This is a genomic window from Polaribacter gochangensis (genome assembly GCF_046224025.1).
Classification (GTDB): Bacteria; Bacteroidota; Bacteroidia; order Flavobacteriales; family Flavobacteriaceae; genus Polaribacter; species Polaribacter gochangensis.
Genome location: NZ_JBJXRF010000006.1, coordinates 1 through 57,671, shown reverse-complemented (window position 1 = coordinate 57,671; position 57,671 = coordinate 1). Strand labels below are relative to the sequence as shown.

General features: G+C 31.6%; 57 protein-coding genes (1 of these 57 running past the window's edge). 18 read left to right on the top strand and 39 right to left on the bottom strand.

What is annotated here, in order from left to right; genetic code table 11:
• The 7 genes from hemA to hemF form a co-directional block, all read left to right on the top strand.
• Positions 1-955 carry the 3' portion of a glutamyl-tRNA reductase gene (gene hemA / locus ACEWL1_RS11825; RefSeq protein ID WP_409233511.1) on the top strand. It extends 314 nt beyond the left edge of the window, so the window shows 955 of its 1,269 coding nt (coding positions 315-1,269); the start codon falls outside the window, past its left edge; it ends in the stop codon at positions 953-955.
• Entirely contained in the window at positions 939-2,522 is a 1,584-nt protein-coding gene (gene hemC / locus ACEWL1_RS11820; RefSeq protein ID WP_409233510.1) for a hydroxymethylbilane synthase, read from the top strand. Before hemA ends, hemC begins: the two co-directional genes overlap by 17 nt.
• 40 nt (positions 2,523-2,562) lie before the next feature.
• On the top strand, positions 2,563-3,525 hold the full coding sequence (hemB, locus tag ACEWL1_RS11815) for a porphobilinogen synthase (protein WP_409233509.1): 963 nt from the start codon (positions 2,563-2,565) through the stop codon (positions 3,523-3,525).
• Between the two features lie 63 nt (positions 3,526-3,588).
• Positions 3,589-4,881, top strand: coding sequence for a glutamate-1-semialdehyde 2,1-aminomutase (hemL, locus tag ACEWL1_RS11810; protein WP_409233508.1), 1,293 nt, complete (start codon positions 3,589-3,591; stop codon positions 4,879-4,881).
• A 42-nt stretch (positions 4,882-4,923) separates the two neighbouring features.
• Positions 4,924-5,262: a four helix bundle protein gene (locus tag ACEWL1_RS11805; RefSeq protein ID WP_409233507.1), complete on the top strand. Its 339-nt coding sequence runs from the start codon at positions 4,924-4,926 to the stop codon at positions 5,260-5,262.
• Between the two features lie 44 nt (positions 5,263-5,306).
• Positions 5,307-6,335: a uroporphyrinogen decarboxylase gene (gene hemE, locus ACEWL1_RS11800; protein ID WP_409233506.1), complete on the top strand. Its 1,029-nt coding sequence runs from the start codon at positions 5,307-5,309 to the stop codon at positions 6,333-6,335.
• 114 nt (positions 6,336-6,449) lie between these two features.
• Positions 6,450-7,355: an oxygen-dependent coproporphyrinogen oxidase gene (gene hemF / locus ACEWL1_RS11795; RefSeq protein ID WP_409233505.1), complete on the top strand. Its 906-nt coding sequence runs from the start codon at positions 6,450-6,452 to the stop codon at positions 7,353-7,355.
• A gap of 59 nt (positions 7,356-7,414) precedes the next feature.
• On the opposite strand, the gene ACEWL1_RS11790 is transcribed toward hemF, so the two are convergent.
• Positions 7,415-8,671: a hypothetical protein gene (locus tag ACEWL1_RS11790; protein WP_409233504.1), complete on the bottom strand. Its 1,257-nt coding sequence runs from the start codon at positions 8,669-8,671 to the stop codon at positions 7,415-7,417.
• A gap of 21 nt (positions 8,672-8,692) precedes the next feature.
• A complete protein-coding gene (locus ACEWL1_RS11785) occupies positions 8,693-9,262 on the bottom strand; it encodes a YceI family protein (RefSeq protein ID WP_409233503.1) in 570 nt (189 codons plus the stop codon).
• Between the two features lie 321 nt (positions 9,263-9,583).
• On the opposite strand from ACEWL1_RS11785, the gene ACEWL1_RS11780 reads away from it, so the two are divergent.
• Together ACEWL1_RS11780 and ACEWL1_RS11775 are read left to right on the top strand one after the other, a co-directional pair.
• The gene (locus ACEWL1_RS11780; RefSeq protein ID WP_409233502.1) at positions 9,584-10,897 is read left to right on the top strand and encodes a dihydrolipoamide acetyltransferase family protein; all 1,314 of its coding nucleotides are present in this window, start codon (positions 9,584-9,586) and stop codon (positions 10,895-10,897) included.
• A 125-nt stretch (positions 10,898-11,022) separates the two neighbouring features.
• Positions 11,023-11,757, top strand: coding sequence for a DUF6263 family protein (locus tag ACEWL1_RS11775; RefSeq protein WP_409233501.1), 735 nt, complete (start codon positions 11,023-11,025; stop codon positions 11,755-11,757).
• Between the two features lie 54 nt (positions 11,758-11,811).
• On the opposite strand, the gene ACEWL1_RS11770 is transcribed toward ACEWL1_RS11775, so the two are convergent.
• The 12 genes from ACEWL1_RS11770 to ACEWL1_RS11715 all read right to left on the bottom strand — a co-directional run bounded on the left by ACEWL1_RS11770 (position 11,812) and on the right by ACEWL1_RS11715 (position 21,884).
• Positions 11,812-12,759, bottom strand: coding sequence for a succinylglutamate desuccinylase/aspartoacylase family protein (locus ACEWL1_RS11770; protein ID WP_409233500.1), 948 nt, complete (start codon positions 12,757-12,759; stop codon positions 11,812-11,814).
• Complete coding sequence (gene rimK / locus ACEWL1_RS11765; protein WP_409233499.1) at positions 12,749-13,624, bottom strand: 30S ribosomal protein S6--L-glutamate ligase; 876 nt, start codon at positions 13,622-13,624, stop codon at positions 12,749-12,751. The genes ACEWL1_RS11770 and rimK overlap by 11 nt, the downstream gene beginning before the upstream one ends.
• An 11-nt stretch (positions 13,625-13,635) precedes the next feature.
• Positions 13,636-14,067 carry an ATP-dependent zinc protease family protein gene (locus ACEWL1_RS11760; RefSeq protein ID WP_409233498.1) on the bottom strand — a complete coding sequence of 144 codons (432 nt, stop codon included), beginning with the start codon at positions 14,065-14,067 and terminating at the stop codon, positions 13,636-13,638.
• A gap of 119 nt (positions 14,068-14,186) precedes the next feature.
• On the bottom strand, positions 14,187-15,458 hold the full coding sequence (locus tag ACEWL1_RS11755; protein ID WP_409233497.1) for a pyruvate dehydrogenase complex dihydrolipoamide acetyltransferase: 1,272 nt from the start codon (positions 15,456-15,458) through the stop codon (positions 14,187-14,189).
• Positions 15,459-15,461: 3 nt separating this feature from the next.
• Positions 15,462-16,454, bottom strand: coding sequence for a pyruvate dehydrogenase (acetyl-transferring) E1 component subunit alpha (pdhA, locus tag ACEWL1_RS11750; protein WP_409233496.1), 993 nt, complete (start codon positions 16,452-16,454; stop codon positions 15,462-15,464).
• 140 nt (positions 16,455-16,594) lie between these two features.
• Complete coding sequence (locus tag ACEWL1_RS11745) at positions 16,595-17,254, bottom strand: hypothetical protein (protein WP_409233495.1); 660 nt, start codon at positions 17,252-17,254, stop codon at positions 16,595-16,597.
• Between the two features lie 78 nt (positions 17,255-17,332).
• Positions 17,333-18,001, bottom strand: coding sequence for a M15 family metallopeptidase (locus tag ACEWL1_RS11740; RefSeq protein WP_409233494.1), 669 nt, complete (start codon positions 17,999-18,001; stop codon positions 17,333-17,335).
• Positions 18,002-18,130: 129 nt separating this feature from the next.
• Positions 18,131-18,598, bottom strand: a complete 468-nt coding sequence (locus ACEWL1_RS11735) for a nuclear transport factor 2 family protein (RefSeq protein ID WP_409233493.1) — start codon at positions 18,596-18,598, stop codon at positions 18,131-18,133.
• 26 nt (positions 18,599-18,624) lie between these two features.
• Entirely contained in the window at positions 18,625-19,350 is a 726-nt protein-coding gene (locus tag ACEWL1_RS11730; protein WP_409233492.1) for a head GIN domain-containing protein, read from the bottom strand.
• A gap of 62 nt (positions 19,351-19,412) precedes the next feature.
• Complete coding sequence (locus ACEWL1_RS11725) at positions 19,413-21,095, bottom strand: PspC domain-containing protein (RefSeq protein ID WP_409233491.1); 1,683 nt, start codon at positions 21,093-21,095, stop codon at positions 19,413-19,415.
• On the bottom strand, positions 21,095-21,430 hold the full coding sequence (locus ACEWL1_RS11720; RefSeq protein ID WP_347173941.1) for a PadR family transcriptional regulator: 336 nt from the start codon (positions 21,428-21,430) through the stop codon (positions 21,095-21,097). Before ACEWL1_RS11720 ends, ACEWL1_RS11725 begins: the two co-directional genes overlap by 1 nt.
• Before the next feature lie 19 nt (positions 21,431-21,449).
• Positions 21,450-21,884, bottom strand: coding sequence for a DUF4870 domain-containing protein (locus tag ACEWL1_RS11715; protein ID WP_409233490.1), 435 nt, complete (start codon positions 21,882-21,884; stop codon positions 21,450-21,452).
• A 230-nt stretch (positions 21,885-22,114) separates the two neighbouring features.
• Between ACEWL1_RS11715 and ACEWL1_RS11710 the strand changes: the two genes are divergently transcribed.
• A complete protein-coding gene (locus ACEWL1_RS11710) occupies positions 22,115-22,570 on the top strand; it encodes a DUF4442 domain-containing protein (protein ID WP_409233489.1) in 456 nt (151 codons plus the stop codon).
• A 302-nt stretch (positions 22,571-22,872) separates the two neighbouring features.
• The gene (locus ACEWL1_RS11705; RefSeq protein WP_409233488.1) at positions 22,873-23,673 is read left to right on the top strand and encodes a TIGR00266 family protein; all 801 of its coding nucleotides are present in this window, start codon (positions 22,873-22,875) and stop codon (positions 23,671-23,673) included.
• 55 nt (positions 23,674-23,728) lie between these two features.
• Here ACEWL1_RS11705 and ACEWL1_RS11700 read toward each other — a convergent pair whose 3' ends face one another.
• The 10 genes from ACEWL1_RS11700 to ACEWL1_RS11655 all read right to left on the bottom strand — a co-directional run bounded on the left by ACEWL1_RS11700 (position 23,729) and on the right by ACEWL1_RS11655 (position 35,932).
• Positions 23,729-24,910: a dipeptidase gene (locus ACEWL1_RS11700; RefSeq protein ID WP_409233487.1), complete on the bottom strand. Its 1,182-nt coding sequence runs from the start codon at positions 24,908-24,910 to the stop codon at positions 23,729-23,731.
• Positions 24,911-24,969: 59 nt separating this feature from the next.
• Positions 24,970-25,851, bottom strand: a complete 882-nt coding sequence (locus ACEWL1_RS11695) for a bile acid:sodium symporter family protein (RefSeq protein WP_409233486.1) — start codon at positions 25,849-25,851, stop codon at positions 24,970-24,972.
• Positions 25,852-25,875: 24 nt separating this feature from the next.
• Positions 25,876-27,453, bottom strand: coding sequence for a hypothetical protein (locus ACEWL1_RS11690; RefSeq protein ID WP_409233485.1), 1,578 nt, complete (start codon positions 27,451-27,453; stop codon positions 25,876-25,878).
• A 137-nt stretch (positions 27,454-27,590) separates the two neighbouring features.
• On the bottom strand, positions 27,591-28,172 hold the full coding sequence (locus ACEWL1_RS11685) for a hypothetical protein (protein ID WP_409233484.1): 582 nt from the start codon (positions 28,170-28,172) through the stop codon (positions 27,591-27,593).
• Positions 28,173-28,187: 15 nt separating this feature from the next.
• Entirely contained in the window at positions 28,188-30,032 is a 1,845-nt protein-coding gene (locus ACEWL1_RS11680; protein WP_409233483.1) for a PLP-dependent aminotransferase family protein, read from the bottom strand.
• A gap of 119 nt (positions 30,033-30,151) precedes the next feature.
• Positions 30,152-30,508, bottom strand: a complete 357-nt coding sequence (locus ACEWL1_RS11675; RefSeq protein WP_409233482.1) for a bleomycin resistance protein — start codon at positions 30,506-30,508, stop codon at positions 30,152-30,154.
• Between the two features lie 80 nt (positions 30,509-30,588).
• Positions 30,589-31,323 carry a hypothetical protein gene (locus tag ACEWL1_RS11670; protein WP_409233481.1) on the bottom strand — a complete coding sequence of 245 codons (735 nt, stop codon included), beginning with the start codon at positions 31,321-31,323 and terminating at the stop codon, positions 30,589-30,591.
• A 211-nt stretch (positions 31,324-31,534) separates the two neighbouring features.
• On the bottom strand, positions 31,535-32,908 hold the full coding sequence (locus ACEWL1_RS11665) for an HNH endonuclease family protein (RefSeq protein ID WP_409233480.1): 1,374 nt from the start codon (positions 32,906-32,908) through the stop codon (positions 31,535-31,537).
• Positions 32,908-34,173, bottom strand: a complete 1,266-nt coding sequence (locus tag ACEWL1_RS11660; RefSeq protein ID WP_409233479.1) for a DUF262 domain-containing protein — start codon at positions 34,171-34,173, stop codon at positions 32,908-32,910. Before ACEWL1_RS11660 ends, ACEWL1_RS11665 begins: the two co-directional genes overlap by 1 nt.
• A gap of 148 nt (positions 34,174-34,321) precedes the next feature.
• A complete protein-coding gene (locus ACEWL1_RS11655; RefSeq protein ID WP_409233478.1) occupies positions 34,322-35,932 on the bottom strand; it encodes a M28 family metallopeptidase in 1,611 nt (536 codons plus the stop codon).
• Between the two features lie 270 nt (positions 35,933-36,202).
• Between ACEWL1_RS11655 and ACEWL1_RS11650 the strand changes: the two genes are divergently transcribed.
• On the top strand, positions 36,203-36,646 hold the full coding sequence (locus tag ACEWL1_RS11650) for a hypothetical protein (protein ID WP_409233477.1): 444 nt from the start codon (positions 36,203-36,205) through the stop codon (positions 36,644-36,646).
• A 279-nt stretch (positions 36,647-36,925) separates the two neighbouring features.
• Here the strand turns inward: ACEWL1_RS11650 and ACEWL1_RS11645 are convergent, their stop codons facing one another.
• The 11 genes from ACEWL1_RS11645 to ACEWL1_RS11595 form a co-directional block, all read right to left on the bottom strand.
• Positions 36,926-37,633 (bottom strand): DUF4369 domain-containing protein, encoded by a 708-nt coding sequence (locus ACEWL1_RS11645; RefSeq protein ID WP_409233476.1) that lies wholly within the window; start codon positions 37,631-37,633, stop codon positions 36,926-36,928.
• A 40-nt stretch (positions 37,634-37,673) separates the two neighbouring features.
• Entirely contained in the window at positions 37,674-38,984 is a 1,311-nt protein-coding gene (locus ACEWL1_RS11640) for a DUF819 family protein (RefSeq protein ID WP_409233475.1), read from the bottom strand.
• A gap of 74 nt (positions 38,985-39,058) precedes the next feature.
• Positions 39,059-42,211 carry a WD40/YVTN/BNR-like repeat-containing protein gene (locus ACEWL1_RS11635; protein ID WP_409233474.1) on the bottom strand — a complete coding sequence of 1,051 codons (3,153 nt, stop codon included), beginning with the start codon at positions 42,209-42,211 and terminating at the stop codon, positions 39,059-39,061.
• Positions 42,212-42,304: 93 nt separating this feature from the next.
• The gene (locus ACEWL1_RS11630) at positions 42,305-42,472 is read right to left on the bottom strand and encodes an Arc family DNA-binding protein (protein WP_409233473.1); all 168 of its coding nucleotides are present in this window, start codon (positions 42,470-42,472) and stop codon (positions 42,305-42,307) included.
• Positions 42,473-42,474: 2 nt separating this feature from the next.
• Positions 42,475-43,395, bottom strand: a complete 921-nt coding sequence (locus tag ACEWL1_RS11625) for an alpha/beta hydrolase family protein (protein ID WP_409233472.1) — start codon at positions 43,393-43,395, stop codon at positions 42,475-42,477.
• Entirely contained in the window at positions 43,385-43,897 is a 513-nt protein-coding gene (locus tag ACEWL1_RS11620; protein WP_409233471.1) for a hypothetical protein, read from the bottom strand. The genes ACEWL1_RS11625 and ACEWL1_RS11620 overlap by 11 nt, the downstream gene beginning before the upstream one ends.
• Positions 43,897-44,055 (bottom strand): DUF4177 domain-containing protein, encoded by a 159-nt coding sequence (locus ACEWL1_RS11615; protein WP_409233470.1) that lies wholly within the window; start codon positions 44,053-44,055, stop codon positions 43,897-43,899. The genes ACEWL1_RS11620 and ACEWL1_RS11615 overlap by 1 nt, the downstream gene beginning before the upstream one ends.
• Complete coding sequence (locus ACEWL1_RS11610; RefSeq protein ID WP_409233469.1) at positions 44,052-44,246, bottom strand: hypothetical protein; 195 nt, start codon at positions 44,244-44,246, stop codon at positions 44,052-44,054. Before ACEWL1_RS11610 ends, ACEWL1_RS11615 begins: the two co-directional genes overlap by 4 nt.
• A complete protein-coding gene (locus ACEWL1_RS11605) occupies positions 44,243-44,395 on the bottom strand; it encodes a hypothetical protein (RefSeq protein ID WP_409233468.1) in 153 nt (50 codons plus the stop codon). Before ACEWL1_RS11605 ends, ACEWL1_RS11610 begins: the two co-directional genes overlap by 4 nt.
• Position 44,396: 1 nt before the next feature.
• On the bottom strand, positions 44,397-44,582 hold the full coding sequence (locus tag ACEWL1_RS11600) for a hypothetical protein (RefSeq protein WP_409233467.1): 186 nt from the start codon (positions 44,580-44,582) through the stop codon (positions 44,397-44,399).
• A gap of 192 nt (positions 44,583-44,774) precedes the next feature.
• A complete protein-coding gene (locus tag ACEWL1_RS11595; RefSeq protein WP_409233466.1) occupies positions 44,775-45,635 on the bottom strand; it encodes an SPFH domain-containing protein in 861 nt (286 codons plus the stop codon).
• A 123-nt stretch (positions 45,636-45,758) separates the two neighbouring features.
• Here ACEWL1_RS11595 and ACEWL1_RS11590 point away from each other — a divergent pair, with 123 nt between their 5' ends.
• On the top strand, positions 45,759-46,553 hold the full coding sequence (locus tag ACEWL1_RS11590) for a S1/P1 nuclease (RefSeq protein ID WP_409233465.1): 795 nt from the start codon (positions 45,759-45,761) through the stop codon (positions 46,551-46,553).
• A 48-nt stretch (positions 46,554-46,601) separates the two neighbouring features.
• On the opposite strand, the gene ACEWL1_RS11585 is transcribed toward ACEWL1_RS11590, so the two are convergent.
• Together ACEWL1_RS11585 and tsaD are read right to left on the bottom strand one after the other, a co-directional pair.
• Positions 46,602-46,823: a LapA family protein gene (locus ACEWL1_RS11585; protein WP_409233464.1), complete on the bottom strand. Its 222-nt coding sequence runs from the start codon at positions 46,821-46,823 to the stop codon at positions 46,602-46,604.
• A gap of 34 nt (positions 46,824-46,857) precedes the next feature.
• On the bottom strand, positions 46,858-47,886 hold the full coding sequence (gene tsaD, locus ACEWL1_RS11580) for a tRNA (adenosine(37)-N6)-threonylcarbamoyltransferase complex transferase subunit TsaD (RefSeq protein ID WP_409233463.1): 1,029 nt from the start codon (positions 47,884-47,886) through the stop codon (positions 46,858-46,860).
• Positions 47,887-48,021: 135 nt separating this feature from the next.
• Here tsaD and ACEWL1_RS11575 point away from each other — a divergent pair, with 135 nt between their 5' ends.
• From ACEWL1_RS11575 to gap, 5 genes are all read left to right on the top strand, one after another.
• On the top strand, positions 48,022-52,500 hold the full coding sequence (locus ACEWL1_RS11575) for a translocation/assembly module TamB domain-containing protein (protein ID WP_409233462.1): 4,479 nt from the start codon (positions 48,022-48,024) through the stop codon (positions 52,498-52,500).
• A gap of 2 nt (positions 52,501-52,502) precedes the next feature.
• Positions 52,503-53,405: a nucleotidyltransferase family protein gene (locus tag ACEWL1_RS11570; RefSeq protein ID WP_409233461.1), complete on the top strand. Its 903-nt coding sequence runs from the start codon at positions 52,503-52,505 to the stop codon at positions 53,403-53,405.
• The gene (locus ACEWL1_RS11565; RefSeq protein WP_409233460.1) at positions 53,405-54,490 is read left to right on the top strand and encodes a phosphotransferase enzyme family protein; all 1,086 of its coding nucleotides are present in this window, start codon (positions 53,405-53,407) and stop codon (positions 54,488-54,490) included. The genes ACEWL1_RS11570 and ACEWL1_RS11565 overlap by 1 nt, the downstream gene beginning before the upstream one ends.
• Before the next feature lie 72 nt (positions 54,491-54,562).
• Positions 54,563-55,537: a 6-phosphofructokinase gene (gene pfkA, locus ACEWL1_RS11560; protein WP_409233459.1), complete on the top strand. Its 975-nt coding sequence runs from the start codon at positions 54,563-54,565 to the stop codon at positions 55,535-55,537.
• A 13-nt stretch (positions 55,538-55,550) separates the two neighbouring features.
• On the top strand, positions 55,551-56,546 hold the full coding sequence (gene gap, locus ACEWL1_RS11555; RefSeq protein ID WP_409233458.1) for a type I glyceraldehyde-3-phosphate dehydrogenase: 996 nt from the start codon (positions 55,551-55,553) through the stop codon (positions 56,544-56,546).
• A 22-nt stretch (positions 56,547-56,568) separates the two neighbouring features.
• On the opposite strand, the gene ACEWL1_RS11550 is transcribed toward gap, so the two are convergent.
• Both ACEWL1_RS11550 and ACEWL1_RS11545 read right to left on the bottom strand, forming a co-directional pair.
• On the bottom strand, positions 56,569-57,036 hold the full coding sequence (locus ACEWL1_RS11550) for a hypothetical protein (protein WP_409233457.1): 468 nt from the start codon (positions 57,034-57,036) through the stop codon (positions 56,569-56,571).
• A 10-nt stretch (positions 57,037-57,046) separates the two neighbouring features.
• The gene (locus ACEWL1_RS11545) at positions 57,047-57,427 is read right to left on the bottom strand and encodes a Rid family detoxifying hydrolase (protein ID WP_409233456.1); all 381 of its coding nucleotides are present in this window, start codon (positions 57,425-57,427) and stop codon (positions 57,047-57,049) included.
• Positions 57,428-57,671: the final 244 nt, after the last annotated feature.

Below are 57,671 nucleotides of genomic sequence, written 5' to 3'. Positions count from 1 at the left end.
GGGAACTGGTTTGGATAGTCAGATTTTAGGAGATTACGAAATTGTTGGTCAATTAAGAAATTCTTTTAAGCAGGCAAAAAAGCAAAAAACGACAAACGCATATTTCGAAAGACTTTTAAATCATGTGATGCGAGCAAGCAAGCGTGTTAAAAATGAAACACGTTTAAGTTCTGGTACAACGTCTGTTTCGTATGCAGCAGTTCAATATATCATTTCTAATATACCAAATTACAACCACAAAAACATGTTGGTTTTTGGTTTGGGGAAAATGGGAAAGCATACCTGTAAAAATTTAGCAGAATACACAGAAAATAAATCGGTTTGCTTAATCAATAGAACCGAAGAAAAAGCAACGGAATTTGTTAAAGAGCATCCATCAATTAGAAAAGCAACGATAAGCAGCTTGGCTTCAGAGGTAAAAAAATCTGACATCTTAATAGTTTCTACCGGAGCAAATTTTCCAACAATAACAAAAGAGCACATTCCTACAGATAAAGAAATCCTAATTTTAGATTTATCAATGCCTGCAAATGTTGACGCCGAGGCAAGAAATTTGTCAAATGTAACCCTTGTAAATGTGGATGAATTATCTAAAATTACAGATGAAACCTTAGCGATTCGTCAACAAGAAATTCCTTTTGCAGAGTCAATTATAGAAACGCATAAAAATGAGTTTAATGAATGGTTAAATCATCGTAGATTTACACCAGCAATTAATGCGCTAAAACAATCGCTAGAAACGATTCAGCAAGATGAAATTGCTTTTCATAAAAAGAAGTTGAAAGGTTTTGATGAAGAACATGCAGAAATTATCACATCAAGGTTTATTCAAAAAATAACAACACAGTTTGTAAAACATTTAAAAGACGACGAAACGTCCATTCCGCAAAGTATAAATGTGGTTAGTAAAATGTTTGGAACTGAATTAGAAAAACTACATGCAGAAGATTATTAGAATTGGTACAAGAGACAGCGAATTAGCACTTTGGCAAGCAAAAACAGTTCAACAACAATTAGAGTATTTAGGACACAAAACAGAAATAGTTGCCGTAAAATCAACTGGAGATTTGGTCTTAGATAAACCGTTGTACGAATTAGGAATTACAGGAATATTTACGAAGAATTTAGATATTGCTTTAATGAATGATGAAATTGATATTGCAGTTCATTCTTTAAAAGATGTGCCAACAATATTACCAAAAAGTATTGTTCAGGCAGCAGTTTTAAAAAGAGGGAACTCTAATGATATGCTTGTTTTTAAAGACAACGAAGAGTTTTTAACCCAAGAAAATGCCATCATCGCTACCGGAAGTTTAAGAAGAAAAGCACAATGGTTGCATCGTCATCCAACGCATCAAGTTGTTGGTTTAAGAGGGAATATACAAACCAGATTAGAAAAATTAAAAAACAACGATTGGAATGCTGCAATTTTTGCCGCTGCCGGATTGGAACGATTAAAGCTAAAACCTGATGGTGCTTTTAGTTTGGACTGGATGATTCCTGCTCCAGCGCAAGGAGTTGTAACGATTTCTGCTTTAGCTGAAGCAACAGGTGTTTTAGAAATATGTAAAGAATTAAATGATGAAGAAACAGCAATGCTTGCAAAAGTAGAACGCGATTTCTTAAATATTTTAGAAGGTGGTTGTACTGCGCCAATTGGAGCCTTAGCTTTTGTGAAAGAAGATGAAGTGTATTTTAAAGGGGTTTTATTAAACGCTGATGGAACCAAAAGAATAGATGTTACTTCTAAAGAAAAAATTGGGAGACATAATTACATCGCTAAAGAATGTGCTGACTTTGTGTTGAATAGAGGCGGAAAAGAAATAATGGATTCGCTAAAAGGAAATAAAGTAAAAGAATTTGCAGTGTATTCTACAAAGAAACTTTCTGAAATTCAAAAACGATTATTGCCAGAAACTGTTGCCGTTGATGACAGTGACTTTATTAAAATCCGCTTTAATAGGATTCCGCGAAAAGTGATAAAAAATGACATTGAAAATGTAATCATTACTAGTAAGAATGGTGTAGAATCGTTGTTAAATAGTTTTGTAAAACAAGAATTAAATTTTAATAATATTTACTGTGTTGGTAGAAGAACAAAGAAGTTAATCGAGCAGAAAATAGGAAAAGTTACACATTCAGAAAAGAATGCAGAAAAGTTAGCTGAATATCTTTCTTCAAACATAAAAGGACAAGAAGTAACGTATTTCTGTAGCGATTTACGTTTAGATACCTTGCCAGAAGTGTTGACAAAAAACGAAATTACAGTAAACGAAGTAGAAGCATATAAAACCATGTTTAGTCCAGTAAATGTGAGAGAACAATTTTCTGGAGTGCTATTTTACAGTCCATCTACCGTTGAAAGTTATTTGCAAGACAATCAGCCAAATAAAATTGCTTTTTGTATCGGAGAAAGTACTGCGAAAGAAGCTAGAAAACATTTTGATAATGTGCAAGTTGCCAATTTGCCAACTGTAGAAAGTGTATTAGAATTGGTGAATTTACATTTTGTAAAAAAATAATTTTATGCTGAACTTGTTTCAGCAACTCATAATAGATGTTATGAATCGTACAAGAAGACTTAGAAAATCAGAAGGAATTCGCAGATTGGTTAGAGAAACTAAACTTTCTGTTGATGATTTCATTTATCCACTTTTTATTGAAGAAGGTGAAAATATTGAAACAGAAATTGTTTCCATGCCCGGAATCAAGCGTTTTTCGTTGGATCGGATTTCAAAAGAATTGGATGAAGTTGTAGAATTAAATATTCCAGCAGTTTTGTTATTCGGAATTCCGTCTAAAAAAGATGATGAAGGTATAGAAACTTGGAATGATAACGGAATAATGCAACAAGCAATTCGGTTTATCAAAAAGAACTATCCTAGTTTATATGTCATTACTGATGTGTGTTTTTGTGAATACACAAGTCACGGACATTGTGGAGTAATCCACGAGAATGATGTGAATAACGATGCTACTTTAGTCAATTTGGCAAAGCAAGTGATATCTCATGCAAAAGCGGGCGTTGATATGGTGGCGCCATCAGGAATGATGGATGGAACAATTGATATGGTGCGTCAGTCTTTAGATAATTCAGGTTTTGTAAACTTACCAATTATGGCATATGCTGTAAAATATGCATCTGCTTTTTACGGACCTTTTAGAGAAGCAGCAGATTCTGCACCAACATTTGGTGATCGAAGAACCTATCAAATGGATCCGTCAAATAGAGACGAAGGAATGCGAGAAGCAACCTTTGATGATCAAGAAGGCGCAGATATTTTAATGGTAAAACCCGCCTTATCTTATTTAGATATCATTAGAGATTTAAAAAATAATTTCGACCGACCAATTGCGTGTTATAATGTAAGTGGAGAATATGCCATGATAAAAGCTGCGGCAGAAAAAGGTTGGATTGATGGTGAAAAAGTGATGCTAGAAAGTTTGCTTTCTATGAAAAGAGCAGGAGCAGATATCATCATTACGTATTTTGCGAAAGAAGCAGCGAGAGTATTAAATAAATAGCTTTTAGCTGTTGGAAGTTAGCCTTTAGCTAATTGCCAAAAGCCAAAAGCCAAAAGCTAAAAAATGAAATTCGAAAAATCACAAAAATTATACGAAAAAGGATTGGTAAACTTAGTTGGAGCAGTAAATTCTCCGGTAAGAGCATTTTCATCCGTTGGGGGAAATCCGTTGTTTATCAAAAAAGCAAAAGGAACTAAAATTACAGATGTTGATAATAATAAATATATCGATTTAGTGTTGTCTTACGGACCAATGATTTTAGGACACCGTCATAAAAAAGTACAAAAGGCAATTACCAAAGCATTAAAAAATGGGTATTCTTTTGGAGCATCAACAAAAAATGAAATCAAACTCGCAAAGATTGTTTGTGATGCTTTTCCAGGAATGGATAAAGTACGTTTTGTGAACTCAGGAACAGAAGCGGTGTTAAGCGGAATTCGTTTGGCAAGAGCTTATACAGGAAAAGATAAAATCATCAAGTTTTCGGGTTGTTATCACGGGCATCAAGATGCTTTGTTGGTTGCAGCAGGTTCTGGTTTGGCAACGTTGAGTTTACCTGGTTCTAAAGGGGTTCCAGAAGGAGCTGTAAAAAATACTTTAATTGCAGAATACAATAATTTAGAAAGTGTAAAAAAACACTTTGAAGATGATGATAATATTGCCGGAGTTATTATCGAACCAATAGCTGGTAATATGGGTGTTGTAATTCCCCAGAATAATTTTTTGAAAGAATTAAAAGCCTATTTAGAAACAAAAGGAGCGTTGTTAATTGTAGATGAAGTAATGACGGGGTTTCGTTCTAAATTTGGAGGAGCACAAGAATTGTTAGGAGTTGAAGCAGATATTACCTGTTTAGGAAAAGTAATAGGTGGAGGTTTTCCTGTTGGAGCATACGGTGCGAGAAATGAAATTATGCAAGAAGTTGCACCACTTGGCGGAATGTATCAAGCAGGAACATTGAGTGGAAATCCGATTGCAATGGCAGGAGGAATTGCAACATTGACTGAGTTGAAAAAACAAAACCCGTATGAACAATTTAATGCAGTAGCAGAAAAAATAGAAGGATTTTTATACGCATCAGCGGAGAAAAATGGGGTAGAAATTACGGTAAATCGATTTGGTTCTATGATCAATCCGTTTTTCACAAAAAGCGATGTAACAAATTTTGAGCAAGCACAAACTTCTGACACACAGAAATTTGCAGTATTCTTTTGGGAAATGATAAAAAATGGCGTGTTTTTACCACCAAGTCAATTTGAAGCCTGGTTTTTATCATCTGCATTGAGTGAAAAAGATTTAGAAAAAATAAGTAAAGCGATTGATGCAGCCATGAAAAAAGTAGCTGATAGCTTTTAGCCTTTTGTTTTTAGAAAATAAACTATGAGAAATTTTAGAAAATTGAAGATCTGGGAACAAGGTATTGTTATTGTCAAGGAGATTTATAAAATAGCTCAAAAATTACCTGCTGATGAGAAATTTGGATTAAAAAGTCAAATAACAAGAGCAGCAGTTTCAATTCCTTCAAATATTGCAGAAGGATGTAGTAGAAATAGTGAAATTGAATTCAAACGGTTTTTAGAAATCGCTATGGGTTCACTTTTCGAAGTAGAAACACAGTTGATTATTGTTCAAGAATTGAATCTAATTAATCCAGAAGAATTAAAAGATATTTTTGAATTAATTGAAAAAGAAGGAAAAATGGTTAACGGATTAATAAATACTATAAAGAATAGCTAAAAGCCAAAGTCAAAAGCTAAGTGCTAATAGCCAAAAGCTATAATATGATAAAAAACGATTTATTTTTAAGAGCCTTAAAAGGAGAAACTGTTGATAGACCACCAGTTTGGATGATGCGTCAAGCAGGAAGATATTTGCCTGAGTTTATGGAAATCAAAGAGAAATACGATTTCTTTACACGTTGTAGAACTCCAGAATTGGCATCAGAAATTACAGTACAACCAATTCGTAGATATGGAATGGACGCTGCTATTTTATTTTCTGATATTTTGGTAATTCCGCAAGCGATGAATATTGAGGTGGAAATGAAACCAAACTTTGGCCCGTATTTGCCAAATCCTATTAGAGACCAAAAAGGTGTTGACAATGTTATAATTCCTGATGTTCATCAAGAATTAGGATATGTAATGGAAGCAATTAAAGCAACCAAAGAAAAGTTGAATGATGAAATTCCGTTAATTGGTTTTGCAGGTTCACCTTGGACAATTTTATGTTATTGTGTACAAGGTCAAGGTTCAAAGAATTTTGACAAAGCAAAAGAATTTTGTTTTACAAATCCGATTGCAGCGCATCAATTATTACAAAAAATTACCGATACAACCATTGCCTATTTAAAAGCAAAAGTGGAAGCAGGAGTAAATGCCGTACAAGTTTTTGATTCTTGGGGCGGAATGTTATCTCCGGTTGATTATCAAGAATTTTCGTGGCAATACATCCAGCAAATTATTGATGCATTAAAAGAAGATGCCCCAGTAATTGCATTCGGAAAAGGATGTTGGTTTGCGCTAGATACGATGGCGAAATCTGGAGCTTCTGCTTTGGGTGTAGATTGGACATGTTCTCCAAGAAATGCACGTTATTTATCAGGTGGAAATATTACACTTCAAGGTAATTTTGATCCAACAAGATTGTTTTCTCCGCCGTCAGAAATCAAGAAAATGGTGCATCAAATGATCAACGAATTTGGAAAAGATAAATACATTGTAAATTTAGGTCATGGTATTTTACCAAACATTCCATTAGACAATGCAAAAGCATTTATTGATGCGGTAAAAGAATATAAAGCAAACTAAAATTTAAATATTTTGGGCGTTCCCTAAAGGTCGCGCTTTCCGTTATATCTTTTTGCAAAAAAGCAAAAAGGATGTCACTTCAATCACTAACGCACATTTTAGTCCATTTAAAGAATGAAGAACAAGTTTTACGCTTACATAGAAAATCTACAAAACACCATAACTTCAACATTAGAAAAAGTAGATGGAAAAGCAACTTTCCAAGAAGATCTTTGGAAACGTGCTGAAGGTGGTGGAGGTAGAACTCGTGTAATAGAAAATGGAAATATTTTTGAAAAAGGAGGCGTCAATATTTCAAAAGTATTTGGAGAATTGCCAGAAGCTTTACGAAAACAATTTGGAGTAGAAGAAGGAAATTTCTTTGCTTGTGGATTGAGTTTAGTGTTGCATCCAAAAAATCCGTTTGTGCCAACAGTGCACGCCAATTGGCGCTATTTTGAAATGTACAATGCCTCTGGAGAAATTGTAACGCAGTGGTTTGGTGGCGGACAAGATTTAACTCCGTATTATTTGTTTGAAGAAGATGCAATTCATTTTCATACTGTTTGCAAAACAGCCTGTGATAAACATCATCTAGAATTTTATCCGAAGTTTAAAGAAACCTGTGATGACTATTTCTGGAATACTCACAGAAATGAAGCGCGTGGAATAGGAGGTTTGTTCTTTGATTACCTAAAAGAAACAGATGAGTTTTCTATAGAAGATCGATATAATTTTGTGACTGAAGTGGGTGATAGTTTTTTAGAAAGTTATGTGCCAATTGTTGAAAAAAGAAAAGATATTGGATACTCAAGAGTTCATAAAGATTGGCAAGAAGTGCGCAGAGGTCGTTATGTAGAATTTAATTTAGTACACGATAGAGGAACATTGTTTGGTTTAAAAACAAATGGACGCATAGAAAGTATTTTAATGAGTTTGCCACCAACTGTTCAATGGGTTTATAATCATCATCCAGAAGAAAATTCTGAGGAAGCTAAATTATTAGAAGTTTTGGCGAATCCAAAAAAATGGGTGAAGTAGTTTTAATAAATAAAAAGGCGAGAGTAATTACTCTCGCCTTTTCTTATAATTTGCTTTGCTTAAAAAGAAATCACTGCTTCAAACGCCACTCCTTTAAAGTTTGCTCCTGCATATTTACTGGCTGAAGGATAGTCTTTATGATCCTGGCTTACGTACACCAATTTACTCATTACATTTTTAGTCATAAACCAACCTAAACCAGTTTCAATTCTGCTTACTGTAACTTTATTTGTGTCAGCATTGCTTAATTTACCGCTAGCTGTATTGTACTTAAGACCAATATAAAAATTGTCTGTGTTTCCAAATCTATATAAAACATCTCCTGCAACTTGATTCCAAGTTCTTGTTTCTGTGCTTCCGGTTTTATCACCACCTTTAGCGTTCTCATAAGTTCCAAAAAATTCTAAGTTTTTGTATTTGATAAAACTGTTGAACATAAATGACGTAAGTTGATTTTTAAATCCTGGATTTACACGACCTGCTCTAAAGTCTGCTGAATCTCCAGTGACTTGAATCACATTGTAAAATCTAGAACCTGTTCTGTCTCCAGTGTATAAATACACGCTTTTTAGTTTAGAAGAGTGGTACATAGAACCTGTTAACCTAATTCGAGTATCGTTGTTTACTTGTTTGTCATATCCAAATTTACCAATTATTGCAGAGCTAGTTGCTTCAGCATCAATAACACTTTGATTTAATTTTCCGTTTGAAAAACCTCCCATAAAGATTAGATTGTTTCTTTTATAGTAAACTTCAGCTCCTATTTCTGTGCTAAAGGCATCCATTAGGTAGTTTCCTACAAAGGGATTTAAAAAGGCGCTAGCGTTATCGCTTCTTCTAAAATGTGCGTCCCCGTAGTTGTTTTCCATCTGTCCTACTTTAATGGTTGCATATTTCATAAAATTCTCCAAGAACCCAGGAGAAATAAAATCTAATTTGTCCATTTGCAAATACCCTCCTTTTACCCATGTTTCGTGGTGGTGATTTGAGGCTAAGTATAAGTCTAATTTAACTCTCAATCCATCAGCAAGCTGAGCGTCAATGGTCATGTTTGCGGTAGGTAAGTTGTAATCACTACCAAGGTCAATTAAGTTGTTTAAATCGTTAGAGTGGTTGATGCCTTGCCATTGTAATGCGAAAGCTCCGCCAATTCTTACTTCTAAACCGTTAAAGGGTACGTTAGTTTTAACTACATCAAATATGTTAATTCCTGCTTTGTCTTTTGAGTAGTAATTTTGCAGCTTTTGGGCATAAATATTTTGAAAGCCAATTGCAACTACAAAAAAGAATACTGTTGATAAAATTCTATTTTTCATCTTGTTGTTTTTTAGTTTATATTAAAAGTTTAAGTTAAATTTAATTGTTATTTCATCACCGGTTTTTATAGTTCCTAGTAATGCTTTTGGTGGTTTTATTCCATAATCTGTCATTTTTAATTTATATTCTCCTTGTAGTGTAGTTTGGTTTTCTAACTTGTTTATTGTGGTTAGCACCGCTACATTTTTTGTGACACCAGCAATTGTTAAATCGCCTTGAAGCTTAAGGGTTAGAACTTTTGTGGTATCAGAAACAATTTCACCTTTTTTAAAAATAAATGTTATTAATGGGTGCTCTTTAGCTTTTAGAGCTTCATAGGTGAGTTTGTCCATTAGTTTTTTGCCACTTTTGATGCTTGTTGCCTCAATTTTTACTTCTAAAGTTTCGATAGATCTTTCATCTAAACTCTTTAAGGTCATTTTTGCATTTGTCAGCTCAACGATACTTTCCCAGTCATGTAAAGTCGAAGTTCCATTTACTGAAACACTGCTAGATAGCTTAACATCAAGAGGAGCTGAATTTGTTACCTCTTGGCTTTGTATTGTGCTTATGGTAAGTAGAATAATTATAAAAGTGTGTAAGTTTTTCATGATCTATTTATTTAATACAACAAAATTATGACATCTTTTAACCTCAAAAGATGACTTAAGTCATAGGTTAATAGTTTTATTAAGTTGTAAAATAGAATGTGTGATTTGTTTTTTAATTAAGAGGATGCTTTCTCGACTGTAATTATGAGATTCACAATTAAACATCTTTTAAAAAACAAATAATGTATTTTTAGCAATCAAGATTACTTATATGTTAGGGTATTTGTAAAAATAAATAATTTTTGATTTATGTTTTTTAATTATTTTTTAATGAATACACATACTTTTTTTGTACTTTCGCAAACAATAATAAAATGAAGAATGGCTAGATTCGAACTTAAATTGCCTAAAATGGGCGAAAGTGTTGCAGAAGCAACAATTACATCGTGGTTAAAAGAGGTTGGAGATACGATAGAATTAGATGAAGCAATTGTAGAAATTGCTACAGATAAAGTAGATTCTGAAGTACCAAGTGAAGTTGAAGGGACCTTAGTTGAAATTTTATTTGAGAAAGATGATGTTGTTGCAGTAGGTGCAACAATTGCTGTTATAGAAACTGAAGGAGGAGAAACTGTTGCGGTTTCAAGCGAACCGAATGAATCACCAAAAGAAGTAGTTGAAATAGAAAAAGAAGTAACAGCAACAATTGAAGAAGTTAGTACTCCAATTTCTAAAAATTCTGAAAGCGGAAAATTCTACTCGCCTTTAGTTAGAAATATAGCCCAGAAGGAAGGCGTTTCTATGCAAGAATTAGAATCTATTTCTGGGAGTGGAAAAGATGGAAGAGTTACAAAAGATGATATTTTATCCTATATAAAAAACAGAAGTTCAGCTCCTCAAAAAGTTGCAGAACAACCGAAAACAACACCAATTAAAACTCAGGCTACAAAAGAGGTTTCTAAAGCGGCTCCAGTTTCTGTAAACGGAGAAGATGAAGTTATTGAAATGAGTAGAATGGGTAAATTGATAGCCAAACATATGGTAGATTCTGTTCAGACATCTGCACATGTACAATCGTTTATTGAAATTGATGTTACCAATATTGTAAAGTGGAGAACTAAAGTAAAGGATGCTTTCTTTAAAAGAGAAGGAGAAAAATTAACTTTTACACCCATTTTAATGCAAGCAGTTGCGTCAACAATTAAAAAATTCCCGTTAATTAATATTGCTGTCGATGGTGATAACATTATTAAGAGAAAGAATATTAATTTAGGAATGGCTGCTGCGTTGGCAGACGGAAATTTAATTGTTCCTGTTATTAAAAACGCAGATCAATTAAACTTGGTTGGTATGACAAAAGCGGTGAATGATTTAGCAGTAAGAGCAAGAGGAAATCAATTAAAACCAGACGATATTCAAGGTGGAACTTACACGGTAACTAATGTGGGAAGTTTTGGTTCTGTGATGGGGACACCAATCATAAATCAACCTCAAGTTGCTATTTTAGCGTTGGGAGCCATCAGGAAAGTTCCTGCTGTTATTGAAACTCCTGAAGGTGATTTTATCGGAATCAGACAAAAAATGTTTGTTTCTCATTCTTATGACCATAGAGTTGTAAATGGTGCTTTGGGCGGAATGTTTATCAAAACATTAAAAGAAACATTAGAAGCTTGGGATGTAAACCAAGATTTTTAAAAAGTAAATTACATATACATATAGAATGCTCGAACATATGCTTCGAGCATTTTTATTTTTAGTAATGGCAAAATAAATCAATAATAGATGGTATATTTAGCCCATAAACTTAGATTTAAAAACAGATGAAAAAACTACTTATTTTAATTGTAATTGCATTTACAATTAACACAAACGCACAAGAATCAACTTTATTAAGATTAAATCATAAGAAAGGTGATGCTTATGTAACAACCATGAAAATGTCTCAAGATATGGGAGATGTGATGTCTATGGATATTTCAATTACAATGAATACTGATATTACAGAATCTTCTAAAGATACTTATGTAAGTAAAATGAAAATTTCAAGTATTTCTATGGATATGAATCAAGGGGGAATGAATATGAGTTACGATTCATCAAAAAGTGATGATGAATTAGATGCTACTGGAAAAATGATAAAGGCTCAAATGGGGCCGATGTTACAAGCAGTTATAACAGTAAAAGGAAATAACCTTGGTGAAATTATTGAAACTTCAGTTGAACCAAATATTCCAGGAACAAGTGATTTAACAAATCAAACAAATAATGTTGTGTATCCTAAAAAAGCACTTAGAGTTGGTGATTCTTGGACGATGAAGAAAGAGGAAAAAGGGATGGTTATTGATTTTGTGTATACTGTAAAATCTATTGCAAGTGCAACTATATTATTAAATGTTACAGGTGAAGTATCTGGAAACGCTACAGGAACTGTTGTTGGAACTATGGATGTTGATAAAAAATCTGGAATGCCTTTAGTTTCTAAAATTGATATGGATTTAACCTCTCAAGGTCAGGCATTAACAACAAAAATGGTTGCCACTACTGTGAGAAAATAATTATTAAAAGAAATTTGATAATAAAAAACCTCAAGAATTTCTTGAGGTTTTTTATTATTCGATACTTACATGAAAAAGAGCATCTCCTTTATTTACAATTGGAGTTTTATTTATACAAAATATATGACAATTAAAAGGCGCATAAACTTTCTTTTTAAACTCCCCAAAAGGATCTTCAATTATTCCTAAAACTTCTTTCTTTTTTATTTTTGCTCCATTTTTTACTAAAATCTTAAACATTCCAGAATGTGAAGATCTCAACCACTTTGCTTTTTTAATTAAAACAGGTTGTTCTTTTATGGTAACCTCTCCTTCAATTAAACCTAAATAAATCAATACATTTTTTGCTCCATTTACGCCTTCATTAATTATTGAAGCATCTAACTCTTTTGATTTTCCGCCTTCAAAAAGCAAAACGGTTTTCCCCATCTTATTAATGGTTTCTCGTAAAGATTTTGCAATATTATTAGAAAAAACTATGATTGGTGGATTAAAAACTTTAGCCAATTCTAATCCCTTTTCGTCATCAATATTACATCTTATTTGAGCAATATTTTCTCTTTGACCGCCACCTGTATGAAAATCGATTACATAATCTACATGAGGTGCAATTTCTTTGGTAAATTGATAAGCAAACTGGCTCGCTAAAGAACCATTTGATGAACCTGGAAACATTCTGTTTAAATCTCTTCCATCAGGAAATTCTCTAGTTTGAATTAAATATCCGAAAATATTAAAAACAGGAATACAAATAATAGTTCCGTTTACAGGTTTGTTTATTTTTTGCCCAATGATTTCTCTTAAAATACCAACTCCATTTATTTCATCACCATGAACACCCGCTAAAAGTAAAACTACTGGGCCTGGATTTAAAGATCTTTCAATAATTACAGGAACTTTTAGGGTGGTTCTTGTATGTAATTTGGCAACTTCTAAATCTAAAACAGTACGTTCTCCTTTAGGAATTTCTTTCCCTAAAATTTTAAAAGGTTTATTCAACATTTAATTCTAAATAACGAATGATTTCTTTTGCAATATTTTTCTTTGTGGCAACTTCTATGCCTTCTAAACCTGGCGAAGAATTTACTTCTAACACTAAAGGTCCTTTTGACGATTGTAGCATGTCAACTCCCGCAACACCTAATCCCATGGCTTTGGTTGCTTTTAATGCGGTTTTTTCTTCTTCATCTGTTAGTTCAATGACGTTTGCATTTCCTCCTCTGTGTAAGTTAGAGCGAAATTCTCCTTCTTTTCCTTGTCGTTTCATGGCGCCAATAACTTTACCATCAACAACAAAAGCTCTAATGTCTGCTCCGCCTGCTTCTTTGATAAATTCTTGAGCAATCACTCTTGCTCCAAGGCCATTAAATGCTTCTAGAACAGATGTTGCAGCATTTTGAGTTTCTGCTAAGACAACACCTAAACCTTGAGTTCCTTCTAAAAGTTTTAATACTAAAGGTGGTCCACCTACAGATTCTACAACATGTTCAACATCTTTTGTGTAATTTGTAAAAACTGTTTTTGGTAATCCAACTCCAGCTCTTGCTAATATTTGTAAACTACTTAATTTGTCTCTAGACCTAACCAATGCCATTGAAGACACAGCGGTAAAGACTTTCATCATTTCAAATTGTCTAATTACTGCAGTTCCATAAAATGTTACAGAAGCACCAATTCTTGGAATAATTGCATCAATATCTGTTAAATATTCGCCTTTATAAAAAATCTTTGGAGCTTTTCTTTCAATTTCTATATTGCATTTTAAATGATCTACAACAATAACTTCGTGACCTCTTTTTTGTCCGGCCTCTACAAGTCTTCTTGTCGAATATAATTTTGGGTTTCTTGATAAAATGGCAATCTTCATAATTAGATTCTTTATTTTAATTTGTACGAATTATTTTTTTGTGATGTATCTACAATAAACTTTTTAGTAAGAAACTTTCTGCCTAATAATATAGGATATTTCATGTCGCTTCTTTCGCTTAAAGTTAATTCGATATTGTGAGTTTCGTTAAAAAGAGTAACAGTTGTTTTGATTGCAAAACGTTCTTCTGATGTTCCGTTAGAACTTTTAATTACTTTTTTATAGTAATTCTTTGTTCTAAATTCTTTTTCGTTGTATTGAATATGATTTGGATCTAAAAGTGTGAAGTTAATAAAATTCTCACCATTTATTATGGTTTCTTCTATTTTATGTGCGTGTATAGCTGATGTATAGGCTCCAGTATCAACTTTGGCTTCAATATTTAAAAGGCCAAATTCTGGAAAATCAATTTGATCAATTCGTCCAATTGTTTTTTTTGTCATTGTTTTAAAAAAAATATATACTCTGTTTTATGTAGGTTGCTAAGGTATAACAATTGTTGTTTCAAAAAAAAGCTCAGAAATATTTCCGAGCTCTTTTTATCAAATATATAAAAATCCTTTTACGCTAACATGGTAACAGGGTTTTCTAAATACGTTCTTAAAGTTTGTAAAAATTGTGCTCCAACAGCTCCATCAACAGTTCTATGATCACAGGCAAGTGTAACTTTCATTGTGTTGCCAACTACAATTTGACCTTCTTTTACAACAGGTTTTTGTACAATGGCACCAACAGATAAAATTGCTGAGTTTGGTTGGTTGATAATTGAAGTAAATTCTTGAATTCCAAACATTCCTAAATTAGAAATTGTAAAGGTGCTTCCTTCCATTTCGTTTGGAGTAATTTTTTTATTTCTTGCTTTTCCTGCTAATTCTCTAACATTTCCGCCAATTTGAGTTAAGCTCATTTGGTCTGCAAATTTTAAAACTGGTACAACCAATCCTTCATCTACTGCAACGGCAACCCCAATATGAATATGACTTTTAAAAACCGTAGCATTATCTGTCCAGCTTGTATTTACTTGTGGGTGCTTTTTTAATGCCATTGCACAAGCTTTAACAACCATATCATTAAATGATACTTTTGTGTCTGGAATTGAGTTAATGGTTTTACGAGAATCCATTGCATTGTCCATATCAACCTCTATGGTTAAATAGAAATGTGGTGCCGTAAATTTCGAGTTTCCTAAAGCTTTCGCAATTGCTTTACGCATTTGCGAATTTTTTACTTCTTCTGTATGTTCTTCGCCAGCAGGAACAAATTTTGCAATTGGAGCAGAAGATGTTTCTGTTGATGTTTCAGCGGCTACAGTAGTAGATGGTGTATAGTTTTCTACATCTTTTTTAGTGATTCTTCCATTATCTCCAGACCCTTTTAAGTCCGCTAAATTAATACCTTTATCACTTGCAATTTTCTTTGCTAAAGGAGAAGCAAAAATTCTTCCACCAGTAGTAGTAGTTGCTTTTGCTTCCACAACTTCAGCAACTGGTTCTGTAGATGTTACTTTTTTAGGAGCTTCTTCAGTTTTCTTTTCTTCCGTTTTTGGTTCTTGAGTTTCCTCTGCGCTACCACTAAGCAATCCTGAGATATCTTCTCCTTTATCACCAATAATAGCTAGAAGCGTATCAACCGGAGCACTTTCTCCTTCTTGAACACCAATATGTAATAAAGTTCCTTCGTTAAACGATTCAAACTCCATTGTTGCTTTATCTGTTTCAATTTCAGCTAAAATATCGCCTTCTTCAATAGAATCACCAATATTTTTTAACCATTGTGCCACAACACCTTCTTCCATGGTGTCACTTAAACGCGGCATGTTTACTACTATTGCCATAATCTATCTTTTAATAAAAGGATAATCTTCTTGTTCGTATACAACATCGTATAATTGATTTACTTCTGGATAAGGAGAGTTGTCTGCAAACTCCTCACATTCTTTTACCAAATCTTTTACTTCTTTGTTGATTGCTTCAATTTCTTCTTCCGTAGCGTATTTTTTTTCCTTGATAACATCTAATACTTGTGTAATAGGGTCAATTTTTTTGTATTCTTCTACTTCGTCCTTCGTTCTATAATGTTGTGCATCCGACATGGAGTGTCCTCTATAACGATAGGTTTTCATTTCTAAAAAAGTTGGTCCATCACCACGACGAGCTCTTTGAATTGCTTCATCAACAGCTTCTGCAACTTTAATAGGATTCATACCATCAACGGGTCCACAAGGCATTTCATATCCTAAACCAAGTTTCCAAATATCTGTATGATTTGCAGTTCTTTCAACTGAAGTTCCCATTGCGTAACCATTATTTTCAACAATAAAAACAACTGGTAATTTCCAAAGCATTGCCATGTTAAAACTTTCGTGTAAAGAACCTTGTCTTGCAGCTCCATCACCAAAATAGGTTAATGTTACGCCGTCGTTTCCGGCATATTTATCTCCAAATGCAATTCCTGCACCTAAAGGTATTTGACCACCAACAATTCCGTGACCACCGTAAAATCCTTTTTCTTTAGAGAAAATGTGCATAGAACCACCCATTCCTTTAGAAGTTCCTGTTACTTTACCATATAATTCTGCCATTACAGCTTTCGGATCAACACCCATTCCAATGGGTTGAACGTGATTACGATATGCGGTAATCATTTTGTCTTTACCTAATTCCATTGCATGTAACGAACCTGCTAAAACAGCTTCTTGTCCGTTATATAAGTGTAAAAAACCTCTTACTTTTTGTTGGATATATACAGCAGCAAGTTTGTCTTCAAACTTTCTCCAAAACAGCATATCTCTATACCAATTTACGTAAGTTTCTTTGGTGATTTTCTTCATTATTAGTTGATGTTAAAGTCTAATTTAAGTAGCATAAAAAATGAATGCGAACTGCAAAAATAAGGGTTTTTAGTTTTTAAAAAAAAATGTTTTTAATAAAAAGTAGAAAGCTTAAAAAACTATTTTTTTAAGAAGGACTATTATTTATCTTTTGCAATTAAAATTGTAGCTACAGCACCCGTTGCAAGATTCCATTCGTTAGATGAAATTAAGTTATTTGAATCATCGTATACTTTAAAAGCAGCTGTATTTGGGCCAGAAGAACCTTGGTTTAATGCTTTAAAAGCAATTTTGTTAATTCCTACACCAATAGGAATTGTAAATTTTTGATAATTCTGCTTTAGTGTAATATTTGTAATTACTGGAATGTTATTTACAAGAATGGTTACCATATCTCCGTCAGGATATTGAAAATCTCTACAAATAATTGTTACATTTTTTGAGTTGGTTCTAAAACTACCTAAATCTTGATCTACTTTTGGATATTGATATCGACCATTTATTTTTTTGTATGCTTTTAAAACACGTTCCTCGTTGAGTTTAGCTTGGTTTAATATTCCTTTGTTTCTTAAATCTGCATCTTTTTGGGCTTGCGTTTTTGTTTTTTGTGAATTTTTGTAGGCATTTTTAAACCCCTTTGTTGCATCAAAATCTAAGGAACCAGTTTTTTTAATAGGAATTGTTTTTGCTTTTATAGAAATCTTCTTTTTTGCACCAATCTTATCCTCTTGAGAATGCATAGATTGAGCAGCTAATAGCAGTAAGCTTAAAATAAAAAAGAGTTGTTTGTTCAGGTTCATAAAACAAAAATATAATTTCTATACTGCAAATATAATACCGTAAAATTGAAGTTGTGTTTTAGTTCTGTTAAAATTGATTTATTTGATAGGAAAATTAAAATAAGTATCAGGAAAAGGTTCATTTTTTAAAGTAAAATGCCACCATTCAGTTTTTATTGGTTTAAATCCGTTTGTAACCATTAGGTTTCTTAACAGCAGTCTATTTGCTCGTTGTTTTTTTGATATTTTATCATTTAAAGCATGAGATTCCTCGCCAAAAAAATCATACGGACTTCCCATGTCTAATTCTTCTCCACTTGTTAAATCCATTATTGTTACATCTACTGTACTTCCTCTTGTATGACCAGATTTTTCAGCAATATATCCTTGATTAAACAATTGTGTTTTTGGTACATTTGGGTAATATTGTTGTTTCATTAATGTATCGTTCAATACTTTTGCCCAACGCACAAAATGATTTACTGCTTGTTGTGGTCTATAAGTATCAAATATTTTAAGGCTTAAATTAAATTGTAGTAATTCTTGTTGTACTTTTTTTAATGCGTTTGCAGCAGGTTCAGAAATAATAATTGTTGGTTTAATATAACCATCAATAGGTTTTCCAATAAAATTATTGTTAGTAATATACCGCATTTCTGTTTGAATACTTGCATCAACATTAGAGAGATACACAAAGCCTTTTGGTAAATTTTGTCCGCAAGACGACATTGAAATACAAAGAAATAGAAGTAGGGCTGTTTTTTTCATGGTTATAAATGTACAAAAAAAGTAAAAGCCATATTATATATAATATGACTTTTACAAAGTAAACTAATAAAACCAAGTATTAGTACTATAATTAAGGTTGAAGACTCCCTAATATAGCTCTTTAATATGTTAATGTAGGCTAATCACTTTTGTGATTTTCCAAGTGTTTTTTTCTTTTTTCCAAACCATAATAAATTTACTAGGAATCGACTTTGCATTGGGTTCTTCTTTGTTAAAGAACTTGTGATATCCAATTTCTATGGCTCCATAATCTTTTATTGGATATACTTCTATGCTTCCTTTTATTAATGTTCTAGTAACTTTATTGCAGATGTTTTCTTTTAAAGCTTTTAAAAGTCCATTTTTATCTGTTGATAAACCGCCTTTGTCGTGAAAAAATTCAATATTTTCATCGTATAAGTCAGCTTGAGTTTCCAAATCGCAATTATTGTAAGCAGTGAAATAGATTGCATCCATTTTTACAATTTGATTGTGTAAATCTACGTTTGATGGTTTGTATTTCGGAATCTCATTTATTTGTCCAATTGCAAAATAAGACATTGTTACTGCGATAATAAAAAGGTAAATCTTCATCATAATTGTAACTTTTTTAATTCTTTATTTTAGTTTGAAGAAATACTTCCGCCAGAAGATTTGTTTTTATCTATCTTTTTCGGATTTCCTCTGTAGTCGATGTCACCGCCGCTACTTGCCTTTGCCGTTAAAGATTCAACAGCATGTACATCTATATTTGCGCCACTATTTACTTTTACGGTAGCATTTTTACTTTTTAAACCGTAGGCTCTTATCGAACTTCCGCTAGTTGCTTTTGCAGAAAAATAGTTGGTTGTTCCTTTTAGTCTTAAATCTGCTCCGCTAGAAGAACTAGAATTTACCGAATCTGCATTTACATCAATTCTTGCATCTGCGCCACTACTAACATGTGCGTCAAAAATATCAGCATTAATTGTGTTTTCTGTTACAACATCGCTTCCGCTTGTAGCTTTAATTCCGTTAATGTTTGGTGCAGTAAGATATATCTTTTTAGATTTTGCTCTTCTAATATTTCTTTTTGATGATATTTTTAAAACACCATTTACAACTTCTGTTTTAATGAGTTTGTGTAGATTTTCATCAGCTTTTACAACTAAAGATAAATCATTGTCTTGTGTGATGTACAATTGAATGCCTTGACCAATTTCTATTTTTGTGAAGTCGTCATTAATTTTTCGTGTCTCTGAAATTACATTTCTGTTTCCTGAAACCGAATTGATGCCATCTAACATACAAGATGTAGAAACGGTTACAATAAAAAGAAATGCGAATGTTTTGGTGATGATTGATTTCATAATTTTTATATTTTAAAATTCAAATGTCAATAGATAGCTGTTTTGAAACGAATTTTGGTTACTCAATTGTCGTTTTTTATTGATGAACTGTTATATTCTTCGTCATTTTCTTCTAAGGCTTTTAGTTCTTTACTGTGCAATCCATCATCCGTCATTAGAAAATAATGGTTTACCATTCTTGGATCGTAGGTGTTTGTTGTATTTTCTATATTGTTCAAATATTTTTTGGTGGAAGTATCAAAATACACAGTTACCCCATTTGGAATAAATAATTTTATATATACATCTTCATCTTTAAAAGCATTTTTAAACTCGCTAATAAAATAAGCATCTAGCAAAATTTTGTTGTCTTCAATTTTATAATTGTACGAAATGCTTTCTGCATTTTTAGTTGCGTTTAATTTATTTCTTCCTTCAGAATATTTTCTAATTTGCAGATAAGATTTGTCAGAATTGCTTTTTTCTACATCAATATATACATCGGTAGATGATAATTTCTTTTTTCCATCTAGATAGATCGCTTCTACATTATTGTTGCTGTATTTGTTGTCTTGAAAATAAAGATCTTCACTTTTTACCATTTTTAAAGTAATCGTATCGTTTGCAATAACATTTACGTCAATATTTTCAATTTTATTTCCTGATGAAGCTCTTGTTGTACCGTATTCAATTCCTGTAAAAATCAATGCTAAAACAGCAGCCAACCAAATACCAAATAAGGTTAATGAGGTTGCTTTGCTAAATTGTTTAATATTGCTAGATAAGATTCTTAATCCTAATACAAACAGAATCAAGAATGGAATTCCAATAACTAAAAACGTACAAACCATTAACAGCCAATAGGGCAATATTGAGTCATAGAAAAATGGTTGAAATAGCGGAAAATCACTATCAAATCCAATATATTCTAAACTTCCGATAGAAAATGCTCCAATAATTAAAGAAATTAAGGTGATTGCGGCAACAAACATTAGAATCACTCCAATAAACTTACCAATAATTTTAAATATTGTAAGAATTATTGTGCCTAAAGTGTCTAAAAAATCTTGAAAACCCGATGTTGTTTTTTTGCTTCCTTTTTTAAATCCTTCATTTACCTTAGATGCACCATCTTTAATTTTACTAGAAACTTCGCTAGCACTATTTTTTATGGTTTCTGAAACATGACTAAACTCTTCACGAATTTTTTTTTCAATATTATCAATATTTACAGCTTCGCCTTCCATTTGTAATTTCTCTGCAGTTGTTGCTGCTTCAGGAATTACAATCCAAAGAATAACATAGGTTATAATGCTAAATCCGCTAAACGCCAATAAGATAAATGCCAAACGAATCCAAACTGTATCTACATTAAAATAATGCGCAATACCAGATGCAACTCCTCCTAAAAACTTATCGTCGCCATCTCTAAATAGTTTTTTACCATTAGAAGTTCTTCTTCTTTGATACTTATAATCTTCGTTTGCATAGCCTTCTTCTGCATCTGCATAATCTTCTGGTTGCCCCATAATTTTGATAACTTCATCAATATCACTTTCGTTTACAACCTGACGCGCGTCTGTTATTTTTTCTGATAACAATTCGCTAATACGAGCTTCGATATCTGAAATAATTTCGTTTTTTCCTTGAGGATCATCGCTTAAAGATCTAGAAATAGAATCTAAATATCTTTTTAATTTTTGAAAAGCAATTTCATCTATATGGAAAAAGAATCCTCCTAAATTTATGTTTATTGTCTTATTCATTACTTTGTTTTTTTACTTGTTATTTGGTTTACAGCTGTTACTAGGTTTCCCCAGGTTTTGTCTAATTCTTTAGAAAACATTGCTCCGTTTTCTGTTAATACATAATATTTTCTTGGTGGTCCAGAAGTAGATTCTTCCCAACGATAGGTTAATAACCCTGCGTTTTTTAATCGTGTTAGTAACGGATAAATAGTTCCTTCTACTACAATCATTTCTGCACTTTTTAATGTTTCTAATATTTCAGAAGTGTACGCATCGCCGTGTTTTAATATCGACAAGATGCAGAATTCTAAAACTCCTTTTCGCATTTGTGCTTTTGTATTTTCTATCTTCATATAAAGAGTTTTATACGTGTTATTTAATAAATTTTATAGTCAAAGGATATTTGTAATTTTCTCCTTCTTTAGATTTTAAAGCTGCAATAATTATTAAAGCAATCTTTAACAAACCTATAATTGAAATTAATGCTCCCATTCCAATAAATCCAAATAATCCAGTTCCATCACTAAAGTGGAAGTTAAAATCAAAGTCATTGTAATGACGCATATGACTAAAAAATGTACTGAAAGCAAATGGAAGTATAGATACACCTAGTATAAAAACATATAAAGCATAACTTATATTAAAGTTAACAGCTTCTTTTCCTTGCTCATCTAAAAAACGACTTCTGTCTTTTAAGGTTTGCCATAATACTAATGGAACGATAATGCTTCCAAACGGAATCATAAATCCAGCAAAAGCCGAAATATGGATTAAGAATGCATTGGTGTTTTCGCTATTTTTATTCATTGTTTTATTTTTATATACTACTTGACTATGCAAATATATGTATAAAAGATGGTACTATGCAAAACAAAGTACTATATTTTTTTTAATTATTTTTAATTTATTGATTTATTTATCAATTAAAAATGCTTACATTGCTTGCTGATAAAGGGTTTTGTGAATTTTTATTTCAATTAAAAAAAATCAATAATTTTTTATTTTTAAGAATTATAATTCAAAAAAACAATCAAAATATGAACATTACACCACGTAAAATCAATTTATATATGCTCTTTAAATTGCCATCAGCATTTTTTTGTGGTGTTAGAGTCGTGTCAATTTCTGATACAAAAGCCGTTGTAAAAGTAAAACATCGATGGATCAATCAGAATCCGTTTAAATCGTTGTATTGGGCTGTTCAAGGAATGGCTTCTGAATTTGCAAGCGGAATCTTAATGATGGAGGAAATAAGAAAATCAAACAGAAAAATTTCGATGTTGGTAACACACCAAGAAGGGCGATTTGCAAAAAAAGCAACTGGAAAAATTAACTTTACTTGTGAAGATGGAGGTTTGATAAAAGATGCAATTCAGAAATCTATTGAAACTGGAGAAGGACAAATCATTCATTTAAAAACAGAAGGAATCGATGCTTCTGGAGATGTGGTTTCTCGGTTTGTGTACGAATGGAGTCTTAAAGTGAAATTTTGATTAGTTATCAGTGAACTGTGAACAGTTGGCAGTTTCAGTTGGCGGTTAATGTCGTTTAACTGAGGTTTTTATAAATTGTCAGTTCGAGTGTCACGCTTTTGGGTGTTATACTCCGAGAACATTATAAATGTTATAATCAACTTAAAAAGATAATATTTTTGTAACAAAATTCAATTTTTTATCTCTAATAGTTTACAAGAAAGTTGCAAAGAGATAAAGTTAATTAATTTGAAATTTTTATATATTTCGAGTACTCAAATAATCCAACAATCCAATAGTATAACAATCTAACAATCTAAAATATGAACGCACACGAAATCGATTACAACATCTTTGGAGAAGAGATGCAATATGTAGAAATAGAATTAGATCCACAAGAAAGTGTGGTGGCAGAATCAGGTAGTTTTATGATGATGAATGATGGCATTACCATGAATACTATTTTTGGAGACGGAACCAATCAAGACAAAGGAATTTTAGGAAAACTATTTTCAGCAGGTAAACGTTTATTGACTGGCGAAAGTTTATTTATGACCGTTTTTACAAATGCTGGTTATGGTAAAAAACATGTTTCTTTTGCGTCTCCGTATCCTGGAAAAATTATTCCGATTGATTTAACGGAGTTTAATGGAAAATTTATTTGTCAGAAAGATGCATTTTTATGTGCAGCACAAGGTGTTGCTATCGGGATTGAATTTTCTAAAAAATTAGGAAGAGGTTTGTTTGGTGGAGAAGGTTTTATCATGCAAAAATTAGAAGGAGATGGAATGGCTTTTGTTCATGCTGGTGGAACCATGTCTAAAAAAGTATTGCAACCTGGAGAAATTTTAAGAGTTGATACAGGTTGTATAGTTGGTTTTACACAAACTGTAGATTATGATATTGAATTTGTAGGCGGAATTAAAAACTCCATTTTTGGTGGAGAAGGTTTGTTCTTTGCAAAATTACAAGGTCCTGGAACTGTATATATTCAGTCTTTACCATTTAGTAGATTGGCTGGTAGAGTTCTAGCGATGGCACCACAAACCGGAAAAGGAGATAGAGGAGAAGGAAGTATTTTAGGCGGAATTGGAGATTTACTCGACGGAGATAATCGATTTTAATAAAAGAAGCGAAACAAATTTTGTTTCGCTTCTTTTATTTTTAAGTAATAATTTCTTATTCATTTGCTTTTAAAACTCGTAATAAATTACCTCCAAGAATTTTAACAATATCTTCTTCGCTATATCCTTTTTTTACCAAGGCTTTTGTAATTACTGGATAGGTAGTAACATCATCTAACTGCTTTGGAGTAAGATTGATTCCGTCAAAATCAGAACCAAGTCCAACATAATCAACTCCAACTAGAGCAACAATATAATCTATATGATCTATCAACATCGATAAAGATGGTCTCATCGCTTCCACTTCAGTATTGTATTTTTTATACAGAAAATCCATTGTGTACCAGTCATCTAGTCCACTTTTTTTGAGCGAATCAGCTTCAGTAGCATGTTTTTTTAGAAAATCCATTTCTTTTTTATCAAAACCATCATCAATAAAACCTGGATGAAAATTGACCATGATAACTCCGCCATTTTTAGCAATCGCTTTTATTTGTTCATCTTTTAAATTTCTGCGACTCGGAACAAGACTGTATACAGAACTGTGTGAAGCAATTATTGGTTTTGTAGTGATTTCTATAACATCCCAAAATGTTTGCTCTCCAACATGACTTACGTCTACCATCATACCTAATTCATTCATTTTTAAAACCACTTGTTTTCCAAAATCTGTCAATCCTTTTTGTGGTAGATCTGGGTTTGTTGTTTCGTCTGCGGCACTTGTTGCCCAAGACGGAGCGACATTATGTGTTAGTGTTAAATATCTTGCTCCACGATTGTAAAGCGCTTCTAATTTGGTCAAATCATCTTCAATCATATGTCCGCCTTCAACACCAAACAAAGCTGCAATTTTATGTTCATTTACAGCTTTTAAAATACCTGCATAATTTGCTGCTTTGATAATTTTAGTCGGATTTCTTGCAACTACTGCATCTAAACTATCCATTTCTTGATTGGCAATTGCAAAAGCATTTTTTACGCCACCATCGGTATAGACAGAAAATATTTGAACATCCAAACCTCCAATTTTCCAACGATCTAAATCACTATGCGTTTTTCCAGTTAAATCTTGATCAAAAACAACTCCGTTGTCAACAGCTTTCATTAAAATGTCATTATGAGTATCAACCACAATAGCATTAAAATGAATGTCTTTATAATTTTTTGATTCAGGTTTTTTATCGGTTGCTGTTTTGCAGGATGATAAAAGAACAAGTAATATTAGTAAATATCTCATAAGTTTTAATTCAGGATTATGTCCCAAGTTAGTAAAAAAAGAGCAGTCAAGTTTTGCTTTTACTCTTTAGACTCTAATTCAGGTCTTTTGCTAAGTTGCCACATTAAAATACCTCCTGTAATAAACATCCAAATAGAATATGCTGCTGTTGGAATGGCCATTTCTATATTGTTTAAGATAGAGGTTGCAATTACAAACGCCAATGTTCCGTTTTGAATACCACTTTCTACTGTAATTGAAATAGCATTTTTTAAATTTAGTTTAAACAATCTGGCTGTTAAATAACCCAATCCCATTGTTAAAATATTTAAAAGTAAGGTAACAATTCCAACTTCTGTCATTGCTTTGCCAATTAAACTAAAGTTAGCGGTTAATACAGCAATAAATACTAAAATAAAAATAACGGTTGATGCAATTCGCATTGGTTTTTCCATTCGTTTTGCAAAATGAGGTTTCAATTTTCGAATCAACATTCCAATAGAAATAGGAATTACTGTAATTACCATTATTTGTAAAATGGTATCTAAAATGGGTAATTTAATGGTCACAGCTGTGCTTGTACCAAAAAATGCTAAAGCATAGGATAAAATAAACGGAATTGTAAGAATGCTAATAATACTAGCAATTGCAGTTAAGGTAACCGATAAAGCAATATTTCCTTTACAAATTTGTGTGATTAAATTACTGGTTGGTCCACCAGGACATGTTGCTAAAATTAGCAATCCGACAGCCATAATTGGACTTAAATTAAAAATGATGGCTAGCGAAAACCCAATGATTGGCAAAAAGAGAAGTTGATTGGTTAAGCCAATTAAAATTGCTTTGGGAAATTTTATAATTCTTGTAAAATCGGCAAGAATCAATGTCATTCCCATACCAAGCATAATAATAGCAAGAGATAAAGGTAGAAACACTTTACTTAAAAGTTCGGTAACAGTCATAAGTCAATTAATTTAGTACTAGTTTTATGTGTTTTTTTCTGGTGTAATTATTTGGTTATCAATTCTTTTTCCGTTTTTATCAAATGTATATAAATATATTTTTACTTTTTTATTGAATGGTAAATCATACTTTTTTCCGCTTTCTAAAACTGTTGTGAAATACGGAATCTTATTGATGTAATCGTATGCGTGTTGTATTTCATTTTCATAAAATAAGGTTACTTGAACATCACTTTTATGTTGGTTTTTATAAGAAAATGTAAAAATATCATCAGTAGAATTGTCAATTTTATTATTTAAGATTAAATAATCTACAGATTGTAATCTTTCGTTTTCAAAGAGGTTGCTTTTTAGAATGTTATACCTAGCATTGCTTTGTTTTCTGTATGAATTTAAATGCGTCTGGCTTATTGTAAGTGGATCAATAGCGTACTTATTTTTAAATATTGTAGCCATCCATTCTTTTCCTCTGCCTGTTGGTTTTTCAAGAATATGATCTATTCCAGCAAGCACTAAAACTTTACTTTCAGGATCTAGTTTAAAGGTTTTATTGTAGAGGTTTTCAGCTTGTCCGATTTCTCTATTTTTATTGTGATCTGAATTTTCGTAAGCAACAAATTTGTAATCTAACTCTTTTGCTTTTCTAATTAAATTGGCATAATTCTGTTCACTTGTGTAAAATCCAGTTTTAAGAGTAGGATAGGAGTTCTCTACATTAAGTAAGCTATCTTGTTTTACATCTAGTGCTTCTAAAGCTAAATAATTGTAGCCAATTTCTTTAAGTTTTACTAATACGTCTGTAACCAATAAACGATGATTTGGATAATAATGATTTTCATTAATCATTACTATTTTATGTTTTTTTGCTTCGCTTACAATTTTATCGATTGCTTTTGAATCTGTGATTGAATTCTCTTGTATTTTTTTAGAAATAAGCTCGTTTGGTTTGAACCTAGATTCAAGTTTTTGTAAGTGATCTTTATAGAATTTATTATTACCTAAAAACGAAGAATACGTTAATTCCATTTGTGTTTTGCTCCATTCTTCTTGCCTATCATAAGTTGGAAACATGTTAATTTCATTGAATATAGCAAAGAACCTATTGGAGTTTTTATACTTCTGTACAATATCCATTACTGTACTAATTTCTTTTCTATACGTTGGCCCAATTTCTAAACTATTAAAAATATTTTTTAAATCTATTTCTAAGGTTTTTTTAGATTTTTGAATTAAAGCATTACCAATAAATTGGATGTTTTTATTGTTGATTAATGTATCAAAAACAATTAATTCTTTAGCATAAGTTCGATTGTTTTTTTCTGATATAGTGACAAAATATTCATAAGGAGGATCGTCGGTTTTTCCATAAACAAGCACACTTTCTTTGATGTTGACTTTTCCTTTTCGAATGATTTTTTTCAACTCTTTTTTATCAGTAATATGAGTTATATCTGCAGGTGTTTTAAAATACAACTGTAAAGAATCATTTACTAAATGAATATTTTGATTTCTGATGTATTTATTGTTGTCAAAGTGTTTGTTTATTGTTGGAGAACAAGCAAAGAGTAGTGCTAAGATGCTTAATGCGATGATTTTCTTCATTCTTTTATTCGCTAACTTTTTTTAGTTTATTAAAGCAACTAATTTAGGAAATAAAAATGAACTTGATTATTAGAACGTTATGTGTAAAGTTTTTGCAAGTGAATTAGAACTAGCAACCTGTGTTGTGCAGTTTCTTCTTATGATTTACCTAAATAGGCTTTCGTTTTTTCTGATAGTTTGGTGGAGTTGTAATCAAAATCAGCAATCCAATTCAGTTCACAAACCGCAAATCCATCGAAACATTCTGTCGGAATGATGTCAAAAGCTTTTAAGGTTATTAAAAAACGTTCGATGCCGCCAAAAGGGTAATTTCCTGTAGAAAACTCAACAATGCCTGAATGTTCATCAAGCTTTTTAAGTGCATTTAAATCTACTTCAAACCCAAATTCTAAATAGTTAAAAATAGAAAGGACATTATGAATTCCAAGCGCCCCTAACTTTTCATTATCGTCTTGTAGATATTTCTCTAGCAATTCAGTTACATATGCAGGAAGTAACTCTTTACATCGATGAAACTCTGGTTCATGATCTAAATAATAACTAAGTTCTGCTACTGCGGCGTCAACTTCTTCTTGTGTTTTTTTTGTATCCCAATCAATTATTGGACCTTCATCTGTAAATTGAAAACCAGGCTCTCTCACCAAAACCATGTGGTTGTATAGCGTTTTAAAATCTTCAAATTTTGAAGTATCCTGAATTTTAAATTTGATGTAAAGCACTTATAAGTATTCTTTTTAAATAGTTTTTACAAAATCTAAAAAAACTTTTTTATGCAATTCTAAATCCAACTTCGGAGAAAGTGCTGTACGGATAATATAATCTTTATCGCCTTCTTTTGTAGTTCCTTGAGTTGAGGTTGCAGGAATCGTCCAATAACATCCTTTTAACTGACCATAACTTACACAATACTTGCTTTCATTCGGAATTTTAGCAATCATTAAATTGATCAATTGAAGATTCAATGCACGTTTATATGCTTCTTTTTCTTCGGCAGAATTCCCTTTTGTTGGAAGATCTAATGAAAAAACTGATGGTGTAAATTCTTGTGCTGCCAATTCTTCTGAAACAAAATTAATTTTTGCAGTTGGTAAAGTTTCTTTGATAAAGTTTACAAATTCTCGCGTGTTTTTATAAGCATCGCTAATTCGTTGATTCATCGATGGTAATTGTGTTGCCAAAATTTCATATTGAAGATTTGTAGCTTCATTATCACACAACGTTAAATGGATTTCAATTTTATCCAGTAACGCCGTTGTTTTTGTATTTCCGATTACATAACCAGCAGTACATTTTCCGCCACTCGGAAATTTAGATCCGCTTGCGTATGAAATCGTTCTCACGGTTGATAAGATTTCTCCTTCTCCTAAGAAATGTACATTCGGACAAAAAGTTTGGTCTAAAATAAAAACGGGATCAACAGCAATGTTGCCATTTGGAGTTGTACGTTCTTGACTTAAAACATTTTTTAATTGGATTAAATCCGGAACTTCAACTCTTGGATTTGTCGGAATTTCTGCAATGATAAAAGGAACAGCATCTTCACTAGCGATTTTAGTTAAAACCGTGTCAATACTTTGTACCATATCGTTATCGCCATCAACAGGTAAATCCACAACTTCTACATTTTCTAAACAAGCAGCAACGCGTCTTGCTTGATCATTTGTGCCACCGTAACAATTTGGCGGAACAATAAATTTAATCGCTTTTCCTTTGTAATTTTCTAAGGCATCATCAATTAATCCCATCATAATTGCATATTGAACAGACAATCCGCTTGAGCCAACCAATGCTTTTGTGTTAGAACCTGTGATGCTTTTAATTAAATCTGTAACACGTTTTTTGTTTGTTGTAACATCGCTGTTTTGAATAGCAATTGCAGTATTTTCTGTCAACGATTTTAATGCAACCAAAGAATTTGCTGGCGTCATTGCAATGGTTTCTCTTCTTCGTACATGTTGAATTTCTGAAATATAATGTTTGTTATCTTCACCATTTACCAATAAAACACTTCCCAATCCGTTGTATAAATTGATATAAAAATTAACGTTTTTAGAAAGTATTTTTTTTGAAATTTCATCTTGTTGAGAAATAAAAATAACGCTTCCATCAAAAGCAGCAATGTCAGCTTCATTTTCTACCTTCTTCAATTCAAATTGATAACCGTACACACTTTTTATAATATCAGCATTAAAAGTTGCTGGTAGTTTGTCTGTATAAACAATCTGTGTTTTTTTATTTTCTAATAAGTTTTTTCTTAAAATTGCCAAAACAGGAACTGTTTGTGAAGAAAAACTAATCACACTTTCAGAAGTTAACTGATGCAAATTAGCAATTGTCCATTCTAACACACAAGATAATGGATGTCCTAATCGAATATAATCGTAAGCAGTTGGTAATTTACGCAATGCAGAAGACGTCGCATTGTTGTTGGTAAACAAGGTTTCAAACTGATCTAAAAACTGTGTTTTTGCCTGTTTTTCATCATAAATATCTAGTTGATGTGTTGTTAGGTTTAGCCAATCTGTTGGCATATTTTCTAAAACATCTTTTATATAATTGCTCCTTGTAGTGTCTTCCATAATCCTGTCTTAATTTAGGAAGGCAATTTACGTTAAATCTGATTGCTTTAAAAGTGATGCAAGATGTTTTATGCGGATAAAAATGATTTTATTAAAACCTTTGGTATTGGTTTTTATTTTTAAATAGCTTCTCCAAATGTCAACAGGTTTTTATCTGGATCGAGGATTGAAAATTCTTTTTGTCTCCAAGGTTTTGTTTCTAACAAACCGTTTGGGTGAATCCTCGTTTTATGATCTAATAAAGTTTGATAAAAATCCTCAATATTGTCTGTTCTAATATACACTTGACCATAATTTTCTTTCGGATTCAATTCCTTAAATTCAAAAAAATGCAATTGAATCTGGTCTTTTTCTAGCATTAAATAATACTCATAAGCTGTAGTGCCAAATTCTTTAAAACCTAATTGTTGGATATAAAAATCTCTGGTCACTTTTTTGTTACGCATCGGTAATTTTGGGTTGATGGATGTGAGCATGGTTTTTTAAATATTTAATTATATACGGCTTAAGAAGAAAAGAGTTGTTTTTTAGCTCAGTTCTTTGTTGGCTGTAGTATTCATTCTTGTGGTAATATTGTAAAAGTTATTCCAAAACCAGTTTTGTTTTCGTAAGTGGAACTAGGTGTAAAGGCAGAAACTAAAAAAGTTATATGTTCGCCAACTAAATTGTTTTCAATTTTGAAATTAAATCGATTTGATTTTTGCTCTATTCTCAATTCATTACTAATAGTGTTTATACAGTATTCTATTTCCCTGTCTTTAGGGTCATTTGCTTCAATTATAATTTCGTAGTCATCACCAACTCTTAGAGTTGGTTTAACTTGATTAATAATATTATCCCATACATTTCCTAAATTGTCACTAACTTGAGTTATTCTCAAGAAATAATCTTGTTTCATTTCATTTTTGTTATGATAAATCGTAATAGAATTTTTCAAATCTGATAATATCCCATTTAAAAGATGTTCTTGACCTAATGTCAAATTTCTCCCATGAGCAATTGTGTTTCTATAGTTTTCTACTTCTTTAAAGAAAATCTCAAATCTTTTTTTATTTTTTAGAAAAGGTAAAAATAACAACCAATTTTTATTAATAATTGTTTTTAAATCGTAGAAATCGGAGTAAAAAATTAATCTTTTTTCTAATAAAACACCGTTGTTCTTTTTATTCTGTATTTCTTTTTTTTCTTTCCATTTTTCAAGTCTTTCAGCAGAAATTTTATAAGATTCACCATCTTTCCCAAATAAATAAATAATTAACTTCCTTAAAGTATTTTCGTATTCTATGATCATTTTTATATTACTGCCAACGGTCTTGTATATGGCTCGTAGCGTGCAAAATAGCGATAACTATTCGGTTAAGCATGAGCCGAATTTTTTAATTTTCTTATTATCTTTTTTTCAATAAGCCAAATTAAAAAATTTGGCGGACTTGCAAATACACCTTAACTTTGGATTAAGTAACTAATTGGCTATGAGCTATATACGGTGTTGTGTGGCGTTTTTATATCAGAATTTTTCCGTTTGATTTTTCCCGATTACACGATTTATGCAATATTGCGAGATTTATTTCTTCGTTATTTCCAAAATCGTCTATTGATTGTAAATGGTCAATTTCATAATCGTCAGTGCTTCGGATTTGATTTTTACAATATGGGCAAAGTCCGTTTTGTTTTTCTAATAATTTATCTTCTAGTGTTTTATCTCTAATAGTAGAAATTCTTTTAGACCTTTCAATGTTATATTTTTTTCGGATAGCGTCTAATGTGCTTGATTTTATAAAATCTACTCTGTCTGAAAAAGTGTTATTGATTCTATGTTTACCTCTTTTAGAATTTTGTATAAAAGCTCGATTAGTTTCATCAGAGAAAAATTTTTCAAAGCTATCGTAAATCTCATCTCTATACTTTTGCAAAAATTTATCATCCTCATTTGAAAAGAGTAATGTAATTATGTCCAATAATGTTAAGTTAGGATATACTTTTTTACGATTTGGATTTTCATTAACTAATTGTCCAAGAGCATTATTTGTTCCGAAAATTAGTTTAATTCTTTTTAGCGTATTTAGAAAATCTTTTTCAAGACTATTTAAATTTGTTGAATCAGTTTTATTTTCAAAATGGTATCTTACATTTTGAAGCATTAATGTTTTTGGTAAATGATTTTTATCTTTTAGCTCTTGATAATTACTAATTAATGTCATAAAACGTAAAACATCATTCTCATTATCCATTCTTAAATCATCAGTTTTTGCAGATTTTCTAGATATTGAGTGATTAAATAATTCTGTCTTTACAATTCTTTTAATTAGGCGAGTAAAATCACTTAAATAAATACAATTCCACAATTCAAAACTATTAGCCTTGATAGGGAAAGGATTCTTGTTCAAACGCTCAAATATTTCATATTTAAGTGATTGCTCAAACCCTTTGTCTTCATCAAAAGTGAATGTTTTCAGAGTGAAATCTAAAATTTTGTCATTAAGTACAATTTTAAAATAATCGTGATTATAATCTAGTCCGTTAAGATTTGTTAAAATATCTAAACCTATCAATTTGAAACCGTTTAATTTGGTTTTTACACCTCTTAAATGACCGAGAAAGCCAAAAAAGGATATTAGCCTCTGTTGACCATCAATTACTTCAAGCTTACCTTCTTTATCTTTAAATAAATATATAGGTGGTAATGGAATTCCTAGGACAGCACTTTCAATTATACCACTGGCTTTTTGTCTATTAATCACTTCATTACGCTGATAGTTAGGTCTGAGATTAATATTGTCGTCAAGATAATAACGAAGCAAAGTTTTTATGCTTGTGTCAGATGATGAGCCTTGTTTTAGTTGAAGTAAAGATTTATCTATTGTATTGTTATCCATTACGCAATTTTATTTGTAAAATAGTTATCTATAATTTTACCCATTTCTGAAAACCTGTATCGAACCCTAGCAGAATTGAAAACTTTTTCTTTGTAAGTGTCAATTAAATTGAAATCTTGATTTTCTTCATATTCTGAGTTTTCAACATTTTTTAGGTACTCGTTGATATATTTGCCTAAATCATATCCGTTATTATCTATAAATGAATTATTAAGCCTATTGTCAGTTGCAAAATGATAATATAAAGTTTCGATAAAATATCTTTCTTGTCTCTGGCGACTAAAGAAATTACCGTAGGTAGAATATATTTTATTGAGATTATTTTTAATTTCTTTTTCAATTTTACTCAATTGCTCTGTTTTGAGTTGCTTTACATCGATTTCAGAATCTTCTTCCTCTTCTTCCGATAATTCAGAAACATCAAGTTCATTGTCTTCGTTTTTATCAAAATTGTAAATACTAGATTCTATTCTGTCAAATGATGAATTGATAAATGGATTTTTACTTTTCTTAGCATAGAGTTCAATTGAATCGTCAAATAGGGCAAGTAAGAAAAGTAAGGTTACATACTCGTCTCCTGCCATTCTTTCATCATCTTCAAAAAATGGACAGACTTTATTAAAGATATCTGACTTCGCAATTTTTTTAAAGAGCTTATGAAAGTCATTTTGTGAATATTGACAGTTTCTTACTTCTTGCTGATTTAGAGCAGTTAACCCTGAATTATATCTATGAAATAATTGATATTTAAATTTTAGTTGAGTATCGATATCAATATTTCTATCAACCAATTTAAAAGTTACAGTTCTAATGGAATATGTTTTGAAGGCTCTTTGAAATTTTTCATCTAATTGTTTATATGTTCTACCATTCAAAGACTCATATAAAGGTGTATCTTTTTTAAGACCTTCTAACTTTAATTCGTTATTGTAAAATTTGAGAATAGTACTTAATCTTTGCCTACCGTCAATAGCCTCCTTAACAATTTTCTTTAGGTCTTGAACTTCTTTTTCAACTTCCACAAAATATATTATCGGTGTATCAATACCATATATAATACTTTCTATAAAATATGATTGCTTGTTAATTGACCAAACGAATTTTCGTTGATATTCAGGTTCGTGGTCAATTTTTCCGCTTGTCTGATTTTCCCATAAGTCAATTATTGGTATATCTTGCGGTGCTGGTTGAAATACTCTTTGGAATTGATATATCTCGTCCTCAAAGATACTTTTTCTTAAATTTTCTTCTACTTTATCACTCATAGTTCAATTTTTCTTCAAATGACACACAACTCGTTATATATGTGTATTTTGTAACGTTATTCCGGTTTTATTATCGGGATATAACAAGCTATATCTTTGGTTCACAATTTTTTATAAAGATACTAAAAATTGTAAACCTATTTAGTTGTTATTCTCTCGCCGCTTTAAATTCGCTGCCATCGTACCATTTCGGAAAATAGTCTTCGTTTGCCAATATACTACCCACAGTAAAAAAGAGTTGTAAATCTAATTGTACGCCACTTAATTCTGTGCTTGCATTGTATTCATCAGAAGGTTGGTGGTATTTATTTTTGCCATAAGAATCGTTGTAGGCTTTTATTTCTTCAATACTTTTATCAAATCCTTCATAAGAACCACTTGCGTACAAAGCAGGAATTCCGATTTTCGCAAAATTAAAATGATCTGATCTAAAGAAATACCCTTTCTCTGCAACAGGATCTGGAATGATATATCTGTTCTGTTTTAACGCAGCTTCTTCAGCATATTCGTCCATTTCAGATTGTCCAAAACCAGTAATCGTTAAGTCTTTCATTTTTCCTGGACTGTCAAGCGCATCAATATTAATATTTGCCACCGTTTTCTTCGGATCAAAAATTGGATACGCCGCATAATACGCAGAACCCAACAAACCTTGTTCTTCTGCGGTAACCGCTAAAAACACAATAGAACGTTTGGGTGCTTTTCCTTTTTTAAAGGCTTCTGCAATGGCTAATAAACCTGCCGTTCCTGAAGCGTTATCAACAGCGCCGTTGTAAATAGAATCTCCATCAATCGGTTTTCCAATTCCAAAATGATCCCAATGCGCAGAGTAAATAATATATTCATCTTTTTTGTCGGTTCCCGGAATCATGGCAACCACATTTTTAGAAACGTCTTTTTTAATGTTGTTTTTAATATCAACTGAAACATTAACTGCTAACGGAACAGGTTTAAAGCCTTTTTCTCTCGCCATGGTTTTGTAATCTTTTCCTTTCATGGTTGATATAGCAAACATTTTTGCTGCGCTTTCTCCACTAATCCAAGATTCTACATTCAACTGCGGAGCATCACTTTCTATGGTTAATCTTGAGCCGCTCCAACCAGCTTCTACAACATTCCAACCATAAGAAGCAGGTTCTGTATCATGAATGATAATTACTCCAACTGCGCCTTGTCTTGCAGCTTCTTCGTATTTGTACGTCCAACGACCATAATAGGTCATTTCGTTTCCTTTAAATAAGGTAGAATCTCCAGATTTAAACCCTGGATCATTTACTAAAACCACCGCAGTTTTTCCTTTCCAATCGATGCCTTCGTAATCGTTCCAACCATATTCTGGAGCTACGATTCCGTATCCTGCAAAAACAAGTTCAGAATTTTTAAGACTTACATTTTCTTCAACTCTATTAGTTGTTGCTACAAAATCTTTCAATGCTTTTAAACTGAATTTCCCTTTTTTACCAGCAATCACCATATTTTCTGATGGAGTTCCAGTAATTTCTACCATCGGAACATCTTGATAAAAGCTATCGCCGTTTCCTGGTAAAAGCCCTAGTTTTTCAAACTCATCTTTTAAATAATTTACAGTAATTTCTTCTCCTTTGGTAAAAGGTTTTCTTCCTAAGAAATCATCGGAAGCCAAACGTTCAATATGTTTTCCAAGTGTTGTTTTGCTTACTTCAACAATTGTTGATGTGTCGGTATCACAACTTGTAAATAGTACAATTACCGCTGCTAAAATTTTTAAATAATTTTTCATAAAATGAGCTGTTATTAAATTAATGTCTAATAGTTATTGGCTAAATGCCACACATAACAATTACTTTTTGAGCAAGTTAGTAGTTTTAATTTAGAAAGCCAATTTTCTTTATTCTCGATTTGGCTCTAATTGATCTAAAATTACTCGAACCAATAATTGGTATTGAATAATGTATAAAAAAAAGAATTTGTAGGGTAGGGTAAATTACGAGATAGTTGTCTTACTAATACAAGCAACAAAATGAGTTGTAGACACATTAAAACGAATGATATGAAAACAATGAAAACAATTTTTACAGTGCTGTTATTTCTTTCTGCTAGTTTTATGAATGGACAGGAATCAAAAACGATTACCAAAGAAGATAAGAAAAAATATTATCAAAAAAGAGCAAAAGAAGATGCGGAGTTTGAGCAACAGTTTAAAGTAAAGTCAAAATCTGAAGAGAAAAAATTCTGGAGAGAACAGAAAAATTATGAGAAAGAATTAAAGAGAAAAGATAAAGTGGCTTACGAAGCCTATATGGAAGGGAAAAGAGATGCCTATGCAGAACACAGAACGCATTGCGACAGCCATTGTCACCACGGTTATTATTACGAATACCATGCGCGTTTTTATTTTAGCGGACATTATGAATACGAAAGTAGAAGATATAGAAGATCTTCTGGAACGAGCATTAGAATAGGAACACCAAGTGTGCGATTGCGTATTTTTTAGGAGCTATTATCAATAAAAAAACCGTTGAATTTTCAACGGTTTTTTGCGCCATTTACTTGCGATATTTTATATGTTCTCGATACTATTTTCTCCTTTGGTCGAAAATCACTCGAACTGACAATTACACGTTGTCACATCGAGTGTCACGCTTTTTGGCGTGATGTATCGAGATGTTTTACACTAAATTATCAAACAAATTAAAGCACTAAAAAAGCCGCTACAGGTACTGAAATGAATTCAGTACCTGTAGTGGCTTTGAATAATTTGTATAAAAGAAAACTATTCTTTTAGTTCTGATTTTTTTATCTCAGCAACAAATTTATCTAATTTTTTACCGTAAATAGAATTTTTAACTTCTTCGGATAACGATTTGTTAATGGTGTCTAACCACTTCACATTTGCGTTTACCAATTCTGTTAACGCTAAATACGGAGCAACATGATTGTCTTTATTGTTTAGCGCAAAGTTTACAGTAACCATATAACGTCTTCTTAACAAGGTTTCATATTCTTTGGTAATAATAGCTACAGAATCTTTATTGTTTGATCTTTGTGCGTAAAATTTACGTTGAATTAAATCTAAGTTCTGATCGTTAAAACGTCTAGATATTTTTGTGTAATTGTTTAAAATATCTTGATTTTTAGAACCTGTAATCACAGGGTTGATACCAAATTTGGCAACATCGTCTGTAATATTAATGGAGCCTTTATCAGCAAAGAAAGTAATGTATTTGTTGGTGGTGTTTCCATCAAAAGTTAGGTAATACATTTCTGGTTCTTCAACATTTGCAGTTAATGTAAAGTGATCACTTCCTAACACCGAAACCGAGTCTATTGTTTTTAAAATAGTGTCCTTTTCTATTTTTTGTAAATACAAAGTTCCTTTTTTTAATCCTTTTATTTGACCGTTTACAATCATGTTTCCTTCTTTCTTAGAAGAACAAGAAGCAATTAGAATTGCGAAACCTAAAACAAGTATTTTTTTCATTATAAAGTATAATTTTTTGCGTTTGCAAATATGCGTATTTCTATGATACTTTTGATGCTAATTCTAGTAAAATTGTACAGAGAATTGCGCCAACAGTTCCAATTGCATACCCAAATACTGCTAATAAAACTCCAACCGTTGCTAATGATGGATGAAATGCTTGCGCCACAATAGGAGCAGAGGCAGCGCCACCAACGTTTGCTTGACTTCCAACAGCTAAAAAGAAATACGGAGCTCTGATTAGTTTTGCAACTAAAATCAATAATCCAGCATGAATTGCCATCCAAACTAAACCAATAATAATTAAACCTGGATTTTCAAGTGCTTGAGTTAAATCCATTTTCATTCCGATAGTTGCTACCAACACATAAATAAAAACACTTCCTAGTTTAGAGGCACCAGCGCCTTCGTAATTTTTTGCTTTTGTGTACGATAAAATAAGTGCAACAAGTGTAGAAATACTTATCAACCAGAAAAATTGAGAATCTAAAAAGGTAAACATATTTTTAATGGTTTGAGATTCTATTCTAGCAACTAAACCTCCAAAAAACTGACTTAAATATTTTGAAGAAAAATGCCCGAAACCAACGGTTCCAAAAGCAATTGCGAGCATAACCATTAAATCTGTTAATGAAGGATTTCTTTTAATCTTTTGAGTAAACGAAGTGACTTTGTTTTTTAAATCTTCAATCGCAGAAGTATCCGCTTTTAACCATTTGTCTATTTTATCTTTTTTACCAATTCCAACTAATAATACAGCCATCCAAATATTTGCAACAACGATATCCACAATTACCATTCCGCCATATTTTTGCGGATTGTATTGGTAAATTTCTAACATGGCTGTTTGATTTGCGCCACCGCCAATCCAACTTCCTGCTAACGTAGAAAGTCCTCTCCAAACGGCATCAAAATCTGCACCTCCAACAGTTTCTGGTGAGAAAATTGAAATCAATAAAATGGCAATGGGTCCACCAATAATAATTCCTACAGTTCCTGTAAAAAACATAATTAATGCTTTAGAGCCTAAATTAAAAATGGCTTTTAAATCGATGCTTAAGGTCATTAAAACCAACGCTGCTGGCAATAAAAATCGACTAGAAACATAATACAAACTCGAGCTTTGTTTCACGGTTTCTCCTAGGTTGTTTGTGGTTTCCCATTCAGGAGCAATAATTCCAAGAGTTGTAAATATTGCTGGCACAAAATACGCCATAAATAAACCCGGAACAATCTTATAAAATTTAGGCCAAAAACCAGATGTTTTTGATTCTGTATAGAATACAAATCCTAAAGAAAGCATTAAGAGTCCGAAAACAATTGCGTCATTTGTAAAAATTGGTGCTGTCATTATAAAATATTTTTGGCTAAAGTATTAAAATTATAGGCACAAAAAAAACGAAGCGGTGAAGCTTCGTTTTTAGTTTAGTTTGCAGAAAAACTTTTGGTTTCCTTAAATGGCGAAATCTGAATGGATTCCACTTCGGTTTTATACTTCGTCCAATCAGAACTAAAAAACGTATTTGTTTTGTCTAATGCATTCTTCAATTCGTCTTTAAAGTGATTAATCAATTCAGTTTCTGTTTTGGTGATTTTCCCAAAACGCGCACCTAAATATCTTCTTGCGGCTCCGTATCTTTGATTTACAGTAATCTCAGGATTTCTAGTAATTCCCTGCCTTTTATCAATCGTTCCAAGATACATGCTAATTAATGTGTCAATTTTCTTCGTAATTTCTTTGGATGATTTTATTTGAGCAGCATATTTTTTCTTATCCGTTTTCGATAATTTTTCAGAAATCTCTTTTACAGTATTTTTGCTTTCTACTAATTGTTTCACAACCTCTGCAATGGTTTTACTGTTTGCTTCTAACTGCTTGCTCATTTCATAACGAGTAGATAAATCTGTTTTAGAATAGGTTAACCTTGGATCAAACTCAACTTTAATCGTTTGCTCAGAAACTTGGTCTCCAAAACTCATTTTAAGCTTGTATGTTCCTGGTTTTACTCTAATTCCGCTTGGTTCTCTTGTTGATGTTCTTAAAGATCTTGATGCTCTTGCAACTCCTTTTTCATCTAAAAACCAATACATTTTATGTACGCCGTTTTCTTTTGGAGTTTTTTGTTTTAGCGTTCTAATTAAACGTGTTCCATCAAAAATTTCTAATTTAATTTCATCCCATTTTACCTTACTTTTTTTATCAGCTTCTGGTTTGTTGATGTAAAAAGAAATTGGTGCGCCACGTCTTCTGTTTTCTCCTTGATACAATGCATCTGCACCAAATCTGCTTCCTGTTGGTTGTATAAAACTTGCTTGATATGCAATTGGAGGTTCAAACAATTCTAATTTCGTAGCAAAACTTTTACTACTTTTTGCCAACGCTCTTAAAGGTTTGATATCATCTAAAACCCAAGCAGCTCTACCAAAAGTTCCGATTACTAAATCGTGCTCTCTTGGATGAATAACCAAATCTTTTACAGGAACAGTCGGAAAACCATTCGTCCATTTGGTCCATTTATCTCCAGCATTTAAAGAAATGTACAATCCGTCATCAGTTCCTAAGAACAGTAAATTCGGATTTTCAAGATCTTCAACAATACTTAAGGTATAACTTTGTACATCGTTTTCATCAACAATACGTGTCCAAGTTCTTCCATAATTTTTAGTTCTATATGCATAAGGCGTATAATTAAAACGACGGTAATCATTGGCAATTAATAAAGCTTCTCCTTTGTTTTTGTTTGATGCTTTTATTTGTGCAATCCAACTTCCTTTTGGCAATCCTTTTAAGTTTTTTGATACATCTTGCCAAGTTGCGCCACCATTTCTAGTAATATTAACTCTTCCGTCATCAGAACCAACCCAAAGCATGTCTTTTTCTAAAGGCGATGGTTCAATTACTAAAATAGTTGTATGATTTTCTGCACCAGTTGCATCCATGCTTAAGCCACCACTTTCAGATTGTTTTTGTTTGTTTGGATCGTTGGTTGTTAAATCTGGAGAAATCACATTCCAAGTAGTTCCTTTGTCTGTGCTTTTATGTACAAATTGACTTCCAAAATAGACGGTAGCATTGTCAAAAGGATCTTGACCAATTGCACTGTTCCAGTTGAAACGTAATTTTACATTTGGATCTGGATGCGTTGGTTGTATAGAATAACTATAGCCTGTTTTTTGATCGTATCTAGCAACAGAACCTTGTTGACTCATTGCGTATCCGTAACGAGAATCTTCTTTGTCTGGAACCACATCAAAACCGTCTCCAAATGCTAATTCTTGCCAGTATGAATTTCTAATTCCTTGTGCTTTCCAAACATACGCTGGTCCGCCCCAAGATCCGTTATCTTGCATTCCGCCATACACATTATACGGAAAATCATTATCTACATTGATGTGATAAAATTGTGCTACAGGAAGATTTCCGATAAAACGCCAAGATTTTCCTTTGTCTTTGGTGATGTTTAATCCACCATCATTACCATCAATCATAAAGTTTCCATCTTTTGGATGAATCCACCAAGCATGATGATCTGGATGCACTCCATTATCTACTCCATAAGCTGGCATTAATTGACTGAAGCTTTTTCCGCCATCATCAGAAACATTCACATAAGTAAAAATAGAATACAATCTATTTTCGTTTTGTGGATCTACATAAATTTCTGAATAATAAAAAGGACGTGTTCCAATTTCTGATTTTTCATTTATTTTTCTCCATTTAAATCCGCCATCAATACTTTTATAAAGCGCATTCTTTTTAGACTCTACCAATGCGTAAATTGTATTTGGATTACTTCTAGAAATAGCAACTCCAATTCTTCCTAATTCTCCTTTCGGTAAACCTTCTTTATCGGTCACTTTTTTCCAAGAATCTCCACCATCATGTGTAATGTACATGCCACTTCCTTCTCCACCAGATTTAAAAAACCAAGGCTCGCGTTTGTGTTCCCACATGGCAGCTATTAATTTATTTGGATTTGATGGATCCATTACCAAATCTGCAGCTCCAGTTTTATTATTGTTGAATAAAATTTGTTTCCAAGATTTTCCTCCATCCGTAGTTTTATAAACGCCACGCTCTGGATGTTCTCCCCAAGGAGAACCAATTGCTGCGGCATACACAATATCTGGATTTGTTGGATCTACAATAACACGATGAATATGACGTGTTTTTTCTAATCCCATTGCTTTCCAAGTTTTTCCGGCATCTAAAGATTTATAAATTCCGAATCCACCATTTAAACTATTTCTAGGATTTCCTTCTCCAGTTCCAACCCAAATTACACTTGGGTTTGATTGTTGAATGGCAACCGCTCCAATAGAAGCCGTTAATTCATTATCGAAAATAGGTTCCCATTTCACTCCAGCAGAAGTAGATTTCCATAAACCACCAGAAGCAGTTCCGGCATACATAATATTTGTGTTTGATTGTACAACGTCAATAGTTGTTACACGTCCACTCATTCCACCAGGACCAATATTTCTTGGTTTCATGTTTTTTACCAAATCCATAGAGAATTCTTGAGAGAATATCATTGGGGCAATAAAAAGGAATACAATTGAAAGTAATTTTTTCATGAGGTTTTGATTAGTTGTTAAAGCTTGAAAGTTACAAATTATCTAAAAGAAACAACTCTTAAAAAAATGTTAACATAAAAAAAGCGAAGAATCTTATTCTTCGCTTTTCTTTTTTGGTTCTCTTTTGGCTTCTTTTAAACTTTGCATGAGTATCCATTCAATCTGTCCGTTGGTAGATCGAAACTCATCCGAAGCCCATTTTTCAATAGCTTTCATCATATCTTCATTTATCCGCAGTGCGAATGCTTTCTTTTTTGCCATGGTTACTTTTTTATAAATGCAACAACAGTTGTAATTAATTTTTTTGATAAGGTATAATCTGCTGAATAATAGGATTTCATATTATCTGCATCAATTGTTATGTTTTTTAATACGTGATTCATGTTTTCTATAATCACTAATTCTGATGATGGTTTTGCGTTGTGTAAGACAGTTGCATCTTCAATTTTTACTTGTAAATCTTTTGTCCCGTTGATAATTAAAACAGGAATGGTTAGTTTTTTAATCTCTTTTATAGGATCATAATTTGTCCACGATTTAAAAAATGGAAGATTCGGTTTTGAAAAAATAGAAATCAATAAAGGATTTACATCTTTAACGTTTCCTGTTTCTTTTAACTCTTTAAAGTGTGCTGCAGCTGCTTCGCCTAAAAGTGCATTTTGTGCAGTAATTTGTTTTACCATTGTTTGATCTATCGATGCTCCTGGACCAGCTAGAGAAACATATTTGGTTGCGTTTTTGGAAGTCAACATGGCTATTAAAGAACCTTGACTGTGACCAATTATTATGATTTCTGTAAAACGGTTGTCATCTTTAAAATGTGCGATTACTTTTTCTACATCACTTATAAAATCTTCAAATACAATTCCTTTTAAAAACTTAAAGTTTTTTGGGTTTGATGTTCTTTTATCGAAACTAAAAAAAGCAATATTTTCTTTGTTGATTTCGTCTCTAAATTGTTTGATGTAATTTGCTTTTACAATTGCACCTTGATTTCCGTTTCTGTCTACATTTCCAGAACCGTGAACCCAAATTACCAACGGAGTTTTTGTATTTGAATATGTTAAAGTTCCTGGTAACTCGATGGAATCATTTTTTATCAAAATTTCTTCTGATGTAATTGTTGATTGTCCGTAAGTAACAGCGAAAATCAATAAAAAGATATATAAAAATTTAGTTTTCATCTGTCTGTATTTTGTCTTCGTATGTTTTTAAAACGGAATTTACTTCGTCTAAAAGCTGCGTGCCAATTAAAATTTTCTTTCCGTTTTTTAATTGGAGCTGTATGCCTAAATCTCCAGAAACACTATAAGCAATTCCTTTCTTTTTTCTCGAAAGAAAGCTGGTTTTTAATCCCCAACCACCATATTCTGTGATGGCAAAATATTTTCTAGTGTTGGCAGTTTTTAATTCAGACCAAGCAATGGTTTTCGCTTTAAAATGAAACGGAAAAAATTGAAAATGAATTCCTTTTTCATCGATTCTTGTTTTTAATTTAAAGAAGAAAATTGGTAACACACATAATGGCATAAATAATAGCAGTAAAATAAACTCATTCATGCTCATTGTGCTGTTTTCTTTAGAAAATTCTTTAATAATTATAAAAATAGGAACAAGCATACTGATGGCTATTAAAACTATCAACCAACTTTGTGTAAATCGTTGTTCTTCTTTAAAAATTCTCATTATCTATTTTTATCTCTTTCAAAAACAATACGTGTGTTTTGTTCTCCAATATGAATTACTCTCCAGCCATTTCTAGCATATTCATTTAAGGTGTCTTCTAAACGTTCGTTGTTTTTAGACAATCCCATTTTCCAATTAATTACGGTATATTCTTTCATAATTGTTTGTCTTTACATTCTTTTTTTTCTCCAAAATTAATCAATGCTAATGCAACACCAATTGCTGTTCCAACTCCAGAGCCAATTGAAATTCCGATAGCAATATTATTAAAAACTACACCAAAGGTTGTGCCTAAACTAATACCTAAAGCGGTTCCAATACCAATTGCTAAAATTTGTTTTTCGCTCATTTTTTATTCTTTTTTTTATGATTGTCTATCATTAAACCTATAACTAATCCAACACCAGCTCCCATAGGCAAACCTAAGCCGGTACTGTTAAAAATAATTCCGATTCCTGCCCCGAATAGCATCCCAATAATTGCACTGTTATTTTTCATGTTAGTTGAGTTTATTTAGAAAAATCCCGACTAAAACCCCTAGAACTGTTCCGATTATAATTCCATATGTTACTCCAGATGCTACGTTATTAGTTACTGCTCCAATAACAGTCCCAACAGAAGATCCAAGAGAAGCTCCAATAGCTATAGACATTTTTGGGCTCAATCCGTTCTTTTTTTCTTTCATATTAGATGTTTGATACGATCAATACTCCAATACTAATTAGCGCTATAAAAATAGCGAATAGTATAAAAAGTACTTTTTTGTTTTTAATTTGAAATCCTAACATACACTTGCTTTTATTTAAATATATAGATTAGTAATATCGAGATACAACTTATAAAAAAGACTGTTAATTTTAAAGCAATTAGAATCATCTTAATGATTTAAAGTTCCGGTATTTAACACAGGAGAAGCATCTTTATCTCCACATAAAATAACCATTAAATTACTTACCATTGCCGCTTTACGATCGTCATCTAATTCAACAATATTCTTTTTACCCAATTCTTCTAAAGCCATTTCTACCATACTTACTGCGCCTTCAACAATTTTATGACGTGCTGCAACAATTGCCGTAGCTTGTTGTCTTTTTAACATGGCATTTGCAATTTCTTGTGCGTATGCTAAATATCCAATTCTTGCTTCTAGTACTTCAATTCCTGCAATAGACAAACGTTCTTCTACTTCTTTTTCTAACGCTTCGCTTACTTCGTTTACGCTAGAGCGCAAAGTAATATCTTCTTCAGTTCCTTCGTCTGCAAAATTATCGTACGGATACATGCTTGCTAGTTTTCTAACAGCTGCATCAGTTTGTACTCTTACAAAATTCTCGTAATTATCAACATCAAAAGCAGCTTTATGAGTGTCTGTTACTCTCCAAACCAAAATGGTGCTTATCATAATTGGGTTTCCCAATTTGTCGTTTACTTTTAAACGTTCGCTATCAAAGTTGCTTGCTCTTAAAGAAATGGTTCTTTTTTTGTACAACGGATTTGCCCAATACAAACCGTTTGTTTTTACGGTTCCGATATATTTACCGAACAATAAAATCACTTTTGATGAATTTGGGTTGACTAAAATAAAGCCGAATGTACAAATGAAAGCAACTACAGTTACTAAAATCCAAATAGGATTTTCTTGTTTAATTGCCATTACAATTCCTCCAATAAATAGTACTAGTACTAATGCAAACATTACATAGCCGTTCGCTGGTTTTATGCTTTTTTCGTTACTCATGATATATGTATTTTATTATGATATTAAATTGATATCACAAAGATATATGTTTTTTTTTGATATTTCCAAACTTATCAGGTATTATTTTTATAAATTAGCCGAACGAAATTTTAAAACATAAAAATGAAAACAAAGATTTTATACATATTCGCATTTGTATTTATTAGCAATTTTTCTTTTGCGTCTGATGGTGAAAAAGAAATAGTTTGGGGAAATACGGGGCATAGAGCAGTTGGTGAAATTGCAACCAAGCATTTATCAAAAAGAGTACAGAAAAAAATTAAAGAATTGTTAAACGGACAAAGTTTAGCGATGATTTCTACTTTTGCCGATGATATTAAATCTGATAATGCATATAGAAAATATTCAACTTGGCATTATGTAAATTTAAATGATGATGAAACATATCAAACATCAACTAAAAATCCAAAAGGAGATTTAGTAATGGGAATTGAAAAATGTAAGCAAGTTTTGTTGGATGATAATGCGTCTAAAGAAGACAAAGTTTTTCATTTAAAAATGTTGGTGCATTTAATTGGTGATTTACATCAGCCAATGCATGTTGGTAGAGTTACTGATAGAGGAGGAAACGATTTTCAAGTAAATTGGTTTAACAGAGGAACAAATATGCACAGAGTTTGGGACAGCCAAATGATTGATAGTTTTAATATGACCTATACAGAATTGGCATCAAATACTGCAGTTTTAAGTAAAGCGCAGATAAAAGAATTACAAAAAGGTACTGTTGTAGATTGGGTAAATGAATCTAAAGGGTTGGCTCAAATGATTTACGGCTCTGCAAAATCAGGAGAAAAATTAAGTTACCGTTATATGTACGATCATTTTCTAACAGTAAGAACTCAGTTGCAAAAAGGCGGAATTCGTTTGGCAAAAGTGCTAACAGAGGTTTTAGGATAAAAAGCAATTTATAAAATTAAAAAGCGAGCAATTAATAGCTCGCTTTTTTTATGCTTCTAATTTTGTATCTGTTGTTGCGGTTGTCTTTCTTTTTATAGAAACCAAAATGCCAACCAAAACACCAAAAGAAAAACTTCCTAAAATGATTAAAATCCGAGAAACAGAAATTTTCCAAAAGAGAAAATCTACATCTGTAATTTCTGAATTTTGTAAAGAAAAAATAACAATTAACAGTATAAAAAATAGTGAAACAATCGTTTTAGTTTTCATTATGTGCCTTTTTAGTTGTTTAAAGATACTTAATTTATTCGGTAACTTTTAATCTTGCTTGTGCGGTAATTCCGATTTCAGAATAGGTGTTGTTTAAATATTTTAAATATCCAGTTATGGCAATCATCGCTGCATTGTCTGTTGTATACTCAAACTTCGGAATGTAGGTTGTCCATCCAAAATGCTTTTCTGCCAGTTGCAAACGTTTTCTAATTTCTGAATTAGCAGAAACGCCACCAGCAATTGCAATATGTTTGATGCCAGTTTGTTTAACCGCATTTTTTAATTTTTCCATTAAAATTTCAACAATTGTATACTGAATGGATGCGCAAATATCTACCAAGTTTTCTTCGATAAAATTGGGGTTTTCTTTTACTTGCTTCTGAATAAAATATAAAATAGCAGTTTTTAATCCACTAAAACTAAAATCTAAATCGCCCACTTTTGGTTTGGTAAATTGAAAAGCTTTCGGATTTCCTTCTTGCGCATATTTGTCAATTAACGGTCCGCCAGGATAAGGCAATCCTAAAATTTTAGCAGATTTGTCAAACGCTTCACCAACAGCATCATCAATGGTTTCTCCTAAAATTTCCATTTCAAAATGATGGGTCACTTTTACAATTTGTGTATGTCCGCCGCTTATCGTTAAACAGATAAATGGAAAAGGCGGAATCTTAGCAGTTGAGTCTTCAATAAAATGGGCTAAAATATGCGCTTGCATATGATTTACATCAATCAGAGGAATTTGTAAACCCAACGCCAACGATTTGGCAAAAGAAGTACCAACTAATAAAGAACCCATTAATCCTGGTCCGCGCGTAAAAGCAATTGCAGATAATTGATTTGTATCAATATTTGCTTGCTCTAAAGCTTGCTGTACAACAGGAACAATATTTTGTTGATGCGCTCTTGAAGCTAACTCAGGCACAACTCCGCCATATTTAGCATGTATTTCTTGATTTGCAATAACATTACTCAATACTTTCCCGTTGTAAATTACAGAGGCGCTTGTGTCATCACAAGAAGATTCTATTCCTAAAATATAAATTGATTTTTGGCTCAAAAGGTTAAAAGGTTTAAATTGTGTTGCAAAAATATTGATTCAAATTCAATAGTTACCAAAATTTCAACTTTCTTTGCAATAATTGGCAATATTTTTGATTAGAATTCACTGATTATTCCACTTTTAGATAAAAAATTGATTATTAAAAACAAGATTAAAATATTTGTAAGGTTTTTAGCCTATGTGCTGCTATTCTTGTTTTTGATAAGTATTATCTTTTCAATTCCGGGAGTACAAACAAGGTTGGCAAGAACGTTAACCAAAAGTTTAAAGAAATCGTACAATACAAATATTGTAATTAAAAGAGTAGATTTATCTTTCTTAGGTTCTGTTCGGTTAAAAGGTGTTCAAATAAGAGATCATCATAACGACACCTTAATTTTTGTAGATAAATTAAGCACTTCTTTATTGAATGCAAAAAAAGTAATCAATAATAAAGTAAATTTAGGAAGTGTTTCATTAGACGGTGTCGATTTTCATTTAAAAACTCATAAAGGAGAAACAAATGACAACTTGTCTATTTTTATAGAAAGTTTCGAAGATGATTCTCCAAGAGATTCTTTAGCTGCCCCATTTTCTTTAAGTAGTTCTGATATGTATTTGAACAACTTAAATTTTAAGTTGATTGATGCAAATAAGAAAGATAGTTTGCCTTTTTATGTTAAAGATGCAGGCGGAAGTTTAAGTGATTTTAAAATTCTTGGACCAGATGTCACTGCAAAGATTAGAGGCTTATATTTTAGAGAAAAAAATGGATTGCAAGTCACCAATTTAACAACAGACTTTTCGTATACGACCACCAATATGCTGTTTAAAAAAACAGTGTTAGAAACAGAAACTTCTCAAATAAATGCAGACATTACCTTTGCATATAAAAGAGAGGATTTGCGGTTTTTTAACGATAAAGTTATCATAAATGCAGCTTTTTCTAAGAGCAGAGTTTCTTTAGAAGATTTAAGTAATTTTTATGGTGAATTCGGAGTTGGTGATGTGGTAAATTTAGATGGAAGTTTAGTGGGTACCTTAAATGATTTTAAAGTACATCAATTAGATGTGTATTCTGATCATGGAATTATTATCAACGGAGATTTAAAATTTGTAAATGCGATTGATACTGAAAAAGGATTTTCTTTTGATGGTGATTTGCAAAACGTAACTGCAAACTATCAAGAGTTGAAAAATATTTTACCTAATCTTTTAGGAAAAACATTGCCAACCGAATTTAAAAGATTGGGAGATTTTACATTAAAAGGAAAAACCTTTATCAACGAAAATAAATTAGATTTAAATGTTGTTATTTTTTCTAAAATAGGAACCACAAAAGCAAATCTAAACCTTACAAATATTGCCAATATAGATAATGCAAACTATAAAGGAAATGTAGAGTTGATCAATTTTAATATTGGTAAATTTTTAAATGAACCGCTCGTTGGTAAAATAACCTTAAACGGCGATGTAAACGGAACAGGATTTAGAGTAGACAATATAAATACAGGAATTATTGGTGTTATTAAAAAGTTAGACTTTAATAAGTATACTTACAAAGATTTAAATGTCAACGGATTGTTTCAAAACAAGCTTTTCAATGGAAATTTAAATGTAAATGATGAGTTTTTAAAACTGCGATTTAACGGTTTGGCAGATTTTTCATCAAAAGTAAATAAGTTTGATTTTACAGCAACTATTGAAGATGCCGATTTGGTTAAAACCAATTTGTTTACAAGAGATAGTATTTCTAAAATAAAAGGAGAATTACAATTTGATATTGTTGGGAATACTTTTGATGATGTTATTGGTGTTACAACCTTTAATAATGTAGAATACACGAGTCCAAAACAAACATATAATTTTAAAAGATTTATTGTTACATCAACTGTAAAAGACAATATTAAAACGATAGATATTAATAAAAATTCAGACGCCAACGATATTGCCCAGGGTTGGTTAAGAGGAAATTTTAGGTTTAGTGAATTATTTGCAATTACACAAAATGCTTTAGGAAGTATCTACACGAATTACAATCCATATAAAGTAGCGTCCAATCAATTTATAGAGTTCGATTTTAATATTTACAATCAAATTATTGATGTTTTTTTTCCAAAAATATTTATCGATAAAAACACTACGTTACGAGGAAAAATTAATGGAAATACAAATGCACTAAAACTTACTTTTAACTCTCCTAGAATAACGGTTTATGGCAGCGAGTTAGATTCTGTGTATTTGAGAATGGATACTAAAAGTAAATTATATAATACACACTTAACTGCATCAAAAGTAACAACAGATTATTTTAAAGCATCAAAACTTAACTTATTAAATGTTACAAAAAACGATACGTTGTTTTTTAAATCAGAATTTAAAGGGGCCACAGCAATAAATGAAACCTTTAATATGGATTTTTTTTATACGTTTAATAAGGATAAAAAATCGGTATTAGGAATTCAAAAATCTAGTTTTGATTTTGAAAACAATATTTGGAAAATTAATCCGCAGAATAATAAAAACAGTAAAGTTGTTTTCGACTTAAAAAAACAAGAATTTAATTTTAGTCCTTTTTATTTAAGATCTAAAGAACAAGAAATAACCTTTAAAGGAGTTGTAAAAGATTCTACTCAAAAAGATTTAAAGATCGATTTTAAGAAGGTGAAATTAGCTAGCTTGTTGCCAGAGATAGATAGTTTAACTTTAAATGGAGTTTTAAACGGACAACTAGACTTTCTTCAAAAAGACGGTCAATATAGCCCGAAAGGAAACTTGTCAGTTTCTAATTTTAAAATCAATTCTTTTGCCCAAGGAGATTTAGATTTGAATATCGTAGGAGAAAATTCTTATGAAAAATATGCAGTAGATTTAACTTTAAAAAACTCGAATCGTAAAAGTATTTTTGCAAACGGTTTTATTGATTTCACAGATGAAAGACCTACAATAGATTTAAATGTAACGCTCGATAAATTTCAATTAAAAGCATTTAGTCCTTTAGGTCAAGATGTATTATCAAAATTAAGAGGAGAAGCATCAGGGAGTTTTAATATGTCTGGATTTTTAAGAAATCCAGATATGAAAGGAGAGTTAGAGTTAAAAGACGCAGGTTTGTTATTTCCGTATTTAAATGTGGATTATGATTTTGAAGGAATTACTAAAATTAAACTATACAACCAGTCATTTATTTTTGAGAGACTCAATTTATTGGATACTAAATACAATACTAGAGGGGATTTTAGTGGAACAATATCCCATCAAGATTTTAAATTTTGGGGAATGGATTTAAATATCATAACCAATAATTTAGTTGTGTTAGACACTAAAGAAACTGAGGAGTCTTTGTATTATGGAACGGCTTTCATCAAAGGAAATGCAAAAATTTATGGACCAACAGACAACTTGTTTATAGATGTAAATGCAACCACAAATCCTAATACAAAATTTGTAATTCCGTTGAATGACATTAAAATGGTAGATAATTACAAGCTTATTCAGTTTAGAAGTGATAAAGAAATCAACACCAACAAAGAAATACAAGAATTTGAGTTAAATGCATTAAAAGGATTAACACTAGACATTAATTTAGAAGTAACAAAAGACGCTATTGCAGAAATAGTAATAGATAAATCTAATGGTAGCTTGCTAAACGGAAGAGGAAATGGAAATTTAAAAATAGAAATTGATACGAGAGGTAAATTTAGAATGGATGGAAATTTTATTGTTGATGAAGGAAAATACGAATTTAAATATGGTGGTTTAGTAAATAAAACATTTAATGTAAATAAAGGAGGCACCATTTCATGGGATGGAAGTCCGTCTGATGCAGACTTAAACATTACTGCAGTGTATACAACAAAAGCAAATCCATCTATGTTGTTAGAAAATTTTAACTCTAACAGAAAAATACCTGTCAATTTAATCACAAGAATTAGTGGTGGATTATTTACTTCGAATCAAGAATTTGATATAGAAATTCCGAATGTAAACAACACCATTGCATCTGAGTTAGAATTTAAATTAAATGACAATGATGTAAATGAAAAAACAAAACAATTTTTATCTTTGTTGGCGTTAAACACATTTTACAATCCAGATAAATCTAATTTTAACAGCTCAAATGCAATTATAGGAACAACATCCAATGCAATCTCAAATTTGATTTCAGATTTAATGAGTAGTGAAGACGGTAAAGTGCAATTTGATGTAGATTATGAAATTACTGACAAAACAGATGTGAATAATGTGATAAATGACGATTTGGTGAATTTTGCTGTTGGTACACAAATTTCTGATAGGGTGGTGGTAAACGGAAAAGTTGGAGTGCCAGTTGGGTCAAAAACACAATCTAGTGTTGTAGGAGAAGTAAAAGTAGAAATTTTATTAAACGAAAATGGAAACTTTAGAGGTGTTATTTTTAATCGTCAAAACGAAATTCAATATTCTACAGAAGAAGAAGGTTATACACAAGGAATCGGTTTAACGTATCAAGTAGATTTTAATAATTTAGTAGACTTACTTAGAAAAATAGGATTGAAAAAGAAAAAAGCAATTGACATAAAAAAAGACTCTGTTAAAACAGCAAAAACAAATCGCTTTACAGAGTTTACATCAACAAAAAACAAAAATTAAATATGAAAGACTTTACACTAGTAATTTTAGCAGCAGGAATGGGAAGTAGATATGGAGGAACAAAACAACTTGACGGAATATCTGAACACGGAGAAACCATCATGGATTTTTCTTTGTTTGATGCAATTAAAGCCGGATTTACAAAGGTTGTGTTTATTGTTCGTAAAGATATCTTAGATGAAGTAAAAACCGATTTTGGTGCAAAACTAGAAGGTAAAGTAGAAGTTGAATACGCAATTCAGGAAACTTCTAAAGTACCAGAAAAATATAGTAAAAATAACCGTGTTAAACCTTGGGGAACAGCACACGCTTTATTAGTTGCAAAAGATCAAATTAAAGATAATTTTTGTGTCATTAATGCAGATGATTTTTATGGATTAGATGCTTTTGAAACAATTATTTCTTTTTTAAAGAATGCCGATGAAGCATCCACAAATTACGCAATGGTTGGGTATCCTATTTACAATACCTTATCAGAAAATGGAAGCGTTTCTAGAGGAGAAACTTTTGCAGATGAAGATAGTAATTTACAGCAAATAAAAGAAAGAACAGCCATTACAAAAAGAGGAGAAGAAATTGTTTTCGAAAACGAGGAAGGTAATGAAGAAATTATGTCTAGAGATACCATTGTATCTATGAATTTCTTTGGGTTTACGCCAACGTTCTTAAACTTTTTAGATAGTGAGTTCGAAGCATTTTTAGAAGAAAGTAGTCAGGAATTAAAAGCAGAATTCTTTTTGCCTTTGGTTGTAGATAACTTAATAAAAACGAACAAAGCCCAAATGAAAGTATTAAGTACTGATGCAAAATGGATGGGCGTTACTTATAAAGAAGACAAAGAAGTTGTTGTAAATAAAGTAAAAGAACTAATTCAGCAAAATGTGTATCCACCAAAACTTTGGTAATGGAAAACATATTGAAAAGTATCATTAATCAGTTTGAGATTCAATCTGAATTTGAATCGTATCAAGAACTAAATTCTGGACATATTAATGATACTTTTTTAATTAAAACAACTCACAAACCGCAGTACGTTTTACAGAAAATTAATAAAACTGTTTTTCCGAAAGCAAAAGAATTAATTGCAAATAAAATTTGTGTTAGCAATCATTTACAATACAAATTAAAGGATTTACCTCAAAAAGAAATTCAGCAAAAAGTATTGTGTTTTGTAAAAGCAAAAGACAACACTTTTTTTTATGAAGATACAGATGATAACTGTTGGAATGCTTCTATTTTTATCGAAGATTCCGTTACCTATTTAAAAGCAGAAAATACGCAGATTGCTTTTGAAGCTGGTAAAATTACAGGAGCATTTTTAGAATTGACAAAAGATGTTGATCTTTCAAATATCACAACTACTTTAGAAGATTTTCATTCTGTTACTGTCAGATACCAACAATTTAATAAAGCACTTGAAAATGCAACAGAAGTGAAAATCAATCAATCGAAAGGATTGATAGATTTTATAGAAAGGCATGTCAACTTAATGCAAGAAATTGACACTGCAATTCAGCAGCAAAAAGTACCGATTAGACTTACACATAACGATACAAAAATTTCGAACATTTTATTTTCAAAAGAAAATAAAGCATTGTGTTTAATTGATACAGATACTGTAATGCAAGGTGTTTTGCATTTCGATTATGGTGATGCCATTAGAACATTGTGTAATACTGCGGATGAAGATGAAATAAATACCGATAAAATTGAGTTTAATTTCGAGTATTTTACAAGTTATACTGAAGGTTTTTTTAGGAGCTTTAAAAGTGCCACAAAAGAAGAAATCGATTTGCTACCAATCAGTATAAAAATAGTGCCTTTTATTATGGGAATGCGTTTTTTAACAGATTATCTAAACAATGATGTCTACTTTAAAACCAAGCATCATAATCATAATTTAGAGAGGGCAAAAAATCAATTTGTATTTGTTGAAAAAATCACAAATCAATTTCCAAAGATTACAGCGTTTATTAATGCTTTAAAATAATTTTTATACCAGTCAAATTATTATTAAAATGAGTTAATATTTCTTAACTTTACAATTAGAGGTATAAATACAATGAAAAAAATAGCAGTAATGACTTCTGGTGGAGATTCGCCAGGAATGAACGCAGCAATACGATCAGTTGTTAGAACTTGTGCGTATTATAAAAAGGAATGTATTGGTGTTTATCGCGGTTTTCAAGGAATGATTGAAGGCGATTTTATCGAGTTAAAAGCGAGAACAGTAAATAACATTATCAACAAAGGCGGAACGATTCTTAAAACCGCAAGATCTAAAGATTTTAGAACTCCTGAAGGACGAAAAAAAGCGTTCGAACAATTGAAAAAACACCATATTGACGGACTTGTTATCATTGGAGGAGATGGTTCTTTTACTGGAGCAATGACTTTTAATGAAGAGTTTAATTTTCCTGTAATCGGAATTCCTGGAACTATTGATAATGATATTTTTGGAACTTCGCACACCTTAGGTTACGATACAGCATTAAATACGGCTGTAGAAGCAATTGATAAAATTAGAGACACCGCTTCTTCTCATAATAGATTGTTTTTTGTTGAAGTTATGGGAAGAGATGCCGGTTTTATTGCTTTAAATGCTGGCGTTGGAGCAGGAGCAGAAGAAATTTTAATTCCTGAAGAAGATTTAGGACTAGACAGAATGCTAGAGTCATTAAAAAGAAGTAAAAATTCAGGAAAATCATCGAGTATTGTTGTGGTTGCAGAAGGAGATAAATCTGGAAAGAATGTATACGAATTAGCAAAATATGTAGAAGATAATTTACCAGAATACGAAGTAAGAGTTTCAATTCTCGGTCATATGCAACGCGGAGGTTCGCCAAGTTGTTTTGATAGAGTTTTAGCAAGTAGATTAGGTGTAAAAGCGGTAGAACTATTATTAGAAAATAAATCGAACTTAATGGTCGGTTTAAAAGATAATGAAATCATAACAACAGAGCTTCAAGAAGCAATAAAAGGTGTACATATAATAGATCAAGAACTTTTAAGGGTTTCTGATATTATGTCAACATAAAAAAATAAAATAAATGATAAAAATAGGAATTAACGGATTTGGTAGAATTGGAAGATTGGCTTTTAGAGCAGCAGTAGAAAGAGAAAATATGCAAGTTGTAGCGATTAATGATTTACTAGATGTAGAATATTTAGCGTACATGTTAAAATATGATTCTGTTCACGGAAGGTTTAATGGAGAAGTTGAGGTTAAAGACAGGAAATTAATTGTGAATGGAAATGAAATCAGAATTACCGCAGAAAGAAACCCAGAAGAATTAAAATGGAATGAAGTTAACGCAGAGTATGTGTTAGAATGTACAGGAATTTTTAAATCGATTGCACAAGGAAATTTACATTTAAAAGCAGGCGCGAAAAAAGTAATTGTTTCTGCGCCGTCTAAAGATGCACCAATGTTTGTAATGGGGGTAAATCATACGAAGTTAACAAAAGAAGATACCGTTATTTCAAATGCATCATGTACCACAAATTGTTTAGCACCAATTGTGAAAGTATTGCATGACAATTTCGGAATTGTAGAAGGGTTAATGACAACAGTACATGCAGCGACTTCAACACAAAATACGGTTGATGGACCAGCTTCTAAAAACTGGCGAATTGGAAGATCTGCAATTCATAATATCATTCCGTCTTCTACAGGAGCTGCAAAAGCAGTTGGAAAAGTAATTCCTGAAATGAATGGTAAATTAACAGGAATGTCATTTAGAATTCCGACAATGGATGTTTCTGTGGTTGATTTAACAGTTCGCTTAGACAAACCAACTTCTTATGAAACTATTAAAGCAGTAATGAAATCTGCTTCTGAAAATGAAATGAAAGGAATTTTAGGCTATACAGAAGACGAGGTTGTTTCACAAGATTTTGTTGGAGATACAAGAACTTCTATTTTTGATGCTAGTGCCGGAATTGCACTAAACGACAACTTTGTAAAAGTAGTTTCTTGGTACGATAACGAAATGGGATATTCTGTAAAGTTGTTAGATTTATTAGAGCATGCTGCTTCTTTGTAAGAAATAGATAAATAATATTCTGTTATCGTACATTTCCTAAATAAACAAACTTATTATTTTCTAATCTATATTTTTTATACATAGGTTCATAAATAATTGGTGGATTGTATTTGTTAATTTTTTTAGGCTGCAAAATTTTTAAAACTTTTATTTTGTTGTTCCTTTTAAAGAATTGATTATTAGGTTTTCCAGATATGATAATTGGGATATCATAATTGCTATTATACCCTAGCACTTTATTTTTATCAGATTGTTTATAAGCTTCAAAATCTATATGAGTTATCAATAGATCTGAATTTTCTTCTACAATAACATGAATAATTGTGTTGCTTTTTCCTTTTTGAACAAATTCTAAAAGAAGTTTTTCTAAAACAAGATTATTTATCTGAAATGTTGATGTTAAGTCTTTAAATTGAATTAACGAATAATTTGTTTTACATGATAGAATAAAAAATAGAACTAAAAACCAATAACACTTATTTTGTTTCATGTTTTTTAATTTATTTCACAGCAATCACACTAATTTCTACATTTACATATTTTGGTAAATTGGCAACTTCTACTGTTTCTCTTGCTGGTGCAGTTGCTTCATTAAAATACGTTGCATACACAGCATTTATGGCTCCAAAATTTTCCATATCAGAAATAAAGATTGAGGTTTTTACAATGTTTTCAAACGTCATTTCTGCAGCTTCTAACACCGCTTTTACATTTTCCATTACTTGTTTGGTTTCTGTAGAAATATCGTCTAAAACCAATTCTCCATTTGCAGGATTTATCGCAATTTGTCCAGAAGTATATAAGGTATTTCCAACTAATGTTGCTTGATTGTAAGGTCCGATTGGCGCTGGTGCTTTTGATGTTGTAATGATTTTTTTCATGTTTTTTGTTTTTTTTTAGGTTCAAAGGTTCAAAGGTGCAGAGGTTCAAAGGTTCAAGGGTTCAAAGGTTCAAAGGTTCAAAGGTTCAAAGGTTCAAGGGTTCAAAGGTTCAAAGGTGCAGAGGTTCAAAGTAGCAAAGTAAAAAAGTAACAAATTTTGTTGTTTTGTAAGTTTCAAAATTTTAGTTTTTCCTAATTCCTAATTCCTAATTCCTAATTCCTAATTCCTAATTCCTAATTCCTAA

What these genes read in the sequence shown, in the direction of transcription:
- hemC (WP_409233510.1), top strand. Translation starts at nt 939, where the DNA reads ATGCAGAAGATTATTAGAATTGGTACAAGAGACAGCGAATTAGCACTT.
- hemB (WP_409233509.1), top strand. Translation starts at nt 2,563, where the DNA reads ATGAATCGTACAAGAAGACTTAGAAAATCAGAAGGAATTCGCAGATTG.
- hemL (WP_409233508.1), top strand. Translation starts at nt 3,589, where the DNA reads ATGAAATTCGAAAAATCACAAAAATTATACGAAAAAGGATTGGTAAAC.
- hemE (WP_409233506.1), top strand. Translation starts at nt 5,307, where the DNA reads ATGATAAAAAACGATTTATTTTTAAGAGCCTTAAAAGGAGAAACTGTT.
- hemF (WP_409233505.1), top strand. Translation starts at nt 6,450, where the DNA reads ATGAAGAACAAGTTTTACGCTTACATAGAAAATCTACAAAACACCATA.
- ACEWL1_RS11790 (WP_409233504.1), bottom strand. Translation starts at nt 8,671, where the DNA reads ATGAAAAATAGAATTTTATCAACAGTATTCTTTTTTGTAGTTGCAATT.
- ACEWL1_RS11785 (WP_409233503.1), bottom strand. Translation starts at nt 9,262, where the DNA reads ATGAAAAACTTACACACTTTTATAATTATTCTACTTACCATAAGCACA.
- ACEWL1_RS11780 (WP_409233502.1), top strand. Translation starts at nt 9,584, where the DNA reads ATGGCTAGATTCGAACTTAAATTGCCTAAAATGGGCGAAAGTGTTGCA.
- ACEWL1_RS11775 (WP_409233501.1), top strand. Translation starts at nt 11,023, where the DNA reads ATGAAAAAACTACTTATTTTAATTGTAATTGCATTTACAATTAACACA.
- ACEWL1_RS11770 (WP_409233500.1), bottom strand. Translation starts at nt 12,759, where the DNA reads ATGTTGAATAAACCTTTTAAAATTTTAGGGAAAGAAATTCCTAAAGGA.
- rimK (WP_409233499.1), bottom strand. Translation starts at nt 13,624, where the DNA reads ATGAAGATTGCCATTTTATCAAGAAACCCAAAATTATATTCGACAAGA.
- ACEWL1_RS11760 (WP_409233498.1), bottom strand. Translation starts at nt 14,067, where the DNA reads ATGACAAAAAAAACAATTGGACGAATTGATCAAATTGATTTTCCAGAA.
- ACEWL1_RS11755 (WP_409233497.1), bottom strand. Translation starts at nt 15,458, where the DNA reads ATGGCAATAGTAGTAAACATGCCGCGTTTAAGTGACACCATGGAAGAA.
- pdhA (WP_409233496.1), bottom strand. Translation starts at nt 16,454, where the DNA reads ATGAAGAAAATCACCAAAGAAACTTACGTAAATTGGTATAGAGATATG.
- ACEWL1_RS11745 (WP_409233495.1), bottom strand. Translation starts at nt 17,254, where the DNA reads ATGAACCTGAACAAACAACTCTTTTTTATTTTAAGCTTACTGCTATTA.
- ACEWL1_RS11740 (WP_409233494.1), bottom strand. Translation starts at nt 18,001, where the DNA reads ATGAAAAAAACAGCCCTACTTCTATTTCTTTGTATTTCAATGTCGTCT.
- ACEWL1_RS11735 (WP_409233493.1), bottom strand. Translation starts at nt 18,598, where the DNA reads ATGATGAAGATTTACCTTTTTATTATCGCAGTAACAATGTCTTATTTT.
- ACEWL1_RS11730 (WP_409233492.1), bottom strand. Translation starts at nt 19,350, where the DNA reads ATGAAATCAATCATCACCAAAACATTCGCATTTCTTTTTATTGTAACC.
- ACEWL1_RS11725 (WP_409233491.1), bottom strand. Translation starts at nt 21,095, where the DNA reads ATGAATAAGACAATAAACATAAATTTAGGAGGATTCTTTTTCCATATA.
- ACEWL1_RS11720 (WP_347173941.1), bottom strand. Translation starts at nt 21,430, where the DNA reads ATGAAGATAGAAAATACAAAAGCACAAATGCGAAAAGGAGTTTTAGAA.
- ACEWL1_RS11715 (WP_409233490.1), bottom strand. Translation starts at nt 21,884, where the DNA reads ATGAATAAAAATAGCGAAAACACCAATGCATTCTTAATCCATATTTCG.
- ACEWL1_RS11710 (WP_409233489.1), top strand. Translation starts at nt 22,115, where the DNA reads ATGAACATTACACCACGTAAAATCAATTTATATATGCTCTTTAAATTG.
- ACEWL1_RS11705 (WP_409233488.1), top strand. Translation starts at nt 22,873, where the DNA reads ATGAACGCACACGAAATCGATTACAACATCTTTGGAGAAGAGATGCAA.
- ACEWL1_RS11700 (WP_409233487.1), bottom strand. Translation starts at nt 24,910, where the DNA reads ATGAGATATTTACTAATATTACTTGTTCTTTTATCATCCTGCAAAACA.
- ACEWL1_RS11695 (WP_409233486.1), bottom strand. Translation starts at nt 25,851, where the DNA reads ATGACTGTTACCGAACTTTTAAGTAAAGTGTTTCTACCTTTATCTCTT.
- ACEWL1_RS11690 (WP_409233485.1), bottom strand. Translation starts at nt 27,453, where the DNA reads ATGAAGAAAATCATCGCATTAAGCATCTTAGCACTACTCTTTGCTTGT.
- ACEWL1_RS11680 (WP_409233483.1), bottom strand. Translation starts at nt 30,032, where the DNA reads ATGGAAGACACTACAAGGAGCAATTATATAAAAGATGTTTTAGAAAAT.
- ACEWL1_RS11675 (WP_409233482.1), bottom strand. Translation starts at nt 30,508, where the DNA reads ATGCTCACATCCATCAACCCAAAATTACCGATGCGTAACAAAAAAGTG.
- ACEWL1_RS11670 (WP_409233481.1), bottom strand. Translation starts at nt 31,323, where the DNA reads ATGATCATAGAATACGAAAATACTTTAAGGAAGTTAATTATTTATTTA.
- ACEWL1_RS11665 (WP_409233480.1), bottom strand. Translation starts at nt 32,908, where the DNA reads ATGGATAACAATACAATAGATAAATCTTTACTTCAACTAAAACAAGGC.
- ACEWL1_RS11660 (WP_409233479.1), bottom strand. Translation starts at nt 34,173, where the DNA reads ATGAGTGATAAAGTAGAAGAAAATTTAAGAAAAAGTATCTTTGAGGAC.
- ACEWL1_RS11655 (WP_409233478.1), bottom strand. Translation starts at nt 35,932, where the DNA reads ATGAAAAATTATTTAAAAATTTTAGCAGCGGTAATTGTACTATTTACA.
- ACEWL1_RS11650 (WP_409233477.1), top strand. Translation starts at nt 36,203, where the DNA reads ATGAAAACAATGAAAACAATTTTTACAGTGCTGTTATTTCTTTCTGCT.
- ACEWL1_RS11645 (WP_409233476.1), bottom strand. Translation starts at nt 37,633, where the DNA reads ATGAAAAAAATACTTGTTTTAGGTTTCGCAATTCTAATTGCTTCTTGT.
- ACEWL1_RS11640 (WP_409233475.1), bottom strand. Translation starts at nt 38,984, where the DNA reads ATGACAGCACCAATTTTTACAAATGACGCAATTGTTTTCGGACTCTTA.
- ACEWL1_RS11635 (WP_409233474.1), bottom strand. Translation starts at nt 42,211, where the DNA reads ATGAAAAAATTACTTTCAATTGTATTCCTTTTTATTGCCCCAATGATA.
- ACEWL1_RS11630 (WP_409233473.1), bottom strand. Translation starts at nt 42,472, where the DNA reads ATGGCAAAAAAGAAAGCATTCGCACTGCGGATAAATGAAGATATGATG.
- ACEWL1_RS11625 (WP_409233472.1), bottom strand. Translation starts at nt 43,395, where the DNA reads ATGAAAACTAAATTTTTATATATCTTTTTATTGATTTTCGCTGTTACT.
- ACEWL1_RS11620 (WP_409233471.1), bottom strand. Translation starts at nt 43,897, where the DNA reads ATGAGAATTTTTAAAGAAGAACAACGATTTACACAAAGTTGGTTGATA.
- ACEWL1_RS11615 (WP_409233470.1), bottom strand. Translation starts at nt 44,055, where the DNA reads ATGAAAGAATATACCGTAATTAATTGGAAAATGGGATTGTCTAAAAAC.
- ACEWL1_RS11610 (WP_409233469.1), bottom strand. Translation starts at nt 44,246, where the DNA reads ATGAGCGAAAAACAAATTTTAGCAATTGGTATTGGAACCGCTTTAGGT.
- ACEWL1_RS11605 (WP_409233468.1), bottom strand. Translation starts at nt 44,395, where the DNA reads ATGAAAAATAACAGTGCAATTATTGGGATGCTATTCGGGGCAGGAATC.
- ACEWL1_RS11600 (WP_409233467.1), bottom strand. Translation starts at nt 44,582, where the DNA reads ATGAAAGAAAAAAAGAACGGATTGAGCCCAAAAATGTCTATAGCTATT.
- ACEWL1_RS11595 (WP_409233466.1), bottom strand. Translation starts at nt 45,635, where the DNA reads ATGAGTAACGAAAAAAGCATAAAACCAGCGAACGGCTATGTAATGTTT.
- ACEWL1_RS11590 (WP_409233465.1), top strand. Translation starts at nt 45,759, where the DNA reads ATGAAAACAAAGATTTTATACATATTCGCATTTGTATTTATTAGCAAT.
- ACEWL1_RS11585 (WP_409233464.1), bottom strand. Translation starts at nt 46,823, where the DNA reads ATGAAAACTAAAACGATTGTTTCACTATTTTTTATACTGTTAATTGTT.
- ACEWL1_RS11570 (WP_409233461.1), top strand. Translation starts at nt 52,503, where the DNA reads ATGAAAGACTTTACACTAGTAATTTTAGCAGCAGGAATGGGAAGTAGA.
- ACEWL1_RS11565 (WP_409233460.1), top strand. Translation starts at nt 53,405, where the DNA reads ATGGAAAACATATTGAAAAGTATCATTAATCAGTTTGAGATTCAATCT.
- pfkA (WP_409233459.1), top strand. Translation starts at nt 54,563, where the DNA reads ATGAAAAAAATAGCAGTAATGACTTCTGGTGGAGATTCGCCAGGAATG.
- gap (WP_409233458.1), top strand. Translation starts at nt 55,551, where the DNA reads ATGATAAAAATAGGAATTAACGGATTTGGTAGAATTGGAAGATTGGCT.
- ACEWL1_RS11550 (WP_409233457.1), bottom strand. Translation starts at nt 57,036, where the DNA reads ATGAAACAAAATAAGTGTTATTGGTTTTTAGTTCTATTTTTTATTCTA.
- ACEWL1_RS11545 (WP_409233456.1), bottom strand. Translation starts at nt 57,427, where the DNA reads ATGAAAAAAATCATTACAACATCAAAAGCACCAGCGCCAATCGGACCT.